Source organism: Streptomyces uncialis (assembly GCF_036250755.1).
In the GTDB taxonomy this organism is placed as follows: domain Bacteria; phylum Actinomycetota; class Actinomycetes; order Streptomycetales; family Streptomycetaceae; genus Streptomyces; species Streptomyces uncialis.
Window position 1 is genome coordinate 7,015,080 of the sequence record NZ_CP109583.1, and the last position, 57,671, is coordinate 7,072,750.

Below are 57,671 nucleotides of genomic sequence, written 5' to 3' on the forward strand. Positions count from 1 at the left end.
CGACGAACGCCGTACCCTCGCGCAGCGCCAGCGACAGCGCCGCCGCGTCGGCCTCGGCGACGGCCTTGGCGACCGCCTGCACGCCCTTGCCGAACCGCTTGCCGAGCGCACGGAAGTTCGCCTTGGCCGTGGTGTCGACCAGCGACCCCCCGACCTCCGACAGCGAGGCCAGCGAGGAGACGTTCAGCTCCTCCGTGATCTGCGCGTGCAGCTCCAGGGGCAGCGACTCGAACCCGGAGACCGCGACGAGCGCCCGGGACAGCGGCTGACGGGTCTTCACCCCGGACTCCGCTCTGGTCGCCCGGCCCAGCTCGACCAGCCGCCGTACCACCAGCATCTGCCGGGACAGTTCGGGGTCGATCGCGCCCAGGTCCGCCTCGGGCCACGACGACAGATGCACCGACTCGGGGGCGTCCGCCACCACCGGCACCACCAGGTCCTGCCAGACCCGCTCGGTGATGAACGGGGTGAGCGGCGCCATCAGCCGGGTGACCGTCTCGACGACCTCGTGCAGGGTGCGCAGCGCGGCCTTGTCGCCCTGCCAGAACCGGCGCCGGGAGCGGCGTACGTACCAGTTCGACAGATCGTCGACGAACGCCGACAGCAGCTTCCCGGCGCGCTGGGTGTCGTAGGAGTCGAGCGCCTGGGTCACCTGGTCGGTGAGCGCGTGCAGTTCGGACAGCAGCCAGCGGTCCAGCAGCGGGCGGTCGGCCGGGGCCGGGTCGGCCGCGGACGGGGCCCACCCGGAGGTACGGGCGTACAGGGCCTGGAAGGCGACCGTGTTCCAGTACGTCAGCAGGGTCTTGCGGACGACTTCCTGGATGGTGCCGTGACCGACCCGGCGGGCCGCCCACGGGGAGCCGCCGGCGGCCATGAACCAGCGCACCGCGTCCGCCCCGTGCTGGTCCATCAGCGGGATCGGCTGGAGGATGTTGCCGAGGTGCTTGGACATCTTGCGCCCGTCCTCGGCGAGGATGTGCCCGAGGCACACCACGTTCTCGTACGAGGACTTGTCGAAGACCAGCGTCCCGACCGCCATCAGCGTGTAGAACCAGCCGCGCGTCTGGTCGATGGCCTCGGAGATGAACTGCGCCGGGTAACGGCTCTCGAACAGCTCCTTGTTCTTGTACGGGTAGCCCCACTGCGCGAACGGCATCGAACCCGAGTCGTACCAGGCGTCGATGACCTCCGGGACCCGGGTCGCGGTGGCCGCGCACTCGGGGCACGGGAAGGTGACGGCGTCGATGAACGGGCGGTGCGGGTCCAGCGACGACTGGTCGGTGCCCGTCAGCTCGGTGAGCTCCGCCCGGGAGCCGACGCACGTCAGATGGCCTTCCTCGCAGCGCCAGACGGGCAGCGGGGTGCCCCAGTAGCGGTTGCGGGACAGCGCCCAGTCGATGTTGTTGTTGAGCCAGTCGCCGTAGCGGCCGTTCTTGATGGAGTCCGGGTACCAGTTCGTCTTCTCGTTCTCTTCGAGCAGACGGTCCTTGATCGCGGTCGTCCGGACGTACCAGGACGGCTGCGCGTAGTACAGCAGCGCGGTGTGACAGCGCCAGCAGTGCGGATAGCTGTGCTCGTACGGGGTGTGCCGGAACAGCAGCCCGCGGTCCTGGAGGTCCTGGGTGAGGGCCTCGTCGGCCTTCTTGAAGAAGACCCCGCCGACCAGGCCGACGCCCTCCTCGAAGGTGCCGTCGGGGCGCACCGGGTTGACCACCGGCAGCCCGTACGCGCGGCAGACCTTCAGGTCGTCCTCACCGAACGCGGGGGACTGGTGGACCAGGCCCGTACCGTCCTCGGTGGTGACGTAGTCGGCGTTGACGACGTAGTGCGCGGGCGCCGCGTCGGCCGGGAAGTCGACCAGGGTGAAGGGGCGCTGGTACGACCAGCGCTCCATCTCGGCGCCGGTGAAGCTCTGTCCGGTGGGCTCCCAGCCCTCGCCGAGCGACTTCGCGATCAGCGGCCGGGCGACGACGAGCTGCTCCGTGCCGTCGGTCACCACGTCGTACACGACGTCGGGATGCGCGGCGACGGCGGTGTTGGACACCAGGGTCCACGGGGTGGTCGTCCAGATCAGCAGCGCGGCCTCGCCCGCGAGGGGGCCCGAGGTCAGCGGGAAGCGGACGAACACCGACGGGTCGACGACCGTCTCGTAGCCCTGCGCCAGCTCATGGTCCGACAGGCCGGTGCCGCAGCGCGGGCACCAGGGCGCCACCCGGTGGTCCTCGACGAGCAGGCCCTTGCCGAAGATCTCCTTCAGCGACCACCACACGGAGTCGATGTACTCCGGGTCCATGGTGCGGTAGGCGTCGTCCAGGTCGACCCAGTAGCCCATACGGTCCGTCAGCTCGGCGAACGCGTCGGTGTGCCGGGTCACGGACTCACGGCACCTGGCGTTGAACTCGGCGATGCCGTACGCCTCGATGTCCTTCTTGCCGTTGAAGCCGAGTTCCTTCTCGACGGCCAGCTCCACCGGGAGGCCGTGGCAGTCCCAGCCGGCCTTGCGGCCCACGTGGTAACCGCGCATGGTCCGGAAGCGGGGGAACACGTCCTTGAAGACGCGGGCCTCGATGTGGTGCGCGCCCGGCATGCCGTTCGCGGTCGGGGGGCCCTCGTAGAACACCCACTCGGGGCGTCCCTCGGAGCGCTCCAGGCTCTTGGCGAAGACCTTGCTCTCGCGCCAGAAGTCGAGCACGGCGTGCTCCAGGGCGGGCAGGTCGATCTGCGCGGGCACCTGCCGGTACTGCGCGGCGCCGGGCGCGGCGGACTCTGCGGTGGTGCTCCGGGCCGGTTCTGGCTGCGGGGTCATCTCGGCGGCTCCTCCAACGGACTGCTTCTTCCGTCGGAGGGACGAGAGCCGGTGCGCCGGCTACGGCGCGCTCCCGCGGTACCACCCTCCTTGGCCCTCCGGCGCGGCGCGCCGGACAGCCCCCTCATTGGGGTCGCGACGCCGGTTCTACTCGCCCCGCGGTGCCCGGCTCGCGGGCGGGGGGCTTTCCTCCGGCGGCTCCGGGGTGATCTTCACGCCGCGCTGACCCCCGGGCTCACACCGTCCCCGGGTCGCTCTGGGCTGCTCACGCCGCTACTCGGCCCCATCCAAGCCTTTTCGCTGCGGCCAGTGTACGGCGCCGGGCGCCGCGCGCCGAACGGATTGCGCGGCGGCGGGCGCGCGGGGGGCGGACCCCGGGGCGCCGCGTGGTCCCGGCGCGGGCGGGCCGTACGGCTGTCGGCGCACCGGTGGCGGAGGCGGCGGCCGCCGGGGCCCGCGGTGACCCGAACGGGGCAGCGGGGCGGGTGAGGGTTCCTGGCCTGCCCTTGTGGGCGCCGCGCGCGGTCCGTGCGCCGGTGGGGGCGGGTGCCCGGGCCGCCGGACCGGGTCCGGGGTGGTGTGCGGGGAGGTCAGGGGCGCGGTGCTCCCCGTTGCCGTGGGTCCGGGGGCGATTTATCGTCCCAGCACGATTCGCGAGCAAGATCACGATATGTGAAGGGGCCGCGGCCATGGTGGCGAAAGAGACCGCCGCAGAGCACTCACCGCCTCCGGCGGAGGGGACCGAAGCCGTCGCCCGGACAGCGGCGGCCAAGAAGGCCGCGGGGAAGAAGACGGTGGGGAAGAAGACCGCGGCGGCGAAGAAGACCACCGCGAAGAAGACGGCGGCCAAGACCGCGGGAGCCGGGACCGCGGCGGCCAAGAAGGCGACCGCGAAGAAGGCACCCGCGACGAAGGCACCCGCGAAGAAGACCGTGGCGAAGAAGGCCGCTGCCGAGAAGGCACCCGCCAAGGCGCCGGCCGGGAAGGCCGTGTCCGGTGAGGCGGCGGCCGGGAAGGTGTCCGCCGAGGGGGCCGGGAGCAGTAAGGCGGGTGCGGGCCGGGCAGACATCCGTAGGACGGACGTCCCGCACCCGGACCACGGGACCGGGACCGGGGCGGACACGGAGGCGGAGGCGGGCCCGGGGACGGACAGCGGCGGTGGCGGGGCGACCGGGGGCGCGGTGCGTACGGGTGCGGGGGGCGCCCGGGACACGGGTGCGCAGCGGTCGGCGGCCAGACGCAGGAAGAACATGGCGCCGGGGAGCGCCGGGGCAGGGGGCGGGAAGGACCGTTCGGACGGCTCGGAGAGTGCGGACAGTGCGGCTGCGGTCGCGGACATGACGGGAGCCACGACAGTGGTTGCGAAGAAGACTCGGGGTACGGCCACGGCGGCGAAGGGCACCGGTCCGGTGCCCAAGGCGCGGCCGGCCGCGGCGGAGCCCGGCGAACTCCAGGTACGCCCGGGTGAGGAACCCTGGACACCGGAGGAGGTCGCCGAGGCACGCGCGCTGCTGTCCGCCGACGCGACCCGGCTGCGGCAGGAGATCACCTCCTCGGAGGCGTCCCTGGCCGGTCTGATGCGGGACTCCGGGGACGGCGCCGGTGACGACCAGGCCGACACCGGGACCAAGAACATCACCCGTGAGCACGAGCTGGCGCTCACCGCCAACGCCCGGGAGATGCTCGAACAGACCGAGCGCGCCCTGGACCGGCTGGAGACCGGGACGTACGGGCTGTGCGAGAACTGCGGCAAGCCGATCGGCAAGGCCCGTATGCAGGCGTTCCCCCGGGCGACCCTGTGCGTGGAGTGCAAGCAGAAGCAGGAGCGCAGGGGCTGACACCCCGGCGCGACCCCCGCGCGCGGGGAGCCACCGGGGCGGTGTCCGCCGCGCCGCCCCGGTCCCGCCCCGGCCCCGTACCGCTCCTTGCCTGATCAGCCGGTCATGCCGTGCCGTACCCTCGTCCTCAGTCAGGTACCTAGGCTGAGGGACTCACGTGGCAGAGGCGGAGCGCATCATCGGTACGCCGGACATCCCGGACCCGTCCGGGGCTCGACCGGCCCCCGACGACGGGAACAGCGGACGGGAAACCGTCGAGGGGGACACCGCGGGTGCCGAGGGCACCGACGGCGCGGAGGAGACCCCCGCCCCGCGTGGCAAGCGGCGGATCATGGCGCTGTTCGCGGTGGCCGCGGTGGCGTACGCGTTCGACCTCGTCACCAAGCTGATCGTGGTCGCCAGGCTGGAGCACCATGAGCCGATCGAGGTCATCGGTGACTGGCTGCGCTTCGAGGCGATCCGCAACTCCGGTGCCGCCTTCGGCTTCGGCGAGGCATACACGGTGTTCTTCACGGTGGTCGCGTCCCTGGTGATCGTGGTGATCGCCCGGCTCGCCCGCAAGCTGTACAGCACGCCGTGGGCCATCGCCCTGGGGCTGCTGCTCGGCGGCGCGCTCGGCAACCTCACCGACCGGATCTTCCGCTCGCCCGGGGTGTTCAAGGGCGCGGTCGTCGACTTCATCGCGCCGAAGCACTTCGCCGTCTTCAACCTCGCGGACTCCGCGATCGTCTGCGGCGGCATCCTGATCGTGCTGCTGTCCTTCCGGGGACTGGACCCGGACGGGACCGTCCACAAGGACTGACAGCGCCCCGCGGCCCCCGCCAGGACTCCGGCCGGGCCGGGGGGCCGCCGGAGTCCTGCATACTCGACGGGTGAGCACGCTTCCCGAGATCCGAACCCTGCCCGTGCCGGACGGCCTGGAGGGCGAGCGCGTCGACGCCGCCATCTCCCGGATGTTCGGCTTCTCCCGTACGAAGGCGGCGGAGCTGGCCGCCGCGGGCAAGGTGCTGGTCGACGGCACGGCGGTCGGCAAGTCCGAGCGGGTCCACGGCGGCGCCTGGCTGGAGGTCGAGATGCCGCAGGCGCCCGCGCCCGTGCAGGTCGTCGCCGAGCCCGTCGAGGGCATGGAGATCATCCATGACGACGACGACATCCTGGTGATCGTCAAGCCCGTCGGCGTCGCCGCGCACCCCAGCCCCGGCTGGACGGGGCCCACCGTCATCGGCGGGCTGGCCGCCGCCGGGTACCGCATCTCCACCTCCGGGGCGGCCGAGCGGCAGGGCATCGTGCACCGGCTGGACGTGGGTACGTCCGGGCTGATGGTCGTCGCCAAGTCGGAGTACGCCTACAGCTCGCTGAAGCAGCAGTTCCGGGAGCGGACGGTGGACAAGCGTTACCACACGCTCGTCCAGGGCCACCCGGACCCGATGAGCGGCACCATCGACGCCCCGGTCGGGCGCCACCCCCAGCACGACTACAAGTGGGCGGTCGTCGCCGAGGGCAAGCCCTCCGTCACCCACTACGACCTGATCGAGGCGTTCCGCGCGGCCTCGCTGCTGGACGTGAAGCTGGAGACCGGCCGCACCCATCAGATCCGGGTGCACATGGCCGCGCACCGCCACCCCTGCGTCGGTGACCTGACGTATGGGGCGGACCCCACGCTGTCCAAGCGGCTCGGGCTGACCCGTCAGTGGCTGCACGCGGTGCGGCTCGGTTTCGAGCACCCGGGCGAGGCCCGCTGGGTCGAGTTCGGGAGCGGATACCCCGAGGACCTCCAGCAGGCACTCGACCGCGTCCGCGCCGAGTCCTCCTAGGGCCCTCGGGTCCACCCGGCGCCCGCGGCTCCTCCTAGCGCCTGCGCTCGCTCAGGTCCTTCTCCGGAGCGGTCACCCTTCGCGGCAGCCCGGCGGTCGTCCGTCCGCCGGGCTCCTCGTGTTCCCGGGCGGTGTCCTGCACCGTGTCCTTCACGAGCCCGGCGTCACCGCCGCTCCCGACGGCGTCCGGTCCGTCCGGCCTGCCGGGGGCCGGTGCCGCCGTCGCCGTGGTGATGTGGGGCAGGGCGTACGGATGGTGGTCGGTGAGCCAGCGGAGCATCTGCTCGCGGACCGCGACCCGTACCGTCCAGATGTCGTCGGCGTCCTTCGCGGTGACCAGGGCACGCACCTCCATCGTCGTGGGGGTGGAGTCGGTGACGGCGAGCACATGGTCGCGGCGGTCCCACGCGGGGCAGCCCTTGAGGATCTCGTGCAGCTTCTCGCGCATCTCGGCCACCGGGGCGCTGTGGTCCAGATGGAAGAAGACGGTGCCCGTCATCTGGATACCGCCCCGGGACCAGTTCTCGAAGGGCTTGCTGGTGAAGTACGACACCGGCATGGTGATCCGCCGCTCGTCCCAGGTGCGGACCGTCAGGAACGTCAGGGTGATCTCGTCGACGGTGCCCCACTCCTCGTTGACCACGACCGTGTCGCCCAGCCGCACCATGTCACCGAAGGCGATCTGGAACCCGGCGAAGAGATTGCCGAGCGTGGACTGCGCGGCGATACCCGCGACGATGCCCAGCAGACCCGCCGAGGCCAGCAGCGAGGTACCCGCGGCCCGCATCGGGGGGAAGGTGAGCAGCATCGCCGCGACCGCCACCACGCCCACCACGGCGGTGACGACGCGCTGGATCAAGGTCACCTGGGTACGGACCCGGCGCACCCGCGCGGGATCGCGGCGCGCCCCCGCGTAGCGGGCGTACGTCGACTCCACGACGGCCGCGGCCATCCGGATCATGAGCCATGCCGTCGCCCCGATCAGCACCAGGGTCAGCAGCCGGGCCATGCCCGGCGAGGGTGACCCCAGCAGCCTGCCCTGTCCGTAGGCGCCGCGGACCAGGGCCGCGCACAGCACGACCTGGAGGGGCACCCGGCAGCGGCGCAGCAGCCCCCACAGGGGGGTCTCCGGGTGGCGGCGGTCGGCCCTGCGCAGCAGTTGGTCGACCGCCCACCCCAGCAGCAGGGTGAGGACGACCGATCCGCCGAGGACCAGTGCGGGTCGCAGTACGTTCTCCATGTCTGCGCTTGTAACCGGGACCCGCCGTCGTGAACCTGCGATCCCCGCCGGGGTCGGGGATGTCACATCCGCCCGGTACGTACGGCCGGGGGAGACGCCGCGGGGACCGCGCGGTACGCGCCCGGGGCGATGCCCTGGGCCGCACCGCGCGGTCCCCGTGACGCTGCGGACGTGTCAGCCCTTGAGGGCCTGGTCGATCGCCGCGTTGTACTCCTCCACCGAGCCGGGGGAGCCCTGGCCGTTCGCCCCGGTGACCTTCTTGCCGTCCATCACCAGCGCCGGGGTGCCCGTGACCTCGTCCTTGTTCTTGTCGAAGGTCTTCGCCATCTCCAGGGCCCAGCGGTCGTAGGTCCCCTCCTTGACGTTCTTCTGGAACTCCTTGTTGCCCTTCAGCTCCTTGACCTGGTCGGCCACCTCTATGAGGTACGAGTCCTCCTTGAAGGTGTCCTTGCTCTCCTGCGGGTGGTACTTCGCGGAGTAGAGCTGCGACTTGTAGGTCAGGAACGCCTCGGGGCTGACGTTCAGCGCCGCGCCCAGCGCGCTGAGCGCGTTGCGGGAGCCCTCACCCGACAGGCTCTTGTCGAGGAAGGTCGCGCCGATGAACTGGACCTTGTACTTGCCGTCCTTGACGTCCTTCTCGATCGTCGAGCCGAGGCCCTGCTCGAAGGAGGCGCAGGCCGGGCAGCGCGGGTCCTCGTACAGCTTGAGGGTCTTCTTCGCGGAGTCCTCGCCGATGACGACCGTGGTGCCGTTCTCACCGGACGAGTTCGCGGGCTTGACCAGGGTGTCCTTGGCCGCGGCCTTCCAGTAGTCGGGCTCGCCGGCCTGCATGATCAGGTAACCGGCACCGGCGCCGATCGCGAGCACACCCACGATGGCACCGGCGACGACCAGCTGCCGCTTCGCCTTGTCCTTCTTGGCCTGCTTCTCGCGCTCCACGCGCAGCCGCTCGCGCGCCGCGGTCTTCGCGGACTGGGTGTTCCTCTTGCTCATGGGGGATCTCCGTGTCATGACGTACCCGCTCGGGGCGGGGTACGGAAGGGGGTCTGCGAATGCCGGACGTGGCCGGCGGTCAGCCGAAGGCGGGGGCCGCAGGGGGGCCGCGGCGGCCTACCGAGTGCGCCCACAGCCGGGGCCGGGCGACGGGGACCGCGCGGGTGACGGCGCCGGGCAGCGGGCGCCCGGGCTCCCGGGCCACGGTCACCGCGGCGACCGCGATCAGCAGCGGCCGGAAGGTGCAGACGGCCACCGCGCGCAGCAGCTGCCCCAGCGCCCGCTCACCGCGCCACAGCCAGACCGCGGCGAACAGCCCGATCCCGATGTGCGCGGCGAGCAGCAGCCAGGGGGTGCCGGGGGTGGCGTCGGCCAGCAGGGCCGCCGCCCGGTTCTGCGGGCCCGCGGCCATCCCGGCCAGCGGGGTGCCCACGTCGCCGCGGCACAGGACGTCCAGGCCCACCGAGCGCAGCGCACCGGTGACCGGACCGCCCGCCCGGCCGTAGCAGACATGCTGCCCGGCGGTGAAGACGGTGTCCGAGGCCAGCTCCAGCGGCACCAGCAGTGCCGCGATCCGGCCGAAGCCGCGCTCCCGCCGCCCGGCGAGGGCGAAGGCGAGGACGAAGACGCCCGCCGTGACCACCGCGGTGGTCGACAGGGGCAGGGGTACCCCGGACAGCAGCACGTGCGACGCGACGGAGAGCGTCACGACGACTGCCGTGAACAGCGCCGCGCGTACGGCTCTGATCGGGGTACCGGATATGTCCATCGCGGAGGAGTGTCCCATGGGCGGTGGTAAGAGAGCCCTAAAGGGTCCCTGTGAGTTCGGCGGGGAGCGGTGGGCCCGGCGGGGCCCGGTGCGGCCGGTGGGGCGGGAGCGGGCCGATTCCGCCCCGCTCGCGCCCCGCCGACGGCGGCCGGGCGGTGCTACAGGCCCGGGATGCGGCCGTTGCGGAAGAGGTCCACGAACGTCTGGTGGTCGGCGCGGGCCCGCGCGCCGTAGCTGTGCGCGAAGTCCACCAGCAGCTCCGCGAAGCCGTCCTCGTCGGCGGCGATCGCCGCGTCGATGGCCCGCTCGGTGGAGAACGGCACCAGCTCCGAGTGACCGCTCTCGTCGTCCGCCGCCGAGTGCATCGTCGCCGTGGCCCGGCCGAGGTCCGCGACGACCGTCGTGATCTCGTCCAGATCGTCCAGGTCGGACCAGTCCAGGTCCACCGCGTACGGGGACACCTCGGCGACGAGCTGCCCCGAGCCGTCCAGCTCGGTCCAGCCCAGCCACGGGTCCGCGTGCGCCTGGAGCGCCCGCTGGGAGATCACCGTGCGGTGGCCCTCGTGCTGCCAGTACTCGCGGATCGCCCGGTCCGTGATGTGCCGGGACACCGCCGGGGTCTGCGCCTGCTTGAGGTAGATCACGACGTCGTTCTCCAGGGCGTCGCTGTTGCCCTCCAGCAGGATGTTGTACGAGGGGAGGCCGGCGGACCCTATGCCGATGCCCCGGCGGCCGACGACATCCTTGACGCGGTACGAGTCGGGGCGGGTCAGCGACGACTCGGGCAGGGTCTCCAGATAGCCGTCGAAAGCGGCCAGGACCTTGTACCGGGTGGCCGCGTCCAGCTCGATGGCGCCGCCCCCGGAGGCGAAGCGCCGCTCGAAGTCACGGATGTCCGTCATCGAGTCGAGCAGGCCGAAGCGGGTCAGCGAGCGGGCGACCCGCAGCGCGCCCAGCAGCGGGCCGTCCGCGGTGTCCAGGGTGAACGGCGGCACCTCGTCGCTCTTGGCGCCGGTCGCCAGCGCGTGGACCCGCTCGCGGTAGGCCGCCGCGTACGTGCGCACCAGGCCGGTGATCTGCTCGTCGCTCAGGGCCTTCGCGTACCCGATCAGCGCCAGCGACCCGGCGAACCGCTTGAGGTCCCAGGTGAAGGGGCCTACGTACGCCTCGTCGAAGTCGTTGACGTTGAAGATCAGCCTGCCCTGCGAGTCCATGTACGTGCCGAAGTTCTCGGCGTGCAGGTCGCCGTGGATCCACACCCGGGAGGTGCGGTCGTCCAGGTACGGGCCGCTCGCGGTCTTCGCGGCACTCGCGCCCTCCGCGTGCAGGTCGTGGTAGAAGAGGGTCGCCGTACCGCGGTAGAAGGCGAACGCCGAGGACGCCATCTTGCGGAACTTCACCCGGAACGCGGCGGGGTCGGCGGCCAGCAGCTCACCGAATGCGGTGTCGAAGACGGCGAGGATCTCCTCGCCGCGCTGCTCGGCGCGGGGCTGCTGAACCGACATCGGGGGGTGCCTCCTGGTACGGACCGGTCGGGCTCGCGCGGTGATGCGCGGGCCTGTGCGCATGGTGCCTGATGTGTCCGGGCTGCCGGGCGCGCGGGGCGGGACCGCACACCGCGGCCTTCCGGCCCCGTACGCGCTCCCGGTCCTGTCAACGCGCGACACGCCTTCGGAGTGCCCGCCCCGGACATCCGTGGACGGCGTTCCGGGGCCGGGACGCCACCCGATCGCGTCCCCGCACCGTACCGGCGGGCGCCCCGTTCCTGTCAGTGCGGAGACGTAGACTTCCACGCTGTCCCCCCAGACCGTCGCCGACCGTTTCCGCTGGAGGCCGTACCGTGTCGAAACCGCCGTTCACGCACCTGCATGTTCACACCCAGTATTCGCTGCTGGACGGTGCGGCGCGGTTGAAGGACATGTTCAACGCGTGCAACGACATGGGCATGTCGCATATCGCGATGACGGACCACGGGAACCTGCACGGGGCGTACGACTTCTTCCATCAGGCGACGAAGGCGGGTATCACGCCGATCATCGGGATCGAGGCGTACGTGGCGCCGGAGTCGCGGCGCAACAAGCGGAAGATCCAGTGGGGGCAGCCGCACCAGAAGCGGGACGACGTCTCCGGTTCGGGTGGCTATACCCACAAGACGATCTGGGCGGCGGACGCGACGGGGCTGCACAACCTGTTCCGGCTGTCCTCGGACGCGTACGCGGAGGGCTGGCTGACGAAGTGGCCCCGGATGGACCGCGAGACGATCTCGAAATGGTCCGAGGGCCTCATCGCCTCGACCGGCTGCCCCTCGGGCGAACTCCAGACGCGGCTGCGGCTGGGGCAGTTCGACGAGGCGCTGAAGGCGGCGTCCGACTACCAGGACATCTTCGGCAAGGACCGCTACTTCCTGGAGCTGATGGACCACGGCATCGAGATCGAGCGCCGCGTACGGCAGGGGCTGCTGGAGATCGGGAAGAAACTCGGCATCCCCCCGATCGTCACCAACGACTCCCACTACACCCACGCCTCCGAAGCGGTCGCCCACGACGCGCTGCTCTGCATCCAGACCGGCAAGAACCTCTCCGACCCCGACCGCTTCCGCTTCGACGGCACCGGCTACTACCTCAAGTCCACCGACGAGATGTACGCCATCGACTCCTCCGACGCCTGGCAGGAAGGCTGCGCCAACACCCTCCTCGTCGCCGAGCAGATCAACACCGAGGGCATGTTCCAGCAGCGGAACCTCATGCCCAAGTTCGACATCCCCGAGGGCTACACCGAGGTCAGCTGGTTCCAGGAGGAAGTGCGCCGCGGTATGGACCGCCGCTTCCCCGGCGGTGTGCCCGACGACCGGCAGAAGCAGGTCGAGTACGAGATGGACGTCATCATCCAGATGGGGTTCCCGGGGTACTTCCTCGTCGTCGCCGACTTCATCATGTGGGCCAAGAACAACGGCATCGCGGTGGGCCCCGGCCGTGGCTCCGCCGCCGGATCGATCGTCGCCTACGCGATGGGCATCACCGACCTCGACCCCATCCCGCACGGGCTGATCTTCGAGCGGTTCCTGAACCCCGAGCGGGTGTCGATGCCCGATGTCGACATCGACTTCGACGAGCGCAGGCGCGTCGAGGTCATCCGGTACGTCACCGAGAAGTACGGCGCCGACAAGGTCGCCATGATCGGCACGTACGGCACCATCAAGGCGAAGAACGCCATCAAGGACTCCGCCCGCGTCCTCGGCTACCCGTACGCCATGGGCGACCGCATCACCAAGGCCATGCCCGCCGACGTCCTCGGCAAGGGCATCCCGCTCTCCGGCATCCTCGACCCGGCCCACCCCCGCTACTCCGAGGCGGGCGAGGTCCGGGGGATGTACGAGAACGAGCCGGACGTGAAGAAGGTCATCGACACCGCGCGCGGGGTGGAGGGCCTGGTCCGGCAGATGGGCGTCCACGCCGCCGGCGTCATCATGTCCAGCGAGCGGATCACCGACCACGTCCCCGTCTGGGTGCGCCACTCCGACCAGGTCACCATCACCCAGTGGGACTATCCGAGCTGTGAGTCGCTCGGCCTGCTGAAGATGGACTTCCTCGGGCTGCGCAACCTCACGATCATGGACGACGCCGTCAAGATGGTGAAGTCCAACAAGGGCATCGACATCGACCTCCTGGGGCTCGCGCTCGACGACCCCAAGACCTTCGAACTCCTCGGCCGGGGCGACACCCTCGGCGTCTTCCAGTTCGACGGCGGACCCATGCGGTCCCTGCTGCGGCTGATGAAGCCCGACAACTTCGAAGACATCTCCGCCGTGTCCGCCCTGTACCGGCCGGGCCCGATGGGCATGAACTCGCACACCAACTACGCCCTGCGCAAGAACGGCCAGCAGGACATCACCCCGATCCACCCGGAGCTCGAAGAGCCGCTGCGGGAGATCCTCGATGTCACCCACGGTCTGATCGTGTACCAGGAGCAGGTGCAGAAGGCCGCGCAGATCATCGCCGGGTACTCCCTCGGCGAGGCCGACATCCTGCGCCGGGTGATGGGCAAGAAGAAGCCCGAGGAACTGGCGAAGAACTTCACGATCTTCCAGGCCGGTGCCCGGAAGAACGAGTACAGCGACGAGGCCATCCAGGCCCTGTGGGACGTCCTGGTGCCGTTCGCCGGATACGCGTTCAACAAGGCCCACTCCGCCGCGTACGGACTCGTCTCGTACTGGACGGCGTACCTCAAGGCCAACTACCCGGCCGAGTACATGGCCGGACTGCTCACCTCGGTGAAGGACGACAAGGACAAGTCCGCGGTCTACCTCAACGAATGCCGCCGGATGGGCATCAAGGTGCTGCCGCCCAACGTCAACGAGTCCATGTCGAACTTCGCCGCCCAGGGTGACGACGTGATCCTGTTCGGGCTGAACGCCGTGCGCAACGTCGGCTCGAACGTCGTGGACTCGATCATCCGCAGCCGCAAGGCGAAGGGGAAGTACGCGTCGTTCCCCGACTACCTCGACAAGGTCGAGGCGGTCGTCTGCAACAAGCGCACCACCGAGTCCCTGATCAAGGCCGGTGCCTTCGACACCATGGGGCACACCCGCAAGGGCCTCACCGCGCAGTACGAACCGATGATCGACAATGTCGTCCAGGTCAAGCGCAAGGAGGCCGAGGGGCAGTTCGACCTCTTCGGCGGTATGGGCGACGACGCGGGTGACGAGCCCGGCTTCGGCCTCGACGTGGAGTTCTCGCCCGACGAGTGGGAGAAGACCTATCTGCTCGCCCAGGAACGCGAGATGCTCGGCCTCTATGTCTCCGACCACCCGCTGTTCGGTATCGAGCATGTGCTGTCGGACAAGGCGGACGCGTCGATCTCCCAGCTCACCGGCGGTGAGCACAGCGACGGCGCGGTCGTCACCATCGGCGGCATCATCTCCGGCCTCCAGCGCAAGATGACCAAGCAGGGCAACGCCTGGGCGATCGCCACCGTCGAGGATCTCGCGGGCTCCATCGAGTGCATGTTCTTCCCCGCCACCTACCAGCTCGTCTCCACCCAACTCGTCGAGGACGCGGTCGTCTTCGTCAAGGGACGGCTCGACAAGCGGGAGGACGTGCCCCGGCTGGTCGCCATGGAGCTGATGGTGCCCGATCTGTCGAACGCCGGGACCGACGCCGCCGTCGTGATCACCATCCCGACCGTGAAGGTCACCCCGCCGATGGTCAGCAGGCTGGGGGAGATCCTCAGCCACCACAAGGGCAACAGCGAGGTACGGATCAAGCTCCTGGGCGCCCGCTCGACCACCGTCCTGCGACTGGACCGCCACCGGGTGCAGCCCGACCCCGCGCTCTTCGGCGATCTGAAGGTCCTCCTCGGCCCGTCCTGCCTCGCGGGCTGAGGGCCTGAGCGGCTGCGGGCCTGAGGGCCTAAGGGCTTGAGGGGCTGAAGGGCCTGAGCGCGGGGCACGGTCACGCCCGCGCACGATGCACGAGAGGGGCGCGTCCGGTACACCCGGACGCGCCCCTCTTCGTTGCCGTGGCGACCCCGGGGGGTCAGTTGTGGCCGAATCGCTTCTGCCTGCCCTTCCGGGCCACGTCACCAGGAGTGACCTGGGAGCCGCGCTGCTCCGTCTGGGACTCCAGCGAGCTGCGCCGTGCCTCCTCCGCGCTCTGCTCGGCGGCCGACGAACGGTCCTGCTGCTGGCCGCCGTGTTTGCGGTGCTTGTTCTTGGCCATGGTGATGCCTCCTGAGGGGGATCCGGGGTCCAGAGCCGCGACCAGATTCACATAGGCGGACAAAGCGCGCATGTCGGAGAATTACCCTGGGTGACAAGGCGCGTCGGGGCGTTATGGGCGAATCCGCCACGCCGAAGATCGAGTTCGGGCCGTTAAGCCCCCCGGGGTCGGGCAGACTCCAAGCAGGTCTGAGAAACCCGACGCGCGCCCGCGAAGGTAGAGGAGACGCGGGAGTCCGAAGTTCCGCCGTCCTGAAGGGCCACTTTCGGGACACCCCGATGCAGGATTCAGGGACAGTTCAGGAAAGAGGGTGGATCGCGTGGACCGCTGTGTCGTCCTGGTGGACGCCGGATATCTGCTGGGGGCCGCCGCGAGTCTCCTCGCCGGGGAACCGTCGAGATCCCGGATCACCGTCGATCACACCGCCCTGATCCAGGGCCTGCGTGAGCGCGCCGAGCAGGACACCGGACGCCCGCTGCTGCGTATCTACTGGTTCGACGGCGCCCCCGACCGCGTACCGCAGCCCGAGCACCGCAGACTGCGGGTGATGTCCCGGGTCACCGTCCGGCTCGGCGCGCTGACCCGCAGCGACGGCCGCTGGGCCCAGAAGGGCGTCGACGCGGCCATGCACGCCGAACTGACCGAGCTGGCCCGCAACCGCGCCTGCTCCGACATCGTCCTGGTCACCGGCGACGGCGATCTGCTGCCCGGCATGATGGCCGCCAAGGAACACGGGGTCGCCGTCCATCTGTGGGCCCTCCAGGCCGCCGACGGCGACTACAACCAGTCCGAGGACCTGGTCGCCGAGGCCGACGAACGCCGCGTCCTCGACCGGATCTGGATCACCCGGGCCGTCCGCGCCAAGGACACCACCGGGATCTGCGCCCCGCCGCCCGTGCCCCGGCCCGAGATCGCCGCCATCCTCTCCGCCCCGCTGCCGGAGTCCGCGCCCGACCGGACCGCCACCGGCCGCCCCCACCCCGGCGACGGCCCCGCCGACCCCCCGCACCCCGCCCCGCCCCGCGACAGCAACGGCGTCACCCACGGCAACGGCACCGCCGACCGGGGCGCGCCCAAGGGCGTCCCCACCCCGAAGGACCTCGCCGCGCTGCGCGCCCCGGGGACCCACCCCGTACCGGGGGCGCAGCCCCAGCCCGCCGGGGCCACCCTGCGCTGGTCCTCCGACAAGGGCTGGGTGGACCGCCCCGGCACGGTCTCCGAGCCCGCCGACGCCGCGTCGCTGCCGACCCTCGCCCAGGTCACCACCGCCGAGCAGCGCTGGGCGGACCGCGAGGAGGACATCACCACCGTCGGCGGCGACCCCTACGAGGTCGGCCAGGTCTTCGCCCGCCGCTGGATGGCCCGGCTGCCCGAACCGGCCGCCCTCCAGCGGCTGTCCACCCTCTACCCCCGGGTCCCGCACCGCATCGACGGGGAACTGCTCCGGTACGCGGCCCGCTTCGGTCTCCTCGCCCACAAGGACGACCAGATCGACGAGCACGACCGGTACGCCATCCGGGCCGGGTTCTGGCGGGAGGTCGAGGCCCGGACCGCCCCCGAGCCCGCCCCGGCGGGCGAGTGACCCCACCCCGTACCGGGGGCGCGGCGGCGCCGCACGGACCCGCCCCCGGGGCCCGGCGACGGGCCCCGGCCCGCCCGCGCCGGACGGCCGCGCCCGGTGTCCCGCCGATCCTCCCGCGGACCGCCTTGTGCACCCCGGAGGCATACCGCCCTCCCGGCACCCCGTAGGCTCCCTCTTCGTGAGTACGCGCCCCGCACACCCGGAACACATCGGCGATGTGGTGTGCGTGGTGCGCGACCTGGTGAAGACGTACCCCGCCAGCCGAGGCCGGCGCGGAGCCCCCGGCACCCCCGAGGTACGGGCCACCGACCGGGTCCGCCTCGACATCCGGCGCGGTGAGATCTTCGGCCTGCTCGGACCCAACGGCGCCGGTAAGTCCACCCTGGTACGCCAGCTCACCGGACTGATGCGGCCCGACTCCGGCGCCGTCGAGATCCTCGGCCACGACATCGTCCGCCACCCCGAACGCGCCGCCCGTATCCTCGCCTACCTCGGCCAGGAGTCCAGCGCCCTGGACGAGCTGACCGTCTCCCTCGCCGCGGAGACCACCGCCCGGCTGCGCGGCCTCGAACTGCGGGCCGCCCGCGCCGCCCGCGACACGGTCCTCGAAGAACTGGGCCTCACCGCCCTCGCGTCCCGCCCGCTCGCCCGGCTCTCCGGCGGCCAGCGGCGGCTCGCCTGTGTCGCCGCCGCGCTCGTCGGCGAACGCCCGCTGCTGGTGCTCGACGAGCCCACCACCGCCATGGACCCCATCGCCCGGCGCGCGGTCTGGGCCGCGATCGACCGCCGCCGCGCCGAACACGGCACCACCGTCCTGCTGGTCACCCACAACGTCATCGAGGCGGAGACGGTCCTCGACCGGGTCGCCGTCCTCGACCGGGGCCGGGTCATCGCCTGCGACACCCCCGGCGGACTCAAGGAACGGGTCGCCGGGGAGGTACGCGTCGAGCTCGTCTGGCGGGAACGCGCGCCCCTGGACATCCCGGAGGTCGCCGCGCTGCGCTCCTCCGCGACCCTGCACGGCCGCCGCTGGGTGCTGCGTCTCGCCCCCGACGAGGCCCGTGCCGCGGTCGCCGCGGTGACCGGCGGCGCCGCGTTCGCCGCCCTCGACGACTTCACCCTCGCGACGCCCAGCCTGGAGGACGTCTATCTGGCGCTCGGCGGCAGCGACACCGCCGCAGAGGGCCTGGTGAAGCTGTGACCCGCCGATCCGCCCGTGCCCTGGCCCCCGGGCCGGGCCCGGCCCCGTACCGCGCCCGCCGACCGGGCGGCCGTACATGAGGCCGCCCACAGCGCCGTCCGTCCGGGCCACCATGGACGCCGTGCCGCACGTCGTCAGGAACAGGAGCCTCACCACGTGACTGTCGTACCCGCCGAGGTGCTGTCCGGCCGCCGGACCGCGCCGCCGCGTCCCGCGACCCGCTCGGCCCCCGCAGAGCTCGCGCCCCGCGCCCGGCTGCTGCCCTCGCTGGCCGCCGTCTACCGCGCCCAGCTCTCCCGGGCCCGGGTCGCCCGTATCCCGCTGCTGTTCGTCGCGACCTTCCAGTCCATCGGGATCATGGTCCTGATGCGGGGGGTCGTCGACGGGGGTGACGAGGCCCGCGCGGTCGTCGCCGGTTCCAGCGTCCTCGTCGTCGCGTTCGTCGCGCTGAACCTCCTCGCCCAGTACTTCGGACGGCTGCGCGCCGACGGCGGGCTCGACCACTACGCGACCCTGCCGGTGCCGCCCGCCGCCGTGGTCCTCGGCGCCGCCGCCGCGTACGCCTCCTTCACCGTGCCCGGCACCTTCGTCACCGCCGTCGCGGGCTGCTTCCTCTTCCAGCTCCCGCTCACCCATCTGTGGGTGCTGGCCGCCGTGGTCCCGCTCGCCGGGGCCGCCCTCGCCGGGCTCGGCGCCGCCCTCGGACTGCTCGCGCCGCGCCCCGAACTGGCCACCCTGCTCGGCCAGCTGGGCATGTCCGCGGCCCTGCTGCTCGGGGTGCTGCCGCCGGAGCGGCTGCCCTCGGCCGTCCAGTACGGCCGTGATCTGCTGCCGTCGACCTACGGGGTCGAGGCGTTCGCCCGGACCTTCGCGGCCGACCCCGACTGGGCCGTCGTCGGACTCCATCTCGCGGTCTGCGCGGTGGTCGGTGTGCTGTCCCTCGCGGTCGCCACCTGGGCCTACCGCCGGGCCGCCGTCCGATGACGCGGGATCCCCGCCGGACTGGCACGATGTCAGGGTGACCGCACCGCTGACTCCGCCGCCCCACCACCAGCCGCACTCAGTGGGGGGCTGGGGGACCCCGAGTTCCGGACCCCCTGTGGCGTACGGCCAGGACGAGGGTCCCGGGATACGCGCCGAACTGCGTGAGGCCGCCGTGATCATGGCGGCGGTCGCCGCCGCCGGGGCGCTGCTCGGGCTGCTCTGGCTGTGGCTCGCGCCGCGGGTGCCGCTCGTCGCGGACTCCGACGCGGTCTATCTGGGGGACACCGAGGGCGAACAGGCCATCGGGATCGACGGGACGTTCACCCTGCTGGCGGTCGGCTTCGGCGCGCTGAGCGCGCTGGTGGTGTTCCTGGTGCGCAGACGCGGCGGTATCCCGCTGGTCGCCGGACTCGCCGTCGGCGGACTGCTCGGGGCCCTGCTGGCCTGGCGGCTCGGGGTCTGGCTCGGTCCCGCGCAGGACGTGGTCGCCCATGCCAAGGAGGTCGGCAAGGGGGTCACCTTCGACGCGCCGCTGAAGCTGGAGGCCCGCGGGGCGCTGCTGGTGTGGCCCGTCACCGCGATGCTCGTCCATCTCTGTCTGACGGCGCTGTTCGGCCCCCGCGACCCGGACCCGTACGCCGATCTCCACGCCTACGGCCCGTACGGACCGCCGCCCGCCGACGGCTCCGGCCAGGGCCCCGGGTACCCGCCCGGCGGCTGGGGGCAGACCGCCCCGCCCGGTCCGCAGCCCGAGGACACGCCCCCGGCGGACCACCAGGACCGCTCGCCCCACGCCCCGCCGGAGGACCCCCGCCCGGGGCGCCCCTGACCCTCCGCTCCCGGCGGGAGGGGCCGGTCAGGGGCCCGGTGCCGCGTCCGTCACCGGCCGGGCTCCCGGGTGCTCGTCGGGGCGGCTCAGGCGGGCCGCCGTCCATGGTTGGCACGCCGTTTCCGGATACGCCACTTCCGCTTCCGCGTCCTCTTCGACATGTCCTCGGTACTTAACGCAAGGCGACCGGTCCGTCCAGGGTCCGCGCACGGCGGGTCCCGACCGCACTCCCGGTCCGCCCGGGTCAGCCCCGGCCGATGGGGGCCAGCGCCGCACCCGTCAGGGCCGCCAGATCCGCGGGGGCCAGTTCGACCTCCAGGCCCCGGCGGCCCGCCGAGACACAGATCGTGGGGTGCGCGCCGGCCGACGCGTCGAGGACGGTACGGAGCCGTTTGCGCTGGCCGAGGGGGGAGATCCCGCCCCGGACGTACCCGGTGACCCGCTCGGCCGCGACCGGATCGGCCATGGCGGCCTTCTTGCCGCCGACCGCCGAGGCGAGGGCCTTCAGATCGAGGGTCCCGGCGACCGGCACCACCGCCACCGTCAGCTCCCCGTCCACCTCCGCCACCAGGGTCTTGAACACCCGCTCCGGCGACACCCCCATCGCCTCGGCGGCCTCCTCGCCGTACGACGGATGGGCGGGGTCGTGTGCGTACGTGTGGACGGTGAACACGGTCCCCGCCGCCGTGAGCGCCACGGTCGCGGGGGTGCCGCCCGGCTGCTGCTTCCTGGACTTCTTCGCCATCGGGCCCTTCGCTTCGGCTCGGTGCTGGGTGCGTGACGGTGGCTGTGCGGTGCCGGGTACGTGGAGCTGAGTACGGGACGGCGGGTACGTGGTGCCGCGTCGCGCCGCTCGTCGTACGGCGGGCCGTGGCGCGACGCGGGGGAGGGTCAGTTCAGGCTGGTGGGGGAGCGGGTCAGGTCCACCGCGGGCAGCGACGGCAGATTGCGGATGATCGCGCTCTCCCCGCGCAGCAGCCGCAGTTCGTCACGGAGCCGGGACGCGGTGTCCGGGGCCTGGAGCAGCCGTTGCTTGGTGGGGGTGTCCAGGACCGCCGCGGCGGCGACCAGATAGGACACCACGGACGGCTCGTCGGGGAGGTCGGCCCCCGTCGAAAGGGACCGCTCCCGGGCCCCCGCCAGCCGTTTCTGATAGGCGCGGAACGCCCGCAGCACCCCTTCGGCGAGGGCGCCCGCCTCGTCGCCCGGTTCCTCCTCCAGTTCCTCCAGCTCGGCGGTCAGGAACGGTCCGGACGCGTCGACGGAGAGCAGCCGGACCCGGGTCGTGCCGGTGGCGAGCGCCTCGAACCCGCCGTCGGCGCGTTCCCGGACGGTCGCGGCGTCGGCGATGCAGCCCACCGAGTGGAACGCCTTCAGCGGGTCGTCGCCGAAGCCCGCGGTGGGTCCGCGCTCGGGTACCGCGGTCTGGTCGGGGAGCCCCTGCGCGCTGGGCGCGACCTCGTGGCCGTCGCGGATGGCGACGACGGCGAAGCGGCGGGGTTCCCCTTCGGGGATCTTGAGGAGATCGCGCATCAGGGCGCGATAGCGCTCCTCGAAGATGTTCAGGGGCAGGACGAGACCCGGGAACAGCACCGAGTTGAGCGGGAAGAGCGGCAGCCGGACGGTGGTCACGACGTACAAGCCTAGTGGCCGCCGGAGGCATCGCGTCCGCGCCGGCCGCGCAGCGGGGTCGACGCGGCCACCTCGATCCGTACACCGTCGCGCAGTTCGAGGAACTGGCCGAGCGGATCGTCGGAGAAACGGTCCCAGGGGAACGAGGTCGCGTACGGGCCGGTCCGCTCCAGCTGGACCAGTGCCTCGGGCCAGCGTTCCAGCCGGACGAGCACACAGACCAGGACGTTGCGCACCTCGGCGGGCCAGGGGTCGGCGACGGCGTACCGGCCGGACAGGGCGGCCGCGAGGTCGGCGGCGGAGTCCAGCCGGGCCCGGGGGACGGGACCGGGCGCGCCGGGCCCCGTGGACGCCGTGAGATGCCCGAGCGCGGCCCGTAGGGGGAGCGCCTGGACGAGGGAGTCCGGCAGGGCGTCCTGCGCGGCGCGTTCGGCGAAGTCGAAGCACTGGTCGTGCGACCGGCCGCCCGCGGTGGCGAGGAAGCGCAGCGCGGCCACATGGCAGCCGTAGTGGTGCGGGGAGCGGCGGACGGCCTCGCCCCACAGCGCCTCGAAGCGGGCGGGCGGCGCCCCGGTGCCCCGGGCCTGGTCGAGGGCGACCCGCCAGGGCACGGGGTCGCGGGGGTCGCCCTGGGCGGCGGCGGTGACGAGCGGTGTCGCGGCGCCCAGCTGTTCGGCGCGGGCGGGGGCGGCCCAGCCCCGGGCGACGGCCTGTTCGGCGCGCAGCAGCAGCATGTCCGGATCGTCCGGTTCGGTCCGCCGCCAGTGCTCGAACCACTCGGGCCGTGAGCACGCGAAGGTGGCGAGCCGCATGACGTACCGGTCGCGGTTCTCCCACTCCGCGCGCTCCCGGGTCAGGGCCAGGAGTTTCGCGGCGGGCTCGTACTCGCCGCGTCCGGCGGCCACCAGCGCGGGGCCGAGCCGATCGTCGGGAGCGTCGAGGAGGACCTCCTCGTCGGCGGGCAGTCCCGCGGCGAGCGAAGCGGTGTGTCGGGCCATCCGGGCGGTACGGATGAGGGCACGCAGCAGAGCCATGGTCCAAACCATTGAAAACCGCAGGTCGGGGCCGCGCCAGGGCTGCGGGGTGACGGTGTCGTAACCGCCCCGGGGTTGCCTCCCGCTTGGTCAAGTCCCGGCAAAACCGGAGCGGGGGCGGGGTGCGGGCCGTGTGCGGATTACGTGCGGACCGGGCATCCGGCGGACTTCGGCCAGGCATCGGCCGGGTGCGGTCGTACCCGTGGCGGGCGGCGGCGGGTACGTGCGGCCCGGCCCGGGGCGCCCCGCCGGGGCGCCCCGTTCGGCCCCGGTCTCCAGCCCCGCCGCAGCCCGTCTCCAGCCCCGCCGCGGCCCGGGTACGGCCCGCCTCGGCCCCGGTGCGCCCCGTACCCGCCTCGGCCCCCGGTGCGGCCTGTCTCAGCCCCGGTGCAGCAACCGGGTGGCGCCCGCCGCGACCGCCGTGGCCAGGACCCAGCCCAGCATGATCATCGCGGTGGCCAGCCACTGCCACACCCCGGACAACCGCCAGTGACCGTCCTGGCCGAGGTCCATCACCGGGATCAGCAGATCGAGGGCGAAGATCGAGGCGCTCCACTCCGGGTGCTCGCCCGGCTTCAGGGGCTGCGGCTCGGCCCGGGAGAACGCCACCGTGCAGGCGCCCCACAGCACCGCCATCCACACCGCGGCCCGGCCCGGACGGTATCCGTACGCCACCGTCCAGTCCTGCGCGTAGCCCCAGAGCTTCGCCCCGACCGGCAGGGTCTCGCGCCGCCGCCGCTGCTTGGCGAGCAGCACCCGGCGGGCCTCGGCGTCCTCCCCGCTGTCCCGCAGGACCGCCGCGAGCCGTTCGTAGGGCTCCGGGTGGTACTCGGGGGTGGCCGCCGCGACCCACTCCAGCCGCCGGGCCAGCGGGAAGCTGCCGGTCGGCACCAGATGCTCGTAGCCGAAGCCGCCCATCTGGAGGCGGCCGGGCCCCGGCCAGCTGGTGGAGCGGTCGACGAGGTTGACCACCCGGGCGCCCGACAGGACGACCCGCCCCCGCTCGGGGCGTTCGCCGAGGAACCGCAGCTCGGGGGTGTGAACCCGGCGCAGCGACAGTTCCTGGCGGTCGGTCAGGGCGAACCGGGCGCCCGCGAGGTCCACCGCGTCCCCGAACCGGCCGTCGTCCAGCCGGATGCCGCCCCGGCACTCGAAACGCTGGACGCGGGTCCCGCGCGCGGGGGTGACGCCGCTGTTCGCGACGGGGTCCGTGACGCTCGCCGGGGTCAGGTACAGCGAACGCTCCACCGTGAGCTGCGGGGCGTTCAGCGCGCGGTCGCCGTACGGATTGGCCAGCCTGCTGCCGCGCAGGCTCAGCGAGACGCCGATCTGCGCGCCGCGCAGGCTCAGCTCGCCGTACGCCTCCATCAGCTCGGCCTGGAGGTCCTGGCCGACCGACACCCCGTCCGCGACGATCGCCCGGCCGCGCCGGTCGCCGTAGACCACGGCCTGGTTCAGCAGCAGATCCGTGCCGATCCGGGCGTCCGTCATCCGGATGCCGTGCTGGAAGCGGCAGCGCGGCAGATGCAGATCACCCTCCGTGTGCAGCCGGGCCGCCTCCAGCCGGGGGACCGCGCAGTCGACCAGCCGCAGGGTCGCGAAGCGGGCCTCGGGCACCAGCACCTCGCCGCCGAAGCGGCAGCGGTCCAGCTCCACATAGGGCTCGACGGTGCCGCCCGCGAGGTCGAGGGTGCCCGCGATCAGCACGCCCGCGAGCTTCAGGGAGGCGACCCGGCCGGGCAGCGGCGGCGGCCCGTCCAGCAGCAGCCAGCACACGATCCGCGCCCGGACGGTCCGCTCCGGGCCCCAGGGGTGGCCGCCGTGCGGATCGTCCACGATCGGGTCGCCCGCGCGCAGGTCGTAGCGGCTGCCGTTGCGGAACGCCTGCCACATGCCCATCTCGGCCGCGGTGAGCCCGTCCGGCGGGTCACCTACCCCGGTCGTCGTACCCTCGCTGTCGACCACCACCGTGCCTCCTCCCGGCCCCCCGTTCCCTCGTTCCGTGGTTCGTGTCGTCCTGTCGTCCCTGTTCGCCGTGCCGGTCGTGCGGTGGCGCCGACGGTCCGGCGCGGTCGCCGCCGCCGATCCGTGGTGCCGTTGATCCGCCGTGCCGTTGATCTGCCGTGCCGCTGTGCTGTCGGGCCGGGGGCTGCCGGGACCTTGTGCTGTCCGGGCCGGTGGCGGGTCGTTTCTGCTGTCCTGCCGACCGGTCGGACCACACGGTCCCCCCGGTCCCGCGAAGCCCATCCGCCCCGATGGCTCGTACAGCAGTTCATACCCACTGAGTGACGATATGAACACGCACAGTGAATACATTTCGGGGTGTTCCGCCCCTGGCGTCCCTCCGGCCCCCGGACCGCCGTGTATCAGTCACTGATACGGCCGCCCGGCACGCTCGCGCCGTCTGCGAGAATTGGCGTCGTGATCTCCCGAATCGATCTGCGCGGTGACGCCCTCCCCGAGGGCGGCGCCCTGCGCGACCTGCTGCCCCGTGCCGACTTCGACGTCGAGGCCGCCCTGGAGAAGGTGCGGCCCATCTGCGAGGACGTGCATCATCGGGGTGACGCGGCGCTGATCGCCTACGCGAAGCGCTTCGACGGGGTCGCCCTCGGCCGGGTCCGGGTGCCCGCCGAAGCCCTCGCCGACGCCCTCGAACAGCTCGACCCCGCCGTACGGGCGAGCCTGGAGGAGTCGATCCGCCGCGCCCGGATCGTGCACCGCGCCCAGCGCCGCACCTCTCACACCACCCAGGTCGTCCCCGGCGGCAGCGTCACCGAGAAGTGGGTGCCCGTCGACCGGGTCGGGCTCTACGCGCCCGGCGGCCGGTCCGTGTACCCGTCGTCCGTCGTGATGAACGCCGTCCCCGCGCAGGAGGCGGGCGTCGCCTCCATCGCGCTGGCCTCCCCGCCGCAGAAGGACTTCGGCGGGCTGCCGCACCCCACCATCCTCGCGGCCTGCGCCCTCCTCGGCGTCGACGAGGTGTACGCCGCCGGCGGCGCCCAGGCCGTCGCCATGTTCGCGTACGGCACCGAGTCCTGCCCGCCCGCGAACATGGTCACCGGCCCCGGCAACATCTGGGTCGCCGCCGCCAAGCGCTACTTCACCGGCCGGATCGGCATCGACACCGAGGCCGGACCCACCGAGATCGCCGTCCTCGCGGACGACACCGCCGACCCGGTGCACATCGCCGCCGACCTCATCAGCCAGGCCGAGCACGACCCGCTCGCCGCCGCCGTCCTCGTCACCGACTCCGTGGCCCTCGCCGACGCCGTCGTCAAGGAACTCGAACCGCAGGTCGCCGCGACCAAGCACATCGAGGAGCGCATCGCGCCCGCGCTCGCCGGACGCCAGTCCGCCGTCGTCCTCGTCGACGGTCTGGAGGAGGGCCTGCGCGTGGTCGACGCGTACGGCGCCGAGCACCTGGAGATCCAGACCGCGGACGCCGCCGCCGTCGCCGACCGCGTCCGCAACGCCGGAGCCGTCTTCGTCGGCCCCTGGTCCCCGGTCTCCCTCGGCGACTACTGCGCCGGGTCCAACCACGTACTGCCCACCGGCGGCTGCGCCTGTCACTCCTCCGGACTGTCCGTGCAGTCGTTCCTGCGCGGCATCCACATCGTGGACTACACCCGCGAGGCGCTCGCCGAGGTCGCCCACCATGTGGTGACCCTCGCCGACGCGGAGGACCTGCCCGCGCACGGCGCGGCGGTGAAGGCACGGTTCGGATGGAAGGTTCCCCAGAGCAAGTGACCCGCATCGACGACCTCCCCGTCCGGGACGAACTGCGCGGCCGGTCGCCCTACGGCGCCCCGCAGCTCGACGTCCCCGTCCGGCTGAACACCAACGAGAACCCCTACCCGCTGCCCGACGCCCTGGTCGAGCGGATCACCGAGCGCGTCCGCGAGGCCGCCCGGCAGCTGAACCGCTACCCCGACCGGGACGCCGTCGAGCTGCGCACCGCGCTCGCCGCCTACCTCACCCGTACCGGCAAGCACCCGGTGACCCTGGCGAACGTCTGGGCCGCCAACGGCTCCAACGAGGTCATCCAGCAGCTCCTCCAGACCTTCGGCGGCCCCGGCCGCACCGCGCTCGGCTTCGAGCCCTCGTACTCGATGCACCCGCTCATCTCCCGGGGCACCGGCACCCGCTGGATCGACGGACCCCGCCGCGACGACTTCACCCTCGACGAGGCCGACGCCACCCGGGCCGTCACCGAGCACCGCCCCGACGTCGTCTTCATCACCACCCCCAACAACCCCACCGGCAACGCGGTCCCCGCCGACACGGTCCGCGCCCTCTACGAGGCCGCGCAGGACGCCAAGCCGTCCATGGTCGTCGCCGACGAGGCGTACGTCGAGTTCAGCCACGGCGACTCGCTGCTGCCGCTGCTCGAAGGCCGCCCGCACCTGGTCGTCAGCCGCACCATGTCCAAGGCGTTCGGCGCCGCCGGACTGCGGCTCGGCTATCTCGCCGCCGACCCCGCCGTCGTGGACGCCGTCCAGCTCGTCCGGCTGCCCTACCACCTGTCCGCCGTCACCCAGGCCACCGCGCTCGCCGCGCTGGAGCACACCGACACGCTCCTGAAGTACGTCGACCAGCTCAAGTCCGAACGCGACCGCCTGGTCACCGAACTGCGCGCCCTCGACTACGAGGTCACCGTCTCCGACGCCAACTTCGTGCAGTTCGGCCGCTTCGACGGCGACGGGGGCCCGCACGCCGTCTGGCAGCGCATCCTCGACCGGGGCGTCCTCGTCCGTGACAACGGCGTCCCCGGCCGGCTGCGGGTGACCGTCGGCACCCCCGAAGAGAACGACGCGTTCCTCGACGCGGTCCGTGAAGTCAAGAAGGAGCTCAGCGCATGACCCGCCCAGAACGCATCGGCAGGGTGGAACGCACCACCAAGGAGACCTCCGTCCTCGTGGAGATCGACCTCGACGGCAGGGGCAAGGTCGATGTGTCGACCGGCGTCGGGTTCTACGACCACATGCTCGACCAGCTCGGCCGGCACGGACTGTTCGACCTCACCGTCAGGACCGAGGGCGACCTCCACATCGACTCCCACCACACCATCGAGGACACCGCCCTCGCCCTGGGAGCCGCCTTCAAGCAGGCCCTCGGCGACAAGGTCGGCATCTACCGCTTCGGCAACTGCACGGTCCCCCTGGACGAATCCCTCGCCCAGGTCACCGTCGACCTGTCGGGCCGCCCCTACCTCGTGCACACCGAGCCCGAGAACATGGCACCCATGATCGGCGCCTACGACACCACGATGACCCGGCACATCCTGGAGTCGTTCGTCGCCCAGGCCCAGATCGCGCTGCACGTCCACGTGCCCTACGGCCGCAACGCCCACCACATCGTGGAGTGCCAGTTCAAGGCCCTCGCACGCGCCCTGCGCTACGCCAGCGAGCACGACCCGCGCGCGGCCGGCATCCTTCCGTCCACGAAGGGCGCCCTGTAAGCCATGAACGGACTGTCCACCGTCCTCATCTTCGTCGGGCTGTTCCTCGTCGGCGGCATCTTCTCCTTCGCCAAGCAGGGCCTGTCCAAGAGCCTGATCGTCCTGCTCTCCATCGGCGCCGGCATGTGCCTGCTCGCGGGCGTGATCCGGCTCGACTACTGGAACTGAGGAGGGCGCGCCCGATGACCGGCACGACCAGCACCCCCGCCGCCCCCGGCACCACCACCCGCCGCAAGAAGGTCGTCGTCTTCGACTACGGCTTCGGCAACGTCCGCTCCGCGGAACGCGCGCTCGCCCGCGCGGGCGCCGACGTCGAGATCACCCGCGACTACGACAAGGCCATGAACGCCGACGGACTCCTCGTCCCCGGGGTCGGCGCCTTCGACGCCTGTATGAAGGGCCTCACCCAGGCCCGCGGCCACTGGATCATCGACCGCAGACTGTCCGGCGGACGCCCCGTCATGGGCATCTGCGTCGGAATGCAGATCCTCTTCGCCCGCGGTATCGAGCACGGCGTCGAGACCGAGGGCCTCGACGAATGGCCCGGCTCCGTGGAACCCCTCCAGGCCGGGATCGTTCCGCACATGGGCTGGAACACCGTCGACGCCCCCGAGGACTCCCAGCTCTTCGCCGGACTCGACGCCGACGCCCGCTACTACTTCGTGCACTCCTACGCCGTCCACGACTGGACCCTGGAGATCACGAACGCGGCGATGCGCGAACCCCTCGTCACCTGGTCCACGCACGGCAAGCCGTTCGTCTCCGCCGTCGAGAACGGCGCCCTGTGGGCCACCCAGTTCCACCCCGAGAAGTCCGGCGACGCCGGAGCCCAGCTCCTCACCAACTGGATCGGAACCCTGTGACCACGCTTGAACTCCTTCCCGCCGTCGACGTCCGTGACGGTCAGGCCGTCCGTCTCGTGCACGGCGAGTCCGGTTCGGAGACCTCCTACGGCTCCCCGCTGGAGGCCGCCCTCACCTGGCAGCGGGCGGGCGCCGAGTGGCTGCACCTGGTCGATCTCGACGCCGCGTTCGGCACCGGCGACAACCGCGCGCTGATCGCCGAGGTCACCGCCGCGATGGACATCAAGGTCGAACTGTCCGGCGGCATCCGCGACGACGCCACCCTGGCCGCCGCCCTCGCCACCGGCTGCACCCGCGTCAACCTCGGCACCGCCGCCCTGGAGACCCCCGACTGGGTCGCCAAGGTCATCGCCGAGCACGGCGACAAGATCGCCGTCGGCCTCGACGTACGCGGCACCACCCTGCGCGGCCGCGGCTGGACCCGCGACGGCGGCGACCTCTACGAGACCCTCGCCCGGCTCGACACCGAGGGCTGCGCCCGCTACGTCGTCACCGACATCGCCAAGGACGGCACCCTCCAGGGCCCCAACCTGGAACTCCTCGCCAATGTCTGCGCGGCCACCGACCGGCCCGTCGTCGCCTCCGGCGGCGTCTCCTCCCTGGACGACCTGCGCGCCATCGCCGCACTCGTCCCGCGCGGTGTCGAGGGCGCCATCGTCGGCAAGGCCCTGTACGCCAAGTCGTTCACCCTGGAAGAGGCACTGGCGACGGTCGCGTCATGACGCAAGCTGTACGACGGGTGCGCGGCGGGTCCCCCTGGGAGGAGCCCTTCGGCTTCTCCCGCGCCGTCGCCGCCGGTGACCGGATCGTCGTCGGCGGCACCACCTCGTTCCGCGGCGACATCCTGCACGGCGAGGGCGACCCCGCCGAACAGGCCCGGGTGGCGTTCACGAACGCCCTCGCCGCGATCCGGGAACTCGGCGCCGGACCCGAATCCGTCATCCGCACCCGGATGTACCTCACCCACGCGCGCGACGCCGACGCGGTGGGCGCGGTGCACCACGAGTTCTTCGCCGCGGTACGCCCCGTCACGACCCTGGTGGTCGTCGACGGGTTCGTCGACCCGCGCATCCTGGTCGAAGTGGAACTAGAGGCCCACCGGGAAACCCCCGCGCCGGGCCCGGAGGAGTCCGAACAGTCATGACCCTGGCGGTCCGAGTCATTCCCTGCCTGGACGTGGACGGCGGCCGGGTCGTCAAGGGCGTCAACTTCCAGAACCTGCGCGACGCGGGCGACCCCGTCGAGATGGCCAAGGTCTACGACGCCGAGGGCGCCGACGAGCTGACCTTCCTCGACATCACCGCGTCCTCCGGCAACCGCGAGACCACCTACGACGTGGTCCGCCGCACCGCCGAACAGGTGTTCATCCCGCTCACCGTCGGCGGCGGCGTCCGCACCCCGGACGACGTCGACAAGCTGCTGCGTGCCGGGGCCGACAAGGTCGGCGTCAACACCGCCGCGATCGTCCGCCCCGACCTGATCAGGGAGATCGCCGAACGCTTCGGCCGGCAGGTCCTCGTCCTGTCCGTCGACGCCCGCCGCACCCCCAAGGGCACCTTCGAGGTCACCACCCACGGCGGCCGCCAGGGCACCGGCATCGACGCCGTCGAATGGGCCCACCGCGCGGCCGACCTCGGCGCCGGGGAGATCCTGCTGAACTCCATGGACGCCGACGGCACCAAGGACGGCTACGACCTGGAGATGATCACCGCCGTCCGCGAACACGTCACCGTCCCGGTCATCGCCTCCGGCGGCGCCGGCCGTCTCACCGACTTCCCCCCGGCCGTCGCGGCGGGCGCTGACGCGGTCCTCGCCGCGTCGGTCTTCCACTTCGGCGACCTCCGCATCGGCGAGGTCAAGCGGGCCTTGCGGGAGGCGGGGAACGCGGTGCGGTAGGCGTCCGGGCGGCGGACACCTCACCTTTATATCCAGTAGGATATACGGGTGAGGTGTCGTATATAGCGCGCTGGAGGGTCGGATGTCCAAGACCGTGATCGATGTCGACGACAAGATGCTGGAGTTCGCCCAGCAACAGCTGGGGACGAAGACGAAGCGCGACACCATCAATCGCGCGCTGACGATAGCGGCGGCGATCAGTGCCGACGACCGGGCCCGTGCCCTGCGTTGGCTCCAGGACCACGCCGACGAGTTCCTGGACTTCGACGTTCTGGCCGAGCGGGAGCGTTCCGGTCTGTGACGTACCTCGCCGACACCTCAGCGGTCTGGCGGCTGCTGCGTCGCCAGATCCCCGAACCGTGGCCCGACCGGGTGGCCCAGGGGCTCGTCGCCATCTGCCCGCCGGTCGAGTCCGAGCTCATGCCCGGCCTGCGCGCCGACCGTGAGTACGAGCCCTTCTTCACCATGCTCGGCCAGACCTTCGGGTGGGTACCCGCTCTCGACGACCCCTGGCCGCAGGTCGTCGCCGTACAAAGGGACCTGGTGCGGATCGGCCACCACCGCGGGCCGTCCCCCATCGACATCCTGATCGCCCTGACCGCCCGGCAGCATCGGCTGACCGTTCTGCACGTCGACGACGACTTCGCTGCGATCGCCAAGGTCCGTCCCGAGATCCCGATGCTCAGGCTCATTCCCGAAACCGGCTGACCGTCCGGGGGCACCCGCCGTTCCGCGGATGCCCCCGCACCGGGCCCCGGGGTGCCGCCCCGAAGGCTCAGATGCCGATCTGCTTCGAGCCGTGGAGCTTCTCCACGGCCTCCTGCTCGCCCTCCAGCTCCACCGTCGCCGCGTCCTGCCGGCCGAAGGCGAACATCAGCAGCTCACCCGGCTCGCCGGTGACCGTGACGACCGGCGCGGCGCGGTTGGCCACCACCGTACGGCCGTCCGGGCGGCGCAGCACCGCGCCCACCGGGTACTTGCGGCCCATCAGCCGCGCCGTGCGCTCCAGCCGGGACCACAGGGCGTCCGCGAAGACCGGGTCCAGCTTGCGGGGCGTCCAGTCCGGCTGGGCGCGGCGCACATCCTCCGCGTGGACGTAGAACTCCACCGCGTTCGACGCCTCGTCCACCTGCTTCAGGGAGAACGGCGACAGCTTCGGCGGACCCGTCCGGATCAGCTGGAGCAGCTCCTCGTACGGCTTCGCGGCGAACTCCGACTGCACCCGGGCGAGCCGGTCCGCGAGCGGCTTGAAGAGGATTCCGCCCGCCGCGTCCGGGCGGCGCTCCCGCACCACCACATGCGCCGCCAGGTCCCGGGCCAGCCACCCCTCGCAGAGGGTCGGGGCCTCAGGACCCGCCGACTCCAACAGATCGGCGAGGAGCAGACGTTCACGTTTGGCATGGGTCGACATGCGCCCAGCGTACGGCGGGCCCGGCGGCACTGCCACGGGACGGCCTCCGCGCCCGGCGCCCGCCCCCGGCGCCCCCGGACGCCCCCCGGACGCGTCCGGTGACCGGACGGCGACCCCGCGTCGTCGCACCCGTGCAGCACAATGGGGGACATGACCAGCACGCCCCGTGAGCCGAGCCGGCTCGCCCCGGAGATCGCCGCCCGCCTCAAGCGCACCCCGGACGGCCTCCTGCCCGCGATCGCCCAGCAGTACGACACCGGCGAGGTGCTGATGCTCGGCTGGATGGACGACGAGGCACTGCACCGCACACTGACCACCGGCCGCGGCACCTACTGGTCCCGCAGCCGCCGGGAGTACTGGGTGAAGGGCGACACCTCCGGCCACGTCCAGCACGTGAAGTCCGTCGCCCTCGACTGCGACGCGGACACCGTGCTGCTCAAGGTCGACCAGGTCGGCGCCGCCTGCCACACCGGGGACCGCACCTGCTTCGACGCGGGCACCCTCCCGCTGGGCCAGTAGGGTCACCCGCCATGGACCTGGAGACCTTCCGCAAGCTCGCCGCCGACCGCCGCGTCGTCCCCGTCAGCCGCAAACTCCTCGCGGACGGCGACACCCCCGTCGCCCTCTACCGCAAGCTCGCCGCCGAGCGGACCGGCACCTTCCTCCTGGAATCCGCGGAGAACGGGCGCTCATGGTCCCGGTACTCCTTCGTCGGTGTCCGCAGCGCCGCCACCCTCACCGAACGCGACGGCGCCGCCCACTGGCAGGGCACCCCGCCGGTCGGCGTCCCTCAGGGCGGCGACCCGCTCGCCGCCCTGCGCGCCACCGTCGAGACCCTCCACACCCCCCGTGACCTCGCCGCCGGGCTGCCCCCGTTCACCGGCGGCATGGTCGGCTACCTCGGCTACGACATCGTCCGCCGGCTGGAGCGCATCGGCCCCGGCGAGCGGGACGATCTCAAGCTGCCCGAGCTGACGATGCTGCTCACCTCCGACCTCGCCGTCCTCGACCACTGGGACGGCACGGTCCTGCTCATCGCCAACGCCATCAACCACAACGACCTCGACACCGGCGTCGACGAGGCATGGGCCGACGCCATCGCCCGGCTCGACGCGATGGAGGCCGACCTCTCCCGGCCCGTCGCCCAGCCCCCGGCCGCACTGCCCCCGTCCGAGCTGCCCGAGTTCACCGCCCTGTGGGGCGGCCCCGACTTCCAGGACGCCGTCGAGGACGTCAAGGAACGCATCCGCGCGGGCGAGGCGTTCCAGGTCGTGCCCTCCCAGCGCTTCGAGACCCCCTGCACCGCGAGCGCCCTGGACGTCTACCGCGTGCTGCGCGCCACCAACCCGTCCCCGTACATGTACCTGATCCGGTTCGACGGCTTCGACGTGGTCGGCTCCTCCCCGGAGGCCCTGGTCAAGGTCGAGGACGGGCGCGCGCTGCTGCACCCCATCGCCGGCACCCGCCCGCGCGGCGCCACCCCCCAGGAGGACCAGGCCCTCGCCGACGAGCTCCTCGCCGACCCCAAGGAACGCGCCGAGCACCTGATGCTGGTCGACCTCGGCCGCAACGACCTCGGCCGGGTCTGCGAACCCGGATCCGTCGAGGTGGTCGACTTCATGTCCATCGAGCGCTACTCGCACGTCATGCACATCGTGTCGACCGTCACCGGGAAGATCGCCCCCGGCCGCACCGCGTACGACGTCCTGACCGCGTGCTTCCCCGCGGGCACCCTCTCCGGGGCGCCCAAGCCGCGCGCCATGCAGATCATCGACGAGCTGGAGCCCTCCCGTCGCGGACTCTACGGCGGCTGCGTGGGCTATCTGGACTTCGCCGGGGACTCCGACACCGCCATCGCCATCCGTACGGCCCTGCTCCGCGACGGCACCGCGTACGTCCAGGCCGGCGCGGGGGTCGTCGCCGACTCCGATCCCGTCCTTGAGGACCAGGAATGCCGCAACAAGGCCGCGGCGGTGCTGCGCGCGGTCCACACGGCGAACCGCCTCCCGGCCCGCTGACGGCGCACAGCGGTTTTCCGGAGCGCGATCCGTGGCCGGGTGGCGGCGGTTCACGCCGGGGATGTGACGCATTCGTGGGCGGTCGCGGGGTGCCCCCGGGGCTTGGCGCGCGGGGGCGCAGGGGATAGTGGGGGAGTGACTTCCGCCGTCCCCCACCCCCGTACGGGCACCGACCGGTCGCCCGCCGCCGCCCGCGCCGGGCTCCGCAGCCTCGCCGCCGCCCTGCTGCTGGGTGCGGCGGGCGCGGCGATCGCCCTGCTCGCCAGCCGTCAGGGCTGGACCGAGGGCACCGCGAACGTCCCGGGCGGTGACTTCCCGCTGGCCGCCAAGGGCAGCGAGGTCACCGGTGTGCCGGCCGCCCTCGCCATAGTGGGCCTCGCCGCCCTGGTCGCCGTCTTCGCGGTCCGCAGAGCCGGGCGGGTCGCAGTCTCCGCGCTGCTCGCCCTTTGCGGTGCCGGTACGGTGCTCGCCGCCGTGCTCGGGGCCCGGGACCCCGCCGCGCTGGACGACCGGGCCGCCGAGGTGTCCGGTGACACCTCCGCCACGGTCGACGCGCTCAGCCACACCGTCTGGCCGTATGTCGCCGCGGTCGGCGGGGCGCTGATCCTGCTCGCCGGGCTGCTCGCCCTGCGGTACGGGCGGCTGTGGCCCGCGATGTCGGGGCGCTATGAGCGGGACGGGGCGCCGCGGCGGGCGCGGCGGGCTCCTGTCGTCGATCCTGACCGGCCCGAGGACCTCTGGAAGGCCCTCGACCGCGGCGAGGACCCCACCCAACAGGGCCCCACCCCCACCCCGTAACACCCCCGCCCGTCCACCGGTTCCCCCGTAGCCCGCGCCCCTGAGGTCTGTCCGGCTGGGCGTACTTGTCCCGTGCGGGTCGCTCGGTGGGTGCGCAGTTCCCCGCGGGCCGCCTTCGCTTGCGCTTCCCAGGTCTGTCCGGCGCGGCGCACTCCGTTCCTGTGCCGTCGTTCGTGGGGTGCGCAGTTCCCCGCGCCCCTGGATGCTGCCCCTTCGGGTTTGTTCGTCGGGCGCGGGTCTGCCCTCGTCTTTGCGCAGTTCCCCGCGCCCCTTTGGGGCGCACACCTGGGGCTGTCGCTCGGGTGCGGGCCTTCGCTTGCGGAATTCCCCTCCTCGCGCAGTCGCATGGCTACGTAAGGGGGTGGGCGGGAATCTCTGCTCGCAGACTCCGATGCTCTTCAGTCGGGTAGGGGGATGTCGTACCGAGCGTGTCGGATCGAGGACGGAGAATCCCGACCGGCACCGACCCGAAAGACAGCAGAACGCGCCCCAAAGGGGCGCGGGGAACTGCGCGAAACCACCGAGCGACGGCACAGGAACGAAGTACGCCGCGCCGGACGGACCTAGAAAGGGCAAGCGAGACGACCCCTGCAGGAAACAGGTGCGTCCACCAGGACGGACCTCGGAAGCGTGAGCGAAGGCGACCCGGGTGCACGGCGGAGCCCTCCGTGCGGAACAATGACCATGAGCGTCCGGCTCACCCCAGGGACACGGCCGCACACGGCCGCCTACAGCAACGAGGAGCTAGTCATGTCCAGCAGCAGCCACGGACACACTCCGGCCGCCTGGGCCGGGGTCATCATCGCCTTCGTCGGCTTCTGTGTCGCCGGTGTTTTCATGGTCATGGCGAACACGGCCGGCTTCTGGGTCGGTATGGCCATCCTCGGTCTCTCCCCCGTGGTCGGCGGGATCATGAGCGTCATGGGCATGGGCCAGAAGCGCCCCCGTGAGCTCATGCCCACCGAGGGCTGACATCCCGCCCGGCCCGCCCCACGCCCCCGGAACCACGGGCGGGCCGCCCCCGGTCGTGGCCGTCGCGCGTGGACGGCGCTCGCGGGGCAGAATGCTCGCGTGACCGCCGAACACCCGAGCGCCCCCGTACCGGACACCGCCGCGAGCACCCCGCGGCCCGCCCGGGGCGGGGCCCTGCGGCGGCTCGCCGTCCCGCTGGGCATCCTGGGGTCCGTCGCGGCGGCTTTCAGCTACGTCGCCGCCGTCGACCCCAATGAATCCGGCCACTACCCGACCTGTCCGCTGCTCCAGCTCACCGGGCTGTACTGCCCGGGCTGCGGCGGACTCCGCAGCGCCCACGCCTTCGCGCACGGCGATCTAGCCACCGCACTCGCGGCCAACGCGCCCGCCGTGGCCGGATTCATCGCCTTCGCCGTCCTGTGGACCCTGTGGGCGGTACGGGCCGCCCGCGGGAGGCGGTTCAGCGCCGTACCGCCCACCGCCGTGCTGTGGGGCCTGGGCGGACTGCTCCTCGTTTTCACCATTGTCCGGAACCTGCCGTTCGGTGGCTGGCTGAGGCCTTGATCACCGGGGAACGTCCAGGTAGTGGGACCGCGCGGTACCGGATGCGGGACCGGCTCGCTCCTGCGGATATCATCGGTACGACCACCGCTTCCGCCCAGCGCGGACGCGGGACCAAAGCTTCACACGCCACCGTCAGGGAAGGGGGCCGCTCGCGTGAGTGTGCTCGACGAGATCATCGACGGAGTCCGTGCCGACCTCGCGGAGCGGCAGGCGCGGGTCGGCCTCGACGAGCTCAAGGAGCGCGCGGCGCAGGCCCCCGCGGCCAAGGACGGAGCCGCCGCGCTGCGCGGCGAGGGCGTCAAGGTCATCTGCGAGGTCAAGCGGTCGAGCCCCTCCAAGGGCGCGCTCGCCGCGATCGCGGACCCCGCCGGACTCGCCGCCGACTACGAGGCGGGCGGCGCCGCCCTCATCTCCGTCCTCACCGAACAGCGCAGGTTCGGCGGTTCCCTCGCCGACCTGGAGGCCGTCCGCGCCCGGGTCGACATCCCCGTGCTGCGCAAGGACTTCATCGTCACCTCCTACCAGCTGTGGGAGGCACGTGCCTACGGCGCCGACGTCGTCCTGCTGATCGTCGCCGCCCTGGACCAGCCCGCCCTGGTGTCCCTCATCGAGCGCGCCGAGTCCATCGGGCTCACCCCGCTGGTCGAGGTGCACGACGAGGACGAGGCCGAGCGGGCCGTCGACGCGGGCGCCCGGATCATCGGCGTCAACGCGCGTGACCTCAAAACCCTCAAGGTCGACCGCTCCACCTTCGAGCGGGTCGCCCCGGAGATCCCCGACAGCATCGTCAAGATCGCCGAGTCGGGGGTGCGCGGGCCGCACGACCTGATCGCCTACGCGAACGCCGGGGCCGACGCGGTACTCGTCGGCGAGTCCCTCGTCACCGGCAAGGACCCCCGTACCGCCGTCTCCGACCTGGTCGCCGCGGGCGCGCACCCCGCGCTGCGGCACAACAGGAGCTGACTCCACCGTGCCGATCGCGTCCCGACTCGCCCGAGGCTGCCGGCCGCGGGGCTGCCGCGCGCCCGCGCGGCGCGCGCTGGGGCGCCGGGTGCGGTACGTGATCGGGGCCGAGCCCGGACAGGTGAACGGCCGCCGATGGTGGGCCTCCGGCACCGGGGGCGCCGTATCAGGGGTCGACGCCGCCGGGGGCTGCGGGAGCTGACGCTCCCCGTTCCCCGGGGCACACGATCCCCGGGTGTCCGTACGGGTGCGGGCCGCGCGTCGTCCGCGCGGTTCACCCGCCTCGCCGTGCGCCGCCCCTTCCCCCTGCCGCGGTCCGTCCGCGGGCTCGCCGGCGTTCGAGGACCCACGGAATCCGTGGGCGTCTCGTGCGGCGCGCTCGTCCAGGTACGGGACGCCGGTCGTCCGCGCGGTTCCCCGCGCCCTTCCGAGGGCGGCCGTGGGTCGTGCGGGATGTGGTCATCGTTGGATCTAGACCCGGGGCCCGTGCCCCGTGAGGTAATCAGACATGCCCAGTGACTTCTTCTTTCCCGACCGTGAAGGTCATGTCCCCAGTGCCGAGGGGTACTTCGGGGCGTTCGGCGGCAAGTTCATCCCGGAGGCCCTCGTGGCCGCCGTGGACGAGGTCGCCGTCGAGTACGACAAGGCCAAGTCGAACCCGGTGTTCGTGGCCGAGCTGGAGGAACTGCTCGTCCACTACACGGGCCGCCCCAGCGCGCTGACCGAGGTGCCGCGCTTCGCGGAGCACGCCGGCGGGGCCCGGGTGTTCCTCAAGCGCGAGGACCTGAACCACACCGGCTCGCACAAGATCAACAATGTGCTCGGCCAGGCCCTGCTCACCAAGCAGATGGGCAAGACCAGGGTCATCGCCGAGACCGGCGCCGGACAGCACGGGGTGGCCACCGCCACCGCGTGCGCGCTGTTCGGCCTCGAATGCACCATCTACATGGGCGAGATCGACACCCAGCGCCAGGCGCTGAACGTCGCCCGGATGCGGATGCTCGGTGCCGAGGTCATCGCCGTGAAGTCCGGCTCCCGCACCCTCAAGGACGCCATCAACGAGGCGTTCCGCGACTGGGTCGCCAATGTGGACCGGACGCACTACCTGTTCGGGACGGTCGCCGGACCGCACCCCTTCCCGGCCATGGTGCGCGACTTCCACCGGGTCATCGGGGTCGAGGCGCGGCGCCAGATCCTGGAGCGGGCCGGCCGGCTGCCCGACGCGGCCGTGGCCTGTGTCGGCGGCGGGTCCAACGCGATCGGGTTGTTCCACGCGTTCATCCCGGACGCCGCCGTCCGGCTCGTCGGCTGCGAACCGGCCGGACACGGCCTGGACACCGGTGAGCACGCGGCGACCCTGACCGCCGGTGAGCCGGGCATCCTGCACGGCTCACGCTCGTACGTCCTCCAGGACGACGAGGGCCAGATCACCGAGCCGTACTCGATCTCGGCGGGCCTGGACTACCCGGGCATCGGCCCCGAGCACGCGTACCTCAAGGACAGCGGGCGCGGCGAGTACCGCGCGGTCACCGACGCCGCCGCGATGGACGCGCTGCTGCTGCTGTCGCGCACCGAGGGCATCATCCCCGCCATCGAGAGCGCGCACGCGCTGGCGGGCGCCCTGGAGCTGGGCCGCGAGCTGGGCCCCGAGGGGCTGCTGCTGGTGAACCTGTCCGGCCGCGGCGACAAGGACATGGACACCGCCGCCCGCTACTTCGGGCTGTACGAGACCGACGCCGCCGTCGAGGCGGACGCTGACGGCGGCGCCGCCGAGATCCAGGGGGACGTGAAGTGAGCGGGACGACGGGCGTGGCGGACACCACCCATATCGGGGGACGGGCCGAGCTGCTGGGCCAGACCCTCGCCGGGGCGCGCGCCGAGGGGCGCGCCGCCCTCATCGCGTACCTCCCGGCCGGGTTCCCGACGGTCGACGGCGGGATCGACGCGGTCAAGGCCGTCTTCGACGGCGGGGCCGATGTCGTGGAGGTCGGGCTGCCGCACAGCGACCCGGTCCTCGACGGGCCGGTCATCCAGACCGCGGACGACATCGCGCTGCGCGGCGGGGTGCGGATCGCGGATGTGATGCGCACGGTGCGTGAGGCGCATCTGGCCACCGGCAAGCCGGTGCTGGTGATGACGTACTGGAACCCGATCGACCGCTACGGCGTCGAGCGGTTCACCGCGGAGCTGGCCGCGGCGGGCGGGGCGGGGTGCATCCTGCCCGATCTGCCGGTGCAGGAGTCCGCGCTGTGGAGGGAGAACGCCGCGAAGCACGGGCTCGCGACCGTGTTCGTCGTCGCTCCGAGCAGCAAGGACGCACGGCTCGCGGAGATCACGGACGCCGGGTCCGGGTTCGTCTACGCGGCCTCCCTGATGGGGGTCACGGGCACCCGGGAGTCGGTCGGCGAGCAGGCGCAGGACCTGGTGCGGCGGACCCGGGCCACGACGGACCTGCCGGTCTGTGTGGGGCTCGGGGTCTCCAACGCGGTCCAGGCCGCGGAGGTCGCGGGGTTCGCCGACGGGGTGATCGTGGGCTCGGCGTTCGTCAAGCTGATGCTCGACGCGGAGGACGCGGGGGCGGGGCTCGTGGCCGTCCGGTCGCTCGCGCGGGAGCTGGCGGAGGGTGTGCGGGGGCGGGTCTGAGCGGGGCCGAGGCACGGGGGTCCCGTGCCTCGGCGTCCGGCTCTCGTGGTCCCGGCCCCCGGTCCCGGTCCCGGCCCCCGGTCCCGGTCCCGGTCCCGGTCCCCGGCCCGGTCCCCGGTTTCGTCGGTGAGCCCACGCCTTCCTGTGCGGGTCGCCTTCGCTTGCGCTTTTTAGGTCTGTCCGGGTGGGCGCGCTTGTTCCTGTGCCGTCGCTCGTGGGTTGCGCAGTTCCCCGCGCCCCTTTGGGGCTCTTCTGCTGGGCGGGCTTGTTCGGTGCGGGTCGCTCGGTGGTTCGCGCAGTTCCTCGCGCCCCTTTGGGGCTCTTCCCGGCGGGTGGGCTTGTTCGGTGCGGGTAGCTCGTGGGTTGCGCAGTTCCCCGCGCCCCTGGATGCTGCCCCATTACGGTCGCCCTTCGGGTGCGGGCCGGTCCTCGTCTTCGCGCAGTTCCCCGCGCCCCTGACGGGGCTGTCCTCGGGGTTCTTTTCCTGTGGGGGTGGGTCACCCGAATGGATGGTCCTCATGAGGGCCGGGCACGGTTGCCGTTCTGGGTCGTTTGCCGGGTGTGAGTGACAAGAACCGTGAGGGAAAGCGCACAGCCCGTGAGCGGCTCGCCGTGGAACGGCAGCGTGAGAAGGCCCGTGAGAAGCGGCGCCGGACGTTGATCGTCAGCAGTGCCGTCGTCGGCGTGCTCGGACTCGCCGCCGTGATCGGCGTGATCGCCGCCAACTCGGGCGGTGGTGAGGAGGACACCTCGGGGCCCGTCGTCGTACCCAAGGGGGCGATCGGGCAGGACGGGCTCGCGATCCCCGTGGGCAAGGACAGCGCCAAGTCGACCCTCACCATCTGGGAGGACTTCCGCTGCCCGGTCTGCAAGGTCTTCGAGGACACGTACCGCTCGACGATCCAGGAGCTGACCGCGAGCGGGAAGCTCAAGGTCGAGTACCACTTCGCGACGCTGATCGACGGGAACATGGGCGGCAGCGGCTCCCTGCGCGCGGCCAACGCGGCGGCGTGTTCGCAGCAGGCCGGGAAGTTCCCCGCCTATCACGACGTCCTCTTCGAGAACCAGCCCGCCGAGACGGACGACGCCTTCGCCGACAACGCGAAGCTGACCGAGCTGGCGGGCAAGGTCGACGGGCTCGACACGGACGTCTTCAAGCGGTGCGTGGACGACGGGACGCACAACAGCTGGGTCGCCAAGTCGAACAAGGCGTTCCAGGACGGCGGCTTCCGGGGTACCCCGACGATCCTGCTGAACGGCAAGGATGTCTACGCCGACCAGGCGAACCCGCTGACCCCGGCCAAGCTGAAGAAGCTCGTCGAGGACGGCGGCCAGGGGTAGCGGAGGCGGGCGCCCCGGAAAAGCGGGGCCGGGAGCGGGGCACCCGGGCGGGCCGGTGCCCGGACCCGTTATGCAGCCGTGTCGGGGGCGGGGTGCCGGTGCCGGTGCCGCGCAAGGTAGCGTCGGACCTGCCATGGAACTTGCCTTCATCCCCAGCCCCTCGACCGGTGTGGTGCACCTCGGGCCCATCCCGCTTCGCGGCTACGCGTTCTGCATCATCATCGGCGTCTTCGTGGCGGTCTGGCTCGGCAATCGCCGCTGGATCGCCCGGGGCGGGCGGTCGGGCACGGTCGCCGACATCGCCGTCTGGGCCGTGCCGTTCGGTCTGATCGGCGGCCGCCTCTACCACGTCATCACGGACTACGAGCTGTACTTCAGCGAGGGCCGGGACTGGGTCGACGCCTTCAAGATCTGGGAAGGCGGCCTCGGGATCTGGGGGGCCATCGCCTTCGGCGCGGTCGGCGCCTGGATCGGCTGCCGCAGCAGGGGCATCCCGCTGCCGGCGTACGCCGACGCCGTCGCCCCGGGCATCGCCCTCGCCCAGGCGATCGGCCGCTGGGGCAACTGGTTCAACCAGGAGCTGTACGGGCGGCCCACCGATCTTCCCTGGGCCGTGGAGATCACGTCCTCGGTCGACGGCCGGGTACCCGGGACCTATCACCCGACGTTCCTGTACGAGTCGCTGTGGTGCATCGGGGTCGCGGTCCTGGTGATCTGGGCCGACCGCCGCTTCAAGCTCGGTCACGGCCGTGCCTTCGCCCTGTACGTCGCGTCGTACTGCGCGGGCCGCTTCTGGATCGAGTACCTGCGGGTCGACGAGGCGCACCATGTGTTCGGGCTGCGGCTGAACAACTGGACCGCGCTGGTCGTCTTCCTGCTGGCCGTCGTCTACCTGGTGGTGTCGCACAAGAAGCGGCCGGGCCGGGAGGACGTGGTGGAGCCGGGCGACGGTGACGGACCCGGCGCGGAATCCGACGACGGTGACGCCGACGGCTCCGGTGACCGCACCGGCGCGGGTACGACGCGTCCGCGTGACGCCAAGGATGTGACAGGCCCGTCCGGCCCCGGCAAGGGGACGGGCGGAACGGCCACCGCGACGGCCGACAAGAGCTGAGCCCGCACGGGCGACCAGGACGGGGACGGGCCTCTGGCCCGTCCCCGTTCGTATGCCCGCGAGGTCCCGGTCAGGCGGCCGGGGGGCGGGACATCCGGTGGCCCCACTCCGAGAGCAGCAGGGCCGCGACCGCCAGGCCCGCCGCGATCAGCGGCAGCGCGCGGGCCCCGGCCCAGCCGATGCCGAGCGCTCCGACCGCCCCCGACATGGCGATCGCCAGATAGAGGATCGCGGCGTTCAGCGAGACCAGCACGGACGCCGAGGCGGGGTCGAGGGTGATGAGCCGGTGCTGCTGGGGTGAGGTGATCGCGAACGCGGCCACGCCGTAGACGACGATCATCAGCAGCGCGGAGGTGTACGCGCCGGTGGTGAGCGGGAACAGCAGCAGGGCGCCGGTCATCCAGAGCAGCGCGAGGGCCACCACGGCCCGCCCGCCGAAGCGGTCCGCGAGCCGTCCCGCCGCGATGTTGCCGAGGGTGCCGACCACCCCGAGCGTGAACATCAGGACGGCCAGCCGGTCACCGCTGCCGCCCGTCGCGGGCTCGAAGACGACGGCGATGTAGGTGTACGGCAGATAGATCGCGGTGAACCCGACCAGGGTGGTCGCCAGGACCGCCAGCACCCGGCGGTCCCGCAGCGGCGCCAGCCGGGCGCGCAGCCCCTCCGGGGCCGGTGCGGCCACCCGCGCGGGCACCAGCAGCCGTACGCCGATCAGTCCGAGCACCGAGAGCGCGGCGACGAACCACATCGTGGAACGCCAGCCCAGCCAGCCGCCGAGCGCGGTGCCTATCGGGGCGCCGAGCGCGGTCGCCGCCGTGAAGCCCGTGGTCACCGCGGCGATCGCGCGGCCCCGCCGTTCGGGCGCGACCAGCGCGGCGGCGGTGACCGCGGCGGTCGGGACGAAGAGTCCGGCGCCGGCCGCCGCGACCATCTGCGCGGCCAGTACGGTCGCGAAGGTCGGTGCGAGCGCCGTGGCCACATTGCCCAGCAGATGGACGGCGACCGCGAGCAGCAGGACGGCGCGCCGCGCCCGCCGGGCGGTCGCCGTCGCGAGGACGGGCGCCAGCACCGCACAGGTCAGGGCGAACACCGTCACCACCTGGCCCGCGGTGGTGACGGAGACCCCGAGGTCCCGGCCCATCTCGGGCAGCACCCCCGCCAGCACGAACTCGTCCGTACCGATCGCGAAGGTGGCGAACCCCAGCACGAAGACGCTGCCGCGTGGCGCGCTTCCGTGTGGTGCCGGGGGCGGTTCGTCCTTGTCCGCCGGGCCGTGGGCGGGCGCGCCCGGTGCCGTTCGTCGTCCGCTGGGGTGGAGATCGCTGTCCATGGCCGTCCTGTCGTGGGTCGTGCGCAGGGTCGGTGGGGTCGTGGCCGGATACGCGCACGCCTTTCCGACGGGCCGGGTGGCGCGAGGGGCTGGTGCGGGCGTGCGGTGTCCGCGAAAGACGGAACCGATCGGTACCGTCTGCTGGGTGAGGACGGTACCGATCGGTTCTGTTTGGCGTCAAGGTCGGTTACGGTGACTCCATGGCCACCCACGCACGCGAACGGCTCATCGACACCGCCGGAGCGCTCTTCTTCGCCGAGGGCATCCGCGCGGTCGGCGTGGAGCGGCTGCTGGCCGACTCGGGCATCGGACGGGCGTCGTTCTACCGGCACTTCGCGAGCAAGGACGACCTGGTGGTCGCCGTCCTCGAACGGCGCGACACCGACTGGCGCCGCTGGCTCGCCGCGGAGGTCGAGGCCCGGGGCCGTGATCCGCTGGCCCTCTTCGACGCGCTCGCGGACGACGCCGCCCGGGGGGACTTCCGGGGCTGCGCCTTCATCAACGCCCTGGCCGAGAGCGCGGACGCGGACGGTCCCGTGCACCGGCTCGCCGTCGCGCACAAACGGGCCGTCACCGGGTTCGTCGCGGGACTCCTGGCGGAGGCGGGGCAGCCCGGACCCGAGGCGCTGGCCCGGCGGTTCGTGCTGCTCATGGACGGGGCCACGGTCACGGTCGTCCGCGAGCGGGATGCCGCGCCCCTGCGGGAGGCCCGCGCGATCGCGGCGGGCCTGATGGCCTGACCGGTTCGCCCCCGCGGGTCGCCTTCGCTTGCGCCTTCGAGGTTTCCTGTGCTGGGCGTACTTGTTCCCGCACAGGTCGTTCGTGGGTGCGCAGTTCCCCGCGCCCCTGAGGTCGCGCCCCTTGCGGTTCCCGTTCGGGTGCGGGGTCGCCTGTGGTTGCTCGCGCAGTTCCCCGCGCCCCTGAAGGGGCGCCCACCTGGGGTTGTTTTCCACCCTTCTCCTCGTGCAGTCGCATGGCTGCGGGAGGGGGTGGGCGGGAATCTCTGCCCGCAGACTCCGACGCCACCAGTGCGGCCACTGGACGTCCGTACCGAGCGTGTCGGATCGAGGACGGAGAATCCCGACCGGCACCGACCCGAAGAACCGGCCGGATGCGCCCCAAAGGGGCGCGGGGAACTGCGCAAAAGACGAGAACCGCCCCGCACCCGAAGAGCGACAGCAAGGGGGCAGCATCCAGGGGCGCGGGGAACTGCGCACCCCACGAGCGACCCGCACAGGGACAGGTGCGCCCAGCACAGGGAACCCGGAAGCGCGAGCGAAGGCGACCCGCGTGGGCCGGGGCGACCCGGGGACGTACGATGACCCTGAGACCCCGCCGGACGGCGCACCGCACGGGCAACTGTTACCGGGCGGTTTCGAATCCTTTGCGGCTGGGCATGAGCCGTAAGCGCTGTGGGCAACGATGCCCACCCGCACCCCGGACCCACGGTCATCGATCTGCCCGTAGCGGGTCCCCGCACCAAGGTCACCGAAGGCCCCGGAGCTCCGCCGCCACCAGCGGCGCACCCGCCCCGCGCCAACGGTCTCCGTACCCACCCAGGACGTCGCCGCTGACGTCGGGCTCCGCTGTGAACAGGGACGACAGAGCAAGTGCCGGCAAAGGCCGCCGGTGCCGCCCGTTGACCGGACGACCCGCCCGGAGCATCATCGTCACCCGTACGGGTGTCCGCATGCTGGAATGAGTTATCCGCTTTTCGAGAAGCGTTCCATCATGTAACCTGCACGAAATTTTCCGCAGAGGGCCAACGTCGTCCCTCGGCACTTGATATATGCCACGACGACGACGGGAGTGCCGATGCGTACGCCGCGCCAGCCGTCCCAGCCCCCCATGAGCGCCTCGAACTGGGCCCACATGGACGCTCGCCCTGCCGCGCAGGGGATGTACGACCCGCGCAACGAGCACGACGCCTGCGGCGTCGGGTTCGTCGCCACCCTCACCGGCGAGGCGAGCCATACGCTGGTCGACCAGGCACTCACGGTTCTGCGGAACCTGGAGCACCGCGGCGCCACCGGCTCCGAGCCCGACTCGGGCGACGGCGCGGGCATCCTCTGCCAGGTCCCCGACGCGTTCCTGCGCGAGGTCACCGACTTCGAGCTGCCCGCCGCCGGCGGCTACGCCGTCGGTATCGCGTTCCTGCCCGAGCACGGCACCGACGCGGCCACCGCCCGGATCGACGCCATCGCCGCCGACGAGGGCCTCACCGTCCTCGGCTGGCGCGAGGTGCCCGTCGCGCCCCAGCTCCTCGGCGCCACCGCCCGCGCCACGATGCCCGCCTTCCGCCAGCTCTTCGTCACCGACGGTGAGCACACCGGCATCGCCCTCGACCGCAAGGCGTTCGTGCTGCGCAAGCGCGCCGAACGCGAGGCCGGGGTGTACTTCCCGTCGCTGTCCGCGCGGACCGTCGTCTACAAGGGCATGCTGACCACCGGCCAGCTCGAACCCTTCTTCCCGGACCTGTCCGACCGCCGCTTCGCCAGCGCCGTCGCCCTCGTCCACTCCCGGTTCTCCACCAACACCTTCCCGAGCTGGCCGCTCGCCCACCCGTACCGGTTCGTCGCCCACAACGGTGAGATCAACACCGTCAAGGGCAACCGCAACTGGATGCGCGCCCGCGAGTCCCAGCTCGCCTCCGGCCTCTTCGGCGACCAGGCGGCCCTGGAGCGGACGTACCCCGTCTGCACCCCGGACGCCTCCGACTCCGCGTCCTTCGACGAGGTCCTCGAACTGCTCCACCTCGGCGGCCGGTCCCTGCCGCACAGCGTGCTGATGATGATCCCGGAGGCGTGGGAGAACCACACCTCGATGGACCCGGCCCGCCGCGCCTTCTACCAGTTCCACGCCACGATGATGGAGCCCTGGGACGGCCCCGCCTGTGTCACCTTCACCGACGGCGTCCAGGTCGGCGCGGTCCTCGACCGCAACGGACTGCGCCCCGGCCGCTACTGGGTCACCGACGACGGGCTCGTCGTCCTCGGCTCCGAGGTCGGCGTCCTCGACATCGACCCCGCGAAGGTCGTCCGCAAGGGCCGCCTCCAGCCCGGCCGGATGTTCCTCGTCGACACCGCCGAGCACCGCATCATCGAGGACGACGAGATCAAGGCCGGACTCGCCGCCGAGCAGCCCTACGGCGAATGGCTGGAGGCCGGGGAGATCGAGCTGGAGGACCTGCCCGAGCGGGAGCACATCGTGCACACCCACGCCTCGGTCACCCGCCGCCAGCAGACCTTCGGCTACACCGAGGAAGAGCTGCGCATCCTGATCGCCCCGATGGCGAAGTCCGCCCTGGAGCCCATCGGCTCCATGGGCACCGACACCCCCATCGCCGCGCTCTCCGACCGCCCCCGGCTGCTGTTCGACTACTTCACCCAGCTCTTCGCGCAGGTCACCAACCCGCCGCTGGACGCCATCCGCGAGGAACTCGTCACCTCGCTGCGCTCCTCGCTGGGCCCCCAGGGCAACCTCCTGGAGCCGACCGCCGCGTCCTGCCGCAGTGTGACCCTGCCGTTCCCCGTCATCGACAACGACGAGCTCGCCAAGCTCATCCACATCAACGCCGACGGCGACATGCCCGGGATGACCGCGGCGACCCTCTCCGGTCTCTACCGGGTCTCCGGCGGCGGCGAAGCCCTCGCCACCCGTATCGACGCGATCTGCGCCGAGGCCGACGACGCCATCGAGGCCGGCGCCCGGCTCATCGTGCTGTCCGACCGGCACTCCGACGCCGAGCACGCCCCCATCCCGTCGCTGCTGCTGACCGCCGCCGTGCACCACCACCTCATCCGCACCAAGCAGCGCACCCATGTGGGCCTGCTGGTCGAGGCCGGGGACGTCCGCGAGGTCCACCACGTCGCGCTGCTCATCGGTTTCGGCGCCGCCGCGGTCAACCCGTACCTCGCGATGGAGTCCGTCGAGGACCTCGTCCGCGCGGGGACGTTCCTGCCGGGCGGCGAGCCCGAGGGCGCCATCCGCAACCTCATCTACGCCCTCGGCAAGGGTGTCCTCAAGGTGATGTCCAAGATGGGCATCTCCACCGTCGCGTCCTACCGCGGCGCCCAGGTCTTCGAAGCCATCGGCCTGGCGCCCGAGTTCGTCGACCGCTACTTCATCGGCACCACCTCCAAGATCGGCGGCGTCGGCATCGACGTCATCGCCAAGGAGGTCGCCGCCCGGCACGCCAAGGCGTACCCGGTCTCCGGGATCGCCCCCGCCCACCGCGCCCTCGACATCGGCGGCGAGTACCAGTGGCGCCGTGAGGGCGAGCCGCACCTGTTCGACCCGGACACCGTCTTCCGGCTCCAGCACTCCACCCGCAACCGCCGCTACGACGTGTTCAAGCAGTACACCGACCGCGTCAACGAGCAGTCCCAGCGGCTGATGACCCTGCGCGGCCTGTTCGGCTTCGACACCGGACGGGACCCCGTCCCGCTGGACGAGGTCGAGCCGGTCTCCGAGATCGTCAAGCGGTTCTCCACCGGCGCCATGTCCTACGGCTCCATCTCCCGCGAGGCCCACGAGACGCTCGCCATCGCCATGAACCAGCTCGGCGGCAAGTCCAACACCGGCGAGGGCGGCGAGGACCCCGACCGGCTATACGACCCGGCGCGGCGCTCGTCCATCAAGCAGGTCGCCTCGGGCCGCTTCGGCGTCACCTCCGAGTACCTCGTCAACGCCGACGACATCCAGATCAAGATGGCGCAGGGCGCCAAGCCCGGCGAGGGCGGCCAGCTCCCCGGCCACAAGGTGTACCCGTGGGTCGCGAAGACCCGGCACTCCACCCCCGGCGTCGGACTGATCTCCCCGCCCCCGCACCACGACATCTACTCCATCGAGGACCTCGCCCAGCTCATCCACGACCTGAAGAACGCCAACCCGAAGGCCCGCATCCATGTGAAGCTGGTCTCCGAGGTCGGCGTCGGCACGGTCGCCGCGGGCGTCTCCAAGGCCCACGCGGACGTCGTCCTCATCTCCGGCCACGACGGCGGCACCGGCGCGTCCCCGCTGACCTCGCTCAAGCACGCGGGCGGCCCCTGGGAGCTCGGCCTCGCCGAGACCCAGCAGACCCTGCTGCTCAACGGGCTCCGCGACCGGATCGTCGTCCAGACCGACGGCCAGCTCAAGACCGGCCGCGACGTCGTCATCGCCGCGCTGCTGGGCGCCGAGGAGTTCGGTTTCGCGACCGCGCCGCTCGTCGTCTCCGGCTGCGTCATGATGCGGGTCTGCCACCTCGACACCTGCCCCGTCGGCATCGCCACCCAGAACCCGGTCCTGCGGGAACGGTTCTCCGGGAAGGCCGAGTTCGTCGTCAACTTCTTCGAGTTCATCGCCGAAGAGGTCCGCGAGATCCTCGCCGAGCTGGGCTTCCGCACCATCGAGGAGGCCGTCGGCCACGCCGAGGCCCTCGACGTCACCCGTGCCGTCGACCACTGGAAGGCCCAGGGCCTCGACCTCGCGCCCCTGTTCCACGTCCCGGACCTGCCCGAGGGCGCCGTGCGCCACGCCCTCATCGCCCAGGACCACGGACTGGAGAAGGCCCTCGACAACGAGCTCATCAAGATCGCGGCCGACGCGCTCGCCGCGAACGCCCAGGACGACGCCCAGCCCGTCCGCGCCCGGGTCGCGATCCGCAACATCAACCGGACCGTCGGCACCATGCTCGGCCACGAGGTGACCAAGAAGTTCGGCGGCGCCGGACTGCCCGACGACACCATCGACATCACCTTCACCGGCTCCGCCGGCCAGTCGTTCGGCGCGTTCGTGCCGCGCGGGGTCACCCTGCGCCTCGAAGGCGACGCCAACGACTACGTCGGCAAGGGCCTGTCCGGCGGCCGGATCGTGGTCCGCCCCGACCGGGCCGCCGACCACCTCGCCGAGTACTCCACCATCGCGGGCAACACCATCGCCTACGGCGCCACCGGCGGCGAGATCTTCCTGCGGGGCCGCACCGGCGAACGCTTCTGCGTCCGCAACTCCGGCGCGCTCGTCGTCTCCGAAGGCGTCGGCGACCACGGCTGCGAGTACATGACCGGCGGCCACGCCGTCGTCCTCGGCGAGACCGGACGGAACTTCGCCGCCGGTATGTCCGGCGGAGTCGCGTACGTCATCGACCTCGACCGCGACAACGTCAACGCCGGGAACCTCGCCGCCGTCGAGACCCCCGACGAAGCCGACAAGCGGTGGCTGCACGACGTGGTGCGCCGTCACCACGAGGAGAGCGGCTCCACCGTCGCCCAGAAGCTGCTCGCCGACTGGGACAACGCCGCCGCCCGCTTCAGCAAGATCATCCCCAGCACGTACAAGGCAGTGCTCGCCGCCAAGGACGCCGCCGAGCGAGCCGGACTCCCCGAGTCCGAGATCACCGAGAAGATGATGGAGGCGGCGATCAATGGCTGACCCGAAGGGCTTCCTCAACCACGACCGCCAGGGCGCCTGCTCCCGTCCCGTGCCGGAGCGGCTGCGCGACTGGAACGAGGTCTACGTTCCCGGCTCCCTGCTGCCGATCATCAGCACACAGGCCAGCCGCTGCATGGACTGCGGCATCCCGTTCTGCCACAACGGCTGTCCGCTCGGGAACCTCATCCCCGAGTGGAACGACTACGCCTACCGGGAGAACTGGCAGGCCGCGTCCGAGCGCCTCCACGCCACCAACAACTTCCCCGAGTTCACCGGGCGGCTGTGCCCCGCCCCGTGCGAGTCGGCGTGCGTCCTCGGCATCAACCAGCCCGCGGTGACCATCAAGAACGTCGAGGTCTCCATCATCGACAAGGCGTGGGAGACCGGCGAGGTCGCACCCCAGGCCCCCGAACGCCTCTCCGGCAAGACCGTCGCCGTCATCGGCTCCGGACCCGCCGGACTCGCCGCGGCCCAGCAGCTCACCCGCGCCGGGCACACCGTCGCCGTGTACGAGCGCGCCGACCGTATCGGCGGGCTGCTGCGCTACGGCATCCCCGAGTTCAAGATGGAGAAGCGCCACATCAACCGCCGCATCGAGCAGATGCGCGCGGAGGGCACCAAGTTCCGCACCGGGGTCGAGATCGGCCGCGACATCGACGCCATGAAGCTGCGCAAGCGCTACGACGCCGTCGTCGTCGCCGCCGGCGCCACCGTCTCCCGTGACCTGCCCGTCCCCGGCCGGGAACTGCGCGGCATCCACTTCGCCATGGAGTACCTGCCGCTCGCCAACAAGGTCCAGGAAGGCGACTTCGTCGCGCCGCCGCTCACCGCGGAGGGCAAGCACGTCGTCGTCATCGGCGGCGGCGACACCGGCGCCGACTGCGTCGGCACCGCCCACCGCCAGGGCGCGCTCTCGGTCACCCAGCTGGAGATCATGCCCCGCCCGGGCGAGGACCGCGCGGACGGCCAGCCCTGGCCGACGTTCCCCATGCTGTACAAGGTGACCTCCGCCCACGAGGAGGGCGGCGAGCGCGTCTACTCCGTCTCCACCACGCACTTCGAGGGCGACGAGGACGGCAACGTCCAGTCCCTGCACCTCGTCGAGGTCGAGTTCGTGGACGGCAAGCTCGTCCAGAAGCCCGGCACCGAGCGATCGATCCCCGCGCAACTGGTGACCCTCGCGATGGGGTTCACCGGCACCGACCAGGAGAACGGTCTCGTCGCCCAGTTCGGCCTCGAACTCGACGGCCGCGGCAACATCGTCCGTGACGAGGACTACCTGACCAACGTCCCCGGCGTGTACGTCGCCGGTGACGCGGGCCGCGGACAGTCCCTCATCGTCTGGGCCATCGCCGAAGGCCGCTCCGCCGCCCGCGGTGTCGACCGCTTCCTCACCGGCGCGAGCGACCTGCCCGCGCCCATCCGGCCCACCGACCGGTCGCTGACCGTCTAGCGTCCCTCATACGTTCCCGTACAACGGCGTACGGAACTAAGCGGTGCCCGCCCCTGTCCCCGACCGGACAACGGGGCGGGCATCGTGCCTTTCCCGGCTCCCTGCCACCTGGATGCTCCCTTCCACCGCGGCGGCCCGGCCCCACGGCGCGGGGGAGCGGCGTTCCGGCGCTGCGTCGCGGGGGAGGGGCTTCCCGGCCTCGCGGCGCGTGGGAGAGTGGACGGATGAGCGAGTACCGTGCCGCACGTCGACCTGCCCGGCGCACCAGTGAGAAGTCCGAGCCGCGCCGGAGCGGCACACAGAGGTCCGAGCCGCGCCGTAGCGGGACCTCCCTGCGGATCAGCACCCGCAACGCCGCCTTCCAGCAGTGGCACGCCCTGCTGGGCAACCGCGCCAAACGCCAGCGCGCCGGGGAGTTCCTGATCCAGGGGGTACGCCCCCTCACCCTCGCCCTCGACCACGACTGGCCGCTGAGCGCGGTGCTCTACAGCGCGGGCGGCAGCGGCGGGCGGCCCCTGTCCCGGTGGGCCCGCGACACCCTCGACCGGGTCCCCGCGGGCGTCACCCGCGTCGACATGGACCCGGAGCTGCTGCACGAGCTCGGCGGCAAGGAGGACACCGTCCCCGAGCTGCTCGCCGTCGCCCGCGTCCCCGACGACCGCCTCGACCGGCTCACCGTCGGCCCCGACTTCCTCGGCGTCGTCTTCGACCGCCCCATCACCCCCGGCAACATCGGCACCCTCATCCGCTCCGCCGACGCGTTCGGTGCCCACGGCGTCGTCGTCTCCGGCCACGCCGCCGACATCTACGACCCCAAGTCGCTGCGCGCCAGCACCGGTTCGTTGTTCGCCCTGCCCGTGGTGCGGGTCCCGTCCCCGCAGACGGTCGCCGACTGGGCGGCCGGGCTGCGCGCGCGAGGTGTCCCGCTGCGGATCGTCGGCACCGACGAGAGGGGCGCGGCGGATCTCACCGGCACGGATCTGACGGGACCGGTGCTCGTCGTCATCGGCAACGAGACCTCCGGGATGAGCGCGGCGTGGCGCGAGCTGTGCGACGAGACGGTGCGGATCCCGATCGGCGGCGCGGCGAGTTCCCTCAACGCGGCGGCGGCGGGGACGGTGCTGCTGTACGAGACGCAGCGGCAGCGGGGGTTTCCGGCGGTGGGGGCACCGGTCTAGGCGGGGGTACCGGTCTGGGCAGCGGTGCGGGGCGTTGACCGATACAAAACTGTGAACTGGATTCACAGGCAATTTTGGTGACTTGGGTGTCAAACTGAGTGCATGGCAAGTCACCGTCAAGAAACCAAGTCGCACCGGGTGTTCGGCACGATCGCGGGGGTCAGCCTCGCCATCGGGGTGCTCCCCGGGATAGGTATCGGGTCCGCCGGGTCCGATGTCTCCGCCGTGATCGTCGCGTCCGCGGTCTTCATCATCGTCAACCAGTTGATCTACAGCTACCCGAACTCCATCCGGACTGCCCCGCCGGTCGCGACGCTCGTCCTGGCGGTGGTGGGGTTCGTGCAGGACACCCTGGCCTGGCTGCTGGTCTCCTGGCTCGCGAGCCAAATGGGTTTCGGTGTCGAGGTCGACGGGTTCCTCGCGGCGGTGCTGGGTGGACTGGTCGTCCGGACTGTCACGTTGGCGGCCCTCGCGCTGGCGCCTGGGCGGGAGGCCGCGTAGGTCTGTCCGGCGGGGCGTACTTCGTTCCCGTGCGGGTCGCCTTCGCTTGCGCTTGCCAGGTCTGTCCGGTTGGACGTACTTCGTTCCTGTGCCGTCGTTCGGTGGTTTCGCGCAGTTCCCCGCGCCCCTGAGGTGCTGCCCTGTTGCGGTCGCTCTTCGGGTGCGGGCCGGTTCTCGTTTTCGCGCAGTTCCCCGCGCCCCTTTGGGGCGCGTCCGGTCGGTTCTTCGGGGCGGGGCCGGTCGGGATTCTCCGTCCTCGCTCCAACGCGCTCGGTCGGACGTTCACTGGTCCTGCTGAAGAGCATCGGAGTCTGCGGGCAGAGATTCCCGCCCACCCCCTTCGGCAGCCATGCGACTGCGAGAGGAGAGGAGTGCCCCTTCAGGGGCGCGGGGAACTGCGCAAAAGACGAGGGCAGACCCGCACCGGGCGAACAAGCCCGATGGGGCAGCATCCAGGGGCGCGGGGAACTGCGCACCCACGACCGGCCCGTGCAGGAACAAGTACGCCCAGCACAAGGAACCCGGGGGCGCGAGCGAAGGCGACCTGCGGGGAACTGCGCATCCCACGGGCGACGGCACGGGAACGAGTACGCCCAGCCGGACAGACCTGACAAGCGCGAGCGAAGGCGACCTGCGCACCCCCGGGCGACCCGCGCAGGGACAAGTGCGTCCAGCGCGGGAAGCCCGGGGGCGTCAGTGAGAGGTGTTACAGGGTTGCGGCTGCCGAGGCGATCTGGGAGGCGAACGTGGACACCTCGGTGTACACGCCCGGGTAGTTGGGCCGCGCACAGCCCTGGCCCCAGCTCACGATGCCGACCTGGACCCAGGCCCCCGCGTTGTCCCGCCGGAACATGGGCCCGCCGGAGTCGCCCTGGCAGGTGTCGGTCCCGCCGGCCTGATACCCCGCGCACAGCTCCTCGCCCGGGACCAGGGAGGACCCGTACGACTGCTGACAGGACGCGTCGCTGACGAACGGCACGCTCGCCTTCAGCAGATACCGCTGCTGCGCCCCGCCCTCACGCGCGGCACCCCATCCGGCGACGGTGAACGTCCCGGAGTTGTACGCCGTGCTGGTGGCGATCTTCAGCGTGGGCTGGTTGATCGGGGCCGCGAGCTTGACGAGGGCCCAGTCCTTGCCGGTGCCGTTGTAACCGGGCGCCTGGAGGACCCGCGTGGAGCGGACCTTGGTCGCCGCGCTGTTCTGGAGGTCGACGACCCCCGCCGTCGCGGTGATGGAGGTGTTGGCCCCGGAGCCGCTCACGCAGTGCGCGGCGGTCAGGACGATCTGCTGGGTGTACAGGGCACCGCCGCAGCCCATCGAGAGCCGGACCATGAACGGGAACTCGCCCTGCGCCGCGCGGGTGCCGCCGACGACCGGGGAGGGAGCGGCCTGGGCGGAGCTGAGGGGCTGGAGGGAGACGGCCGCGAGCAGTACCGCGCCTGTCGCTATGAGCCGTCTGGCGCCGGGGAACTTCCTCAGGAGCTTCAAGGTACTTCCTTTCGTGGGGGGTTGACCGCCGGACGGGTCCGGTCGGGCGGCCGGGGCGGGACACATGGCTCGACACATGCGACCCGCTCCGAGACGCCTGACATGCACTCGCCAAGCTGGTTGGATTATGAGATCGCCGGGCGCCCGCGGCAAGGGTCTGATTCCGGACACCCGTCCCGGCCCGGCGGCGCGAATCCACCTACAGTGGAAATCGGTTCAGCACCTCAGGGGGTCCGGACGTGGCGAACGGCGGAACGGTCGAGCACGGTTTCCCGCATCTGGCGACCGTGCGATCGGCGATCACGGCCCTGCACCGACGGCTGTCCTCCGACGGCGTCCGCGCCTTCGACCTGTCCGTCGCACCCGCCGACGTCGCCTTCGGCGACCTGGACGATCTGCATCTGGGCGCACAACGCGTCGCCCGCGAGATGGTCCGCCACTACCGGCTGCCGGACGCCCGGATGATCGTCGGGTTCCGCGACATGACCCACGCCGCGAACGTCGAGCTCACCGCGGGACCCGAGTACTTCATCGAACTCAACGACCGGTTCAAGACGTATCGCCGGGACATCGGAGCCGCCCTCGCCCATGAGGTCGCCCACGTCTACCTGCACCGTCTGGACCTGTCGTTCCCCGGCACCCGGGACAACGAGATCCTCACCGACACCGCCGCCACCTACCTCGGCGCGGGCTGGCTCCTGCTCGACGCCTTCCGCGAGGACCGCGTCTCCTCCCAGAAACTCGGCTACCTCACCCCGGAGGAGTTCGGATACGTCCTGGCCAAACGCGCCCTGCTGCTCGGGGAGGACCCCGCGCCCTGGTTCACCAGCCCCCAGGCGTACACCGCCTACACACAGGGAATGGCGCGCGCCCGCGACGACGAACGGCAGCCCCCGCTCACCGCCGCCGGCCGCACCGGCCGCCGCCGCTACGCCCGGGACCGCCGCCGCGCCAAGGACCACCCCGCGGCCCTCCCGCCCGACGCGCCCTACACCTTCGACGGCGATTCACCCCTGCGGGTGTCGTTCGCCTGCCCCACCTGCGGACAGCGGATCAGAGTGCCCGTCCGGGGACGGGTCCGGGCCCGATGCGCCCTGTGCCGCACGGTCCTGGACTGCGACACCTGACCCCGCGCCCCGCAAAAGACGTTGCGCCCGACCGATCCCCTCGGCCAGGGTGCCCGGATGGACCACCCCGACGCCGCCCCACCCGGCGCACAGCTCCACCCGGCCGTACTCACCGCCGTCACGGACCCGGCCGGGGCGCGGCGCACGCTCACCGGACTCCTCCGCTCCGGCGCCGACCCGGACTTCCCCGACGAGGACGGCGTCACCCCTCTGTACCTCGCCTCCGTACAGGGCGCCGCCGACCTGGTACGACTGCTGCTCCGCGCGGGCGCCGACCCCGACCGGCCGGGCGGCACGGAAGGTCTGCCGCTGTGCGCCGCGGCTGCCGGAGGCCACACGGACGCGGTACGGGCCCTGCTCGCGGCCGGGGCCCGGCCCGACGCCCGGGAGGAGTTCGGCTTCACCCCGCTGGCCTGGGCGATCAGGGGCGGACACACGGCGATCGTGGCCGCCCTCCTCGGCGCGGGCGGCGACCCGGACCTGCCCGGACCCGAAGAGGAGCCCCCACTGGTCGCGGCCGCGCGGCGCGGCTCCCCGGGGATCGTCCGCGCACTGCTGGAGCACGGCGGCTCGGCGGGCCGTACGGAGGCATTGGCCGAGGCGCGCCGCTGGGCCGCCCTCGACATCCCCGCGGAACTGACACGAACCCTGCTCGCCACCCGCACCGGCACCCTCCGGGTGGTGACCGAACGCTCCCACCACGACGGCACGGAGCGCGTCGCGGTGCGGCTCCTCGATCCGGCCGGCACCCTCCGAGCGGGTGACGACCGCGACCTGGGCCACGCCCGGATCGTCCCCCTCCTTCGCACCGACTAGTTCCGCACCGGAGACCCGGGGCACGGGACGCCTCGCACACGGCCCCGACGGGTCACACCGGGCGGAAGGCCACCGTGGAACCGGGGGCGTCGAGCTCAAGGAGCCAGACCTCGTTCACGCCCTCCCGCAGCACCGGCCCGGGTACGTACAACCCGGTCTGCGGCCCCGCCGACCAGTACCGCCCCAGGTTGACCCCGTTCACCCACAGGAACCCCCGCCCCCACCCGGGCACCTCCACCACCGCGTCCCCCACGGCCCCCCGCACCTCGAAGACCCCCCGGTACAGCCCCCGCCCGTCCCCCTCACCCACGGGTACGGGCGCCAGCGCGCGGACCCGTCCCGCGTCGTCGAACGCGTCCAGCCGCAGCCCCCGCGCCCGTACGCCGTGCAGATACTGCCGTTCGTGCAGCACACCGCCGGTGATCCCCTTGGGCTCCCCGAGCCGCGGACCGTAGTTCACCCGGCCCAGCGACTCCACCCACAGCTCCACCCGCGCCGGACCCGGCACCGGCACCGGCAGCACCGCGGCGTCCTCGGTGAGCACCCCCGCCCGCACCCCGTCGACCTCGACCACCGCCAGATCCCGCAAGCCCCGCACCCGCAGCTCGTGCGGATCCCGGGGCCCCGGCACCTCGAACACGTACCGCACCAGCCCCCGGTCCACGTCCAGCTCCTCGAACGTCGGCGGCACCGCGTGCACCGACTCCGGACCGCCCAGCCCCGCCAGCACCTCCGCCAGCGGCACCCACTCCAGCGGACCCGCCGCCACCGGCGCCCCCAGCACCGGCGCAGCCTCGGGAACCGGCGGCAACGGCCCGTCCGCGTACGCCGCCAGCACCTCCCGCATCAGCCGGAACTTCTCCGTCGGCCGCCCGTACTCGTCCAC

The 57,671-nt window shown here is 72.2% G+C and carries 49 protein-coding genes and 1 pseudogene (2 of these 50 cut by a window edge); 36 read left to right on the forward strand and 14 right to left on the reverse strand.

Translation table 11 applies throughout. The annotated features are described in order from the left end of the window. Window positions 1-2,731: the 5' portion of an isoleucine--tRNA ligase gene (gene ileS, locus OG711_RS29345; RefSeq protein ID WP_266518086.1), read on the reverse strand. Its footprint begins 383 nt before the window's first position; only the first 2,731 of its 3,114 coding nucleotides appear in the window; its start codon is at window positions 2,729-2,731; the stop codon falls past the left edge of the window. 764 nt (window positions 2,732-3,495) lie between these two features. On the opposite strand from ileS, the gene OG711_RS29350 reads away from it, so the two are divergent. The 3 genes from OG711_RS29350 (at window position 3,496) to OG711_RS29360 (ending at window position 6,458) form a co-directional block, all read left to right on the forward strand. Next, window positions 3,496-4,644, forward strand: coding sequence for a TraR/DksA family transcriptional regulator (locus OG711_RS29350; RefSeq protein ID WP_329561487.1), 1,149 nt, complete (start codon window positions 3,496-3,498; stop codon window positions 4,642-4,644). Between the two features lie 157 nt (window positions 4,645-4,801). Further along, on the forward strand, window positions 4,802-5,446 hold the full coding sequence (gene lspA, locus OG711_RS29355) for a signal peptidase II (protein ID WP_266514262.1): 645 nt from the start codon (window positions 4,802-4,804) through the stop codon (window positions 5,444-5,446). A 70-nt stretch (window positions 5,447-5,516) separates the two neighbouring features. Then, window positions 5,517-6,458 (forward strand): RluA family pseudouridine synthase, encoded by a 942-nt coding sequence (locus OG711_RS29360; RefSeq protein ID WP_073791081.1) that lies wholly within the window; start codon window positions 5,517-5,519, stop codon window positions 6,456-6,458. Window positions 6,459-6,492: 34 nt separating this feature from the next. On the opposite strand, the gene OG711_RS29365 is transcribed toward OG711_RS29360, so the two are convergent. The 4 genes from OG711_RS29365 to OG711_RS29380 all read right to left on the reverse strand — a co-directional run bounded on the left by OG711_RS29365 (window position 6,493) and on the right by OG711_RS29380 (window position 10,965). Then, a complete protein-coding gene (locus OG711_RS29365) occupies window positions 6,493-7,698 on the reverse strand; it encodes a mechanosensitive ion channel family protein (RefSeq protein WP_079184826.1) in 1,206 nt (401 codons plus the stop codon). 174 nt (window positions 7,699-7,872) lie between these two features. Then, window positions 7,873-8,691: a thioredoxin domain-containing protein gene (locus OG711_RS29370; RefSeq protein WP_073791078.1), complete on the reverse strand. Its 819-nt coding sequence runs from the start codon at window positions 8,689-8,691 to the stop codon at window positions 7,873-7,875. Between the two features lie 79 nt (window positions 8,692-8,770). Next, complete coding sequence (locus OG711_RS29375) at window positions 8,771-9,460, reverse strand: hypothetical protein (RefSeq protein ID WP_073791689.1); 690 nt, start codon at window positions 9,458-9,460, stop codon at window positions 8,771-8,773. 158 nt (window positions 9,461-9,618) lie between these two features. Then, a complete protein-coding gene (locus OG711_RS29380) occupies window positions 9,619-10,965 on the reverse strand; it encodes a DUF2252 domain-containing protein (RefSeq protein ID WP_329561494.1) in 1,347 nt (448 codons plus the stop codon). Window positions 10,966-11,300: 335 nt separating this feature from the next. Between OG711_RS29380 and dnaE the strand changes: the two genes are divergently transcribed. Further along, window positions 11,301-14,840, forward strand: a complete 3,540-nt coding sequence (dnaE, locus tag OG711_RS29385; protein ID WP_329561496.1) for a DNA polymerase III subunit alpha — start codon at window positions 11,301-11,303, stop codon at window positions 14,838-14,840. A gap of 154 nt (window positions 14,841-14,994) precedes the next feature. On the opposite strand, the gene OG711_RS29390 is transcribed toward dnaE, so the two are convergent. Further along, window positions 14,995-15,249: a hypothetical protein gene (locus tag OG711_RS29390; protein ID WP_245876865.1), complete on the reverse strand. Its 255-nt coding sequence runs from the start codon at window positions 15,247-15,249 to the stop codon at window positions 14,995-14,997. 238 nt (window positions 15,250-15,487) lie between these two features. Between OG711_RS29390 and OG711_RS29395 the strand changes: the two genes are divergently transcribed. The 4 genes and pseudogenes from OG711_RS29395 to OG711_RS29410 form a co-directional block, all read left to right on the forward strand. After that, window positions 15,488-16,759 carry an NYN domain-containing protein gene (locus OG711_RS29395; RefSeq protein WP_187337609.1) on the forward strand — a complete coding sequence of 424 codons (1,272 nt, stop codon included), beginning with the start codon at window positions 15,488-15,490 and terminating at the stop codon, window positions 16,757-16,759. A gap of 178 nt (window positions 16,760-16,937) precedes the next feature. Beyond that, entirely contained in the window at window positions 16,938-17,960 is a 1,023-nt protein-coding gene (locus tag OG711_RS29400) for an ABC transporter ATP-binding protein (protein WP_399546528.1), read from the forward strand. A 156-nt stretch (window positions 17,961-18,116) separates the two neighbouring features. Then, complete coding sequence (locus OG711_RS29405) at window positions 18,117-18,944, forward strand: ABC transporter permease (RefSeq protein ID WP_073791009.1); 828 nt, start codon at window positions 18,117-18,119, stop codon at window positions 18,942-18,944. Window positions 18,945-18,978: 34 nt separating this feature from the next. Further along, window positions 18,979-19,623 (forward strand): annotated as a pseudogene (locus tag OG711_RS29410) (hypothetical protein); the annotation flags it as partial. 394 nt (window positions 19,624-20,017) lie between these two features. Here the strand turns inward: OG711_RS29410 and ybaK are convergent. The 4 genes from ybaK to OG711_RS29430 all read right to left on the reverse strand — a co-directional run bounded on the left by ybaK (window position 20,018) and on the right by OG711_RS29430 (window position 24,338). Then, window positions 20,018-20,518: a Cys-tRNA(Pro) deacylase gene (ybaK, locus tag OG711_RS29415; RefSeq protein ID WP_329561501.1), complete on the reverse strand. Its 501-nt coding sequence runs from the start codon at window positions 20,516-20,518 to the stop codon at window positions 20,018-20,020. Between the two features lie 146 nt (window positions 20,519-20,664). Next, entirely contained in the window at window positions 20,665-21,405 is a 741-nt protein-coding gene (locus tag OG711_RS29420; RefSeq protein ID WP_073791685.1) for an LON peptidase substrate-binding domain-containing protein, read from the reverse strand. Between the two features lie 11 nt (window positions 21,406-21,416). After that, window positions 21,417-22,451, reverse strand: a complete 1,035-nt coding sequence (locus tag OG711_RS29425) for a hypothetical protein (RefSeq protein WP_329561503.1) — start codon at window positions 22,449-22,451, stop codon at window positions 21,417-21,419. 366 nt (window positions 22,452-22,817) lie between these two features. Next, window positions 22,818-24,338 carry an oxidoreductase gene (locus tag OG711_RS29430; protein ID WP_329564122.1) on the reverse strand — a complete coding sequence of 507 codons (1,521 nt, stop codon included), beginning with the start codon at window positions 24,336-24,338 and terminating at the stop codon, window positions 22,818-22,820. A 522-nt stretch (window positions 24,339-24,860) separates the two neighbouring features. On the opposite strand from OG711_RS29430, the gene hisD reads away from it, so the two are divergent. The 10 genes from hisD (at window position 24,861) to OG711_RS29480 (ending at window position 31,364) form a co-directional block, all read left to right on the forward strand. Beyond that, complete coding sequence (gene hisD, locus OG711_RS29435; RefSeq protein ID WP_073791001.1) at window positions 24,861-26,186, forward strand: histidinol dehydrogenase; 1,326 nt, start codon at window positions 24,861-24,863, stop codon at window positions 26,184-26,186. Continuing rightward, on the forward strand, window positions 26,162-27,298 hold the full coding sequence (locus tag OG711_RS29440) for a histidinol-phosphate transaminase (RefSeq protein ID WP_073790999.1): 1,137 nt from the start codon (window positions 26,162-26,164) through the stop codon (window positions 27,296-27,298). The genes hisD and OG711_RS29440 overlap by 25 nt, the downstream gene beginning before the upstream one ends. Continuing rightward, window positions 27,295-27,897 carry an imidazoleglycerol-phosphate dehydratase HisB gene (hisB, locus tag OG711_RS29445; RefSeq protein WP_073790996.1) on the forward strand — a complete coding sequence of 201 codons (603 nt, stop codon included), beginning with the start codon at window positions 27,295-27,297 and terminating at the stop codon, window positions 27,895-27,897. The genes OG711_RS29440 and hisB overlap by 4 nt, the downstream gene beginning before the upstream one ends. Window positions 27,898-27,900: 3 nt before the next feature. Beyond that, entirely contained in the window at window positions 27,901-28,065 is a 165-nt protein-coding gene (locus OG711_RS29450) for a hypothetical protein (RefSeq protein ID WP_178391081.1), read from the forward strand. Window positions 28,066-28,079: 14 nt separating this feature from the next. Then, a complete protein-coding gene (hisH, locus tag OG711_RS29455) occupies window positions 28,080-28,760 on the forward strand; it encodes an imidazole glycerol phosphate synthase subunit HisH (RefSeq protein WP_266514235.1) in 681 nt (226 codons plus the stop codon). After that, a complete protein-coding gene (gene priA / locus OG711_RS29460) occupies window positions 28,757-29,482 on the forward strand; it encodes a bifunctional 1-(5-phosphoribosyl)-5-((5-phosphoribosylamino)methylideneamino)imidazole-4-carboxamide isomerase/phosphoribosylanthranilate isomerase PriA (protein ID WP_329561508.1) in 726 nt (241 codons plus the stop codon). Before hisH ends, priA begins: the two co-directional genes overlap by 4 nt. After that, on the forward strand, window positions 29,479-29,904 hold the full coding sequence (locus tag OG711_RS29465; RefSeq protein WP_073790988.1) for a RidA family protein: 426 nt from the start codon (window positions 29,479-29,481) through the stop codon (window positions 29,902-29,904). Before priA ends, OG711_RS29465 begins: the two co-directional genes overlap by 4 nt. Beyond that, window positions 29,901-30,656 carry an imidazole glycerol phosphate synthase subunit HisF gene (gene hisF, locus OG711_RS29470; RefSeq protein ID WP_073790986.1) on the forward strand — a complete coding sequence of 252 codons (756 nt, stop codon included), beginning with the start codon at window positions 29,901-29,903 and terminating at the stop codon, window positions 30,654-30,656. Before OG711_RS29465 ends, hisF begins: the two co-directional genes overlap by 4 nt. Before the next feature lie 82 nt (window positions 30,657-30,738). Further along, window positions 30,739-30,957, forward strand: a complete 219-nt coding sequence (locus OG711_RS29475; RefSeq protein WP_266514227.1) for a type II toxin-antitoxin system VapB family antitoxin — start codon at window positions 30,739-30,741, stop codon at window positions 30,955-30,957. Continuing rightward, window positions 30,954-31,364 (forward strand): PIN domain-containing protein, encoded by a 411-nt coding sequence (locus OG711_RS29480; protein ID WP_266514224.1) that lies wholly within the window; start codon window positions 30,954-30,956, stop codon window positions 31,362-31,364. Before OG711_RS29475 ends, OG711_RS29480 begins: the two co-directional genes overlap by 4 nt. 67 nt (window positions 31,365-31,431) lie before the next feature. Here the strand turns inward: OG711_RS29480 and OG711_RS29485 are convergent, their stop codons facing one another. Continuing rightward, the gene (locus OG711_RS29485; RefSeq protein ID WP_329561514.1) at window positions 31,432-32,067 is read right to left on the reverse strand and encodes a TIGR03085 family metal-binding protein; all 636 of its coding nucleotides are present in this window, start codon (window positions 32,065-32,067) and stop codon (window positions 31,432-31,434) included. Window positions 32,068-32,217: 150 nt separating this feature from the next. On the opposite strand from OG711_RS29485, the gene hisI reads away from it, so the two are divergent. The 11 genes from hisI to lgt all read left to right on the forward strand — a co-directional run bounded on the left by hisI (window position 32,218) and on the right by lgt (window position 42,480). Next, window positions 32,218-32,586, forward strand: a complete 369-nt coding sequence (gene hisI / locus OG711_RS29490; RefSeq protein WP_073791681.1) for a phosphoribosyl-AMP cyclohydrolase — start codon at window positions 32,218-32,220, stop codon at window positions 32,584-32,586. 11 nt (window positions 32,587-32,597) lie between these two features. Continuing rightward, window positions 32,598-34,085 (forward strand): anthranilate synthase component I, encoded by a 1,488-nt coding sequence (locus tag OG711_RS29495; RefSeq protein ID WP_266514219.1) that lies wholly within the window; start codon window positions 32,598-32,600, stop codon window positions 34,083-34,085. A 135-nt stretch (window positions 34,086-34,220) separates the two neighbouring features. Then, window positions 34,221-34,883: a TIGR02234 family membrane protein gene (locus OG711_RS29500; protein WP_266514216.1), complete on the forward strand. Its 663-nt coding sequence runs from the start codon at window positions 34,221-34,223 to the stop codon at window positions 34,881-34,883. A 750-nt stretch (window positions 34,884-35,633) separates the two neighbouring features. Continuing rightward, window positions 35,634-35,855 (forward strand): HGxxPAAW family protein, encoded by a 222-nt coding sequence (locus OG711_RS29505; RefSeq protein ID WP_073791678.1) that lies wholly within the window; start codon window positions 35,634-35,636, stop codon window positions 35,853-35,855. Between the two features lie 99 nt (window positions 35,856-35,954). After that, the gene (locus OG711_RS29510; protein WP_405645852.1) at window positions 35,955-36,419 is read left to right on the forward strand and encodes a DUF2752 domain-containing protein; all 465 of its coding nucleotides are present in this window, start codon (window positions 35,955-35,957) and stop codon (window positions 36,417-36,419) included. Between the two features lie 153 nt (window positions 36,420-36,572). After that, window positions 36,573-37,382 carry an indole-3-glycerol phosphate synthase TrpC gene (gene trpC / locus OG711_RS29515; protein WP_178391080.1) on the forward strand — a complete coding sequence of 270 codons (810 nt, stop codon included), beginning with the start codon at window positions 36,573-36,575 and terminating at the stop codon, window positions 37,380-37,382. 7 nt (window positions 37,383-37,389) lie between these two features. Beyond that, window positions 37,390-37,584: a tryptophan biosynthesis modulator TrpM gene (gene trpM / locus OG711_RS29520; RefSeq protein ID WP_073790974.1), complete on the forward strand. Its 195-nt coding sequence runs from the start codon at window positions 37,390-37,392 to the stop codon at window positions 37,582-37,584. A gap of 306 nt (window positions 37,585-37,890) precedes the next feature. After that, the gene (trpB, locus tag OG711_RS29525; protein WP_073790971.1) at window positions 37,891-39,177 is read left to right on the forward strand and encodes a tryptophan synthase subunit beta; all 1,287 of its coding nucleotides are present in this window, start codon (window positions 37,891-37,893) and stop codon (window positions 39,175-39,177) included. A 32-nt stretch (window positions 39,178-39,209) separates the two neighbouring features. Beyond that, window positions 39,210-40,025: a tryptophan synthase subunit alpha gene (gene trpA / locus OG711_RS29530; RefSeq protein ID WP_073791672.1), complete on the forward strand. Its 816-nt coding sequence runs from the start codon at window positions 39,210-39,212 to the stop codon at window positions 40,023-40,025. A 561-nt stretch (window positions 40,026-40,586) separates the two neighbouring features. Beyond that, window positions 40,587-41,366 carry a DsbA family protein gene (locus tag OG711_RS29535; RefSeq protein WP_073791670.1) on the forward strand — a complete coding sequence of 260 codons (780 nt, stop codon included), beginning with the start codon at window positions 40,587-40,589 and terminating at the stop codon, window positions 41,364-41,366. Window positions 41,367-41,499: 133 nt separating this feature from the next. Continuing rightward, complete coding sequence (lgt, locus tag OG711_RS29540; RefSeq protein ID WP_329561520.1) at window positions 41,500-42,480, forward strand: prolipoprotein diacylglyceryl transferase; 981 nt, start codon at window positions 41,500-41,502, stop codon at window positions 42,478-42,480. A 70-nt stretch (window positions 42,481-42,550) separates the two neighbouring features. Here the strand turns inward: lgt and OG711_RS29545 are convergent, their stop codons facing one another. Next, entirely contained in the window at window positions 42,551-43,810 is a 1,260-nt protein-coding gene (locus OG711_RS29545; RefSeq protein ID WP_329561522.1) for an MFS transporter, read from the reverse strand. A 200-nt stretch (window positions 43,811-44,010) separates the two neighbouring features. On the opposite strand from OG711_RS29545, the gene OG711_RS29550 reads away from it, so the two are divergent. The 5 genes from OG711_RS29550 to OG711_RS29570 all read left to right on the forward strand — a co-directional run bounded on the left by OG711_RS29550 (window position 44,011) and on the right by OG711_RS29570 (window position 53,353). Continuing rightward, window positions 44,011-44,550: a TetR/AcrR family transcriptional regulator gene (locus tag OG711_RS29550; protein WP_329561524.1), complete on the forward strand. Its 540-nt coding sequence runs from the start codon at window positions 44,011-44,013 to the stop codon at window positions 44,548-44,550. A gap of 1,159 nt (window positions 44,551-45,709) precedes the next feature. Continuing rightward, a complete protein-coding gene (gene gltB, locus OG711_RS29555; RefSeq protein WP_073790963.1) occupies window positions 45,710-50,221 on the forward strand; it encodes a glutamate synthase large subunit in 4,512 nt (1,503 codons plus the stop codon). Continuing rightward, window positions 50,214-51,674 (forward strand): glutamate synthase subunit beta, encoded by a 1,461-nt coding sequence (locus OG711_RS29560; protein WP_329561526.1) that lies wholly within the window; start codon window positions 50,214-50,216, stop codon window positions 51,672-51,674. Before gltB ends, OG711_RS29560 begins: the two co-directional genes overlap by 8 nt. A gap of 224 nt (window positions 51,675-51,898) precedes the next feature. Then, the gene (locus OG711_RS29565) at window positions 51,899-52,852 is read left to right on the forward strand and encodes a TrmH family RNA methyltransferase (RefSeq protein ID WP_329561528.1); all 954 of its coding nucleotides are present in this window, start codon (window positions 51,899-51,901) and stop codon (window positions 52,850-52,852) included. 102 nt (window positions 52,853-52,954) lie between these two features. Further along, complete coding sequence (locus OG711_RS29570; RefSeq protein ID WP_329561530.1) at window positions 52,955-53,353, forward strand: phage holin family protein; 399 nt, start codon at window positions 52,955-52,957, stop codon at window positions 53,351-53,353. A gap of 706 nt (window positions 53,354-54,059) precedes the next feature. On the opposite strand, the gene OG711_RS29575 is transcribed toward OG711_RS29570, so the two are convergent. Beyond that, on the reverse strand, window positions 54,060-54,920 hold the full coding sequence (locus OG711_RS29575) for a S1 family peptidase (RefSeq protein WP_245876862.1): 861 nt from the start codon (window positions 54,918-54,920) through the stop codon (window positions 54,060-54,062). A 161-nt stretch (window positions 54,921-55,081) separates the two neighbouring features. Here OG711_RS29575 and OG711_RS29580 point away from each other — a divergent pair, with 161 nt between their 5' ends. Both OG711_RS29580 and OG711_RS29585 read left to right on the forward strand, forming a co-directional pair. After that, complete coding sequence (locus tag OG711_RS29580; RefSeq protein ID WP_073790955.1) at window positions 55,082-55,969, forward strand: hypothetical protein; 888 nt, start codon at window positions 55,082-55,084, stop codon at window positions 55,967-55,969. 57 nt (window positions 55,970-56,026) lie between these two features. Beyond that, window positions 56,027-56,785 (forward strand): ankyrin repeat domain-containing protein, encoded by a 759-nt coding sequence (locus OG711_RS29585; protein WP_329561533.1) that lies wholly within the window; start codon window positions 56,027-56,029, stop codon window positions 56,783-56,785. 52 nt (window positions 56,786-56,837) lie between these two features. Here the strand turns inward: OG711_RS29585 and OG711_RS29590 are convergent, their stop codons facing one another. Next, window positions 56,838-57,671, reverse strand: the final stretch of a protein-coding gene (locus tag OG711_RS29590; protein WP_329561535.1) for a glycoside hydrolase family 35 protein. Its footprint extends 921 nt past the window's final position; the window shows 834 of its 1,755 coding nt (coding positions 922-1,755); its start codon lies beyond the right edge, outside the window; its stop codon occupies window positions 56,838-56,840.

What these genes read in the sequence shown, in the direction of transcription:
- OG711_RS29350 (WP_329561487.1), top strand. Translation starts at nt 3,496, where the DNA reads ATGGTGGCGAAAGAGACCGCCGCAGAGCACTCACCGCCTCCGGCGGAG.
- OG711_RS29365 (WP_079184826.1), bottom strand. Translation starts at nt 7,698, where the DNA reads ATGGAGAACGTACTGCGACCCGCACTGGTCCTCGGCGGATCGGTCGTC.
- OG711_RS29370 (WP_073791078.1), bottom strand. Translation starts at nt 8,691, where the DNA reads ATGAGCAAGAGGAACACCCAGTCCGCGAAGACCGCGGCGCGCGAGCGG.
- OG711_RS29375 (WP_073791689.1), bottom strand. Translation starts at nt 9,460, where the DNA reads ATGGACATATCCGGTACCCCGATCAGAGCCGTACGCGCGGCGCTGTTC.
- OG711_RS29380 (WP_329561494.1), bottom strand. Translation starts at nt 10,965, where the DNA reads ATGTCGGTTCAGCAGCCCCGCGCCGAGCAGCGCGGCGAGGAGATCCTC.
- OG711_RS29390 (WP_245876865.1), bottom strand. Translation starts at nt 15,249, where the DNA reads ATGCGCGCTTTGTCCGCCTATGTGAATCTGGTCGCGGCTCTGGACCCC.
- ybaK (WP_329561501.1), bottom strand. Translation starts at nt 20,518, where the DNA reads ATGGCGAAGAAGTCCAGGAAGCAGCAGCCGGGCGGCACCCCCGCGACC.
- OG711_RS29425 (WP_329561503.1), bottom strand. Translation starts at nt 22,451, where the DNA reads ATGGTTTGGACCATGGCTCTGCTGCGTGCCCTCATCCGTACCGCCCGG.
- OG711_RS29430 (WP_329564122.1), bottom strand. Translation starts at nt 24,338, where the DNA reads ATGGGCATGTGGCAGGCGTTCCGCAACGGCAGCCGCTACGACCTGCGC.
- OG711_RS29440 (WP_073790999.1), top strand. Translation starts at nt 26,162, where the DNA reads ATGGAAGGTTCCCCAGAGCAAGTGACCCGCATCGACGACCTCCCCGTC.
- hisB (WP_073790996.1), top strand. Translation starts at nt 27,295, where the DNA reads ATGACCCGCCCAGAACGCATCGGCAGGGTGGAACGCACCACCAAGGAG.
- OG711_RS29450 (WP_178391081.1), top strand. Translation starts at nt 27,901, where the DNA reads ATGAACGGACTGTCCACCGTCCTCATCTTCGTCGGGCTGTTCCTCGTC.
- hisH (WP_266514235.1), top strand. Translation starts at nt 28,080, where the DNA reads ATGACCGGCACGACCAGCACCCCCGCCGCCCCCGGCACCACCACCCGC.
- OG711_RS29465 (WP_073790988.1), top strand. Translation starts at nt 29,479, where the DNA reads ATGACGCAAGCTGTACGACGGGTGCGCGGCGGGTCCCCCTGGGAGGAG.
- hisF (WP_073790986.1), top strand. Translation starts at nt 29,901, where the DNA reads ATGACCCTGGCGGTCCGAGTCATTCCCTGCCTGGACGTGGACGGCGGC.
- OG711_RS29475 (WP_266514227.1), top strand. Translation starts at nt 30,739, where the DNA reads ATGTCCAAGACCGTGATCGATGTCGACGACAAGATGCTGGAGTTCGCC.
- OG711_RS29485 (WP_329561514.1), bottom strand. Translation starts at nt 32,067, where the DNA reads ATGTCGACCCATGCCAAACGTGAACGTCTGCTCCTCGCCGATCTGTTG.
- hisI (WP_073791681.1), top strand. Translation starts at nt 32,218, where the DNA reads ATGACCAGCACGCCCCGTGAGCCGAGCCGGCTCGCCCCGGAGATCGCC.
- OG711_RS29495 (WP_266514219.1), top strand. Translation starts at nt 32,598, where the DNA reads ATGGACCTGGAGACCTTCCGCAAGCTCGCCGCCGACCGCCGCGTCGTC.
- OG711_RS29505 (WP_073791678.1), top strand. Translation starts at nt 35,634, where the DNA reads ATGTCCAGCAGCAGCCACGGACACACTCCGGCCGCCTGGGCCGGGGTC.
- trpB (WP_073790971.1), top strand. Translation starts at nt 37,891, where the DNA reads ATGCCCAGTGACTTCTTCTTTCCCGACCGTGAAGGTCATGTCCCCAGT.
- lgt (WP_329561520.1), top strand. Translation starts at nt 41,500, where the DNA reads ATGGAACTTGCCTTCATCCCCAGCCCCTCGACCGGTGTGGTGCACCTC.
- OG711_RS29545 (WP_329561522.1), bottom strand. Translation starts at nt 43,810, where the DNA reads ATGGACAGCGATCTCCACCCCAGCGGACGACGAACGGCACCGGGCGCG.
- OG711_RS29550 (WP_329561524.1), top strand. Translation starts at nt 44,011, where the DNA reads ATGGCCACCCACGCACGCGAACGGCTCATCGACACCGCCGGAGCGCTC.
- gltB (WP_073790963.1), top strand. Translation starts at nt 45,710, where the DNA reads ATGTACGACCCGCGCAACGAGCACGACGCCTGCGGCGTCGGGTTCGTC.
- OG711_RS29560 (WP_329561526.1), top strand. Translation starts at nt 50,214, where the DNA reads ATGGCTGACCCGAAGGGCTTCCTCAACCACGACCGCCAGGGCGCCTGC.
- OG711_RS29565 (WP_329561528.1), top strand. Translation starts at nt 51,899, where the DNA reads ATGAGCGAGTACCGTGCCGCACGTCGACCTGCCCGGCGCACCAGTGAG.
- OG711_RS29570 (WP_329561530.1), top strand. Translation starts at nt 52,955, where the DNA reads ATGGCAAGTCACCGTCAAGAAACCAAGTCGCACCGGGTGTTCGGCACG.
- OG711_RS29575 (WP_245876862.1), bottom strand. Translation starts at nt 54,920, where the DNA reads ATGTGTCGAGCCATGTGTCCCGCCCCGGCCGCCCGACCGGACCCGTCC.
- OG711_RS29585 (WP_329561533.1), top strand. Translation starts at nt 56,027, where the DNA reads ATGGACCACCCCGACGCCGCCCCACCCGGCGCACAGCTCCACCCGGCC.